The following is a 54,317-nucleotide window of genomic DNA, read 5'->3' as shown; positions in this document are numbered from 1 at the left end:
GAGGAGTGTTGGTGGCGGGCTCGCTGACGGGCTTCAAGGACCTCGGGCGGGCTGATCTTGTTGCCCTTCCTCGGCGGAGTGACGGCCCGGCCGGGCTGATCGCGGCGGAGCCCGAGATAGCCGTCGTCCAGCAGAACCTCGACATCGCGAAAGTGCTGGAAGCAGATACCGATGCCTTCGTTGCGCGCGGCGGTCGCATCATGCATCCGACCAGGCCGCAGAGCATCGGTCCATAAGGTGCGGCCCTGTTGGTCGGCGATGACGGTGGCCTTCATCATGTTCAGTTTCCTCTTGCCGGAGACGAACGCTCGTCGTCCGCCGCGGCCGGCGGACCTGGATCTCGGTGGCGTCCAGACGCAGCTCGACGCCCTCGGCCTGGGCATAGGCGAAGACATCAGTCAGTGTCCGAAGACGCAGGCCAGGGCGGTCGGGAACCGCGCACCCCCGCTGGGCAAGGAGGGTGCGTATCTCCCCGATCGCGCGGGTGATGGTGGAGCGGTCCACACCGTAGAGCAGTCCGAGGACAGCGTGCGGCAGATCGTGCCGCAGATGAATGAGGGTCGCCGTCAACCGGTCGATGAACACCAGCTGATGCCGGGCGCCCGCACCAGCTGCCCGCCGCCGCCCGCACCAGCTGCCCGCCGCCGCCGGGACCCGCCACGTGCCGCGTGACGGCGGCCTTCGACACCGGCCAGCCATGGTTCGGCCAACTCCTGGACCAGGCCGGCGAGATGACGCCGAGAGATCCCCGTGAACACTCGACGCGAGAGAACCGACCGCTTGACCATGATCGCCACACCCGGATCACGCCACCAGTCAGCAACGACGCCTCACCCGCTATCGCGCACCAACTCGTTAGACGCCGGCCCAATATCCTGCGCGAAGTACGGGCTGGAGGCTCCGGTCGACGGCGGAGGCCCAACACTAATGATCACCGGAGTCACCAGGGAGCCCGCAGCATGACCGACACCACGGAGGCCCTCAACGGGTCGGCTGCAGTCGACAATGCAGCACGAAGTGTCACGCGCCCGTTCTACGTATACGCCGTGCTCGCCAACTCGCTGTTCCAACGTGGCGTATTCGTCCTCTTCCTTCAGCAGCGAGGCTTCTCCGCCGGGCAAGTGGCCCTCCTTCAGACACTGCTCTACCTGGTCAGCGGACTTGCGGAGTTGCCGACGGGAGTCATCGCCGACCGAATCGGCAGGCGTGCCAGCATCGTTATCGGCCAGGTGCTGATAGCTGGATGCCTGCTCGGTCAGGTGACGTCCTCCAACTACTGGGTGTTCCTGCGCTGTTCATCGGCCAGGGCGTGGGCATGGCATGTGTGTCCGGTTCGGACACCGCCCTGCTGTACGACCTGCTCGTGCGTCGTGGTGCAACGGCCGGCTACGTCAAGATCAAGTCCCGGTTCACCATGCTCGGGACGGTCACCTCGGGAGCCGCCATCGTCCTCGGCGGCCAACTGCAGCAGATTTCCTGGGGAGTCGTCTACGTCGGATCGGCGGCGTGCCTCGTCCTGGCCGTGGTGGTGCTGATGTCACGGGTGCCCGAGATCCGCGGCGCGGACGCGGTGGACGAGCAGGACGGGGCCGAGGAGGCGCGCGGCGACGGCACAGCATGGCGGGCGATGCTCCGGGTCGCCACGCCGGCGCTCGTGACGCTAGTCGTGGTGTCCGGATTGATGCATGCGACTTTGACGCCGTACATCATCTTTACGCAGAAGACCCTCTCCGATCAGGGAGCGGGCACCGCATTGGTCAGCGTGGTCATATCGGCGGGATTCTTCGTCGGCGGACTCACTCCCTTGCTGTCGGACCGCGCGGACCGGCGCATCGGGTATCGGGTCATAGTCCCGGTGTCTCTCCTGACGCTCGCCGCGGCACTTGGCCTGAGCGGCCTGGGCCTTGTCTGGGTCACCATCGCCGCGTTCCTGGCCCTGGTCGGGATTCCCGAGATCACCGCCGTGACCGTGGACAACGTGTTCAACGAGGCCGTGCCGTCGCGCCACCGGGCGAGCCTGCTGTCGATGATCGCATTCGTGGAGTCGACGCTCATCGGCATCGGCTATCTCGTCCTCGGCGCGCTCATGGACGGGCTGGGCTCCAGTGTGGGCATGGCCACCTACGCCGCGGTCCCCCCCCCGCTGGCATGTCTCCTGTGGCTCCCGGTGCTCTTCCGAGGGGCATGGCCCACCGAGATCGAGAAGCCCGCCGACCAAAAGGCATCCTGAAACAGACCATCTTGAGCAACGCCCCTGCACGATGGCAGGGGCGTTGCTCGTTGACATGCCGCTCCCAGTCGGCGACGGAGCCGTCATCGCGACGATCAGCGCGAAACGAGGTGGGAAGAATCGTGCCACTGCGGTGGTGAACCGTCGGCGAGAGGCCGCGGCCCTCACCAACACAGGTAGCGTCCTGGTCAGGAATCTTCACCTGGTAAGTCAGTCGGTCCCGCCGATGGCGCTGCGGGCCGCGAGGCGGAAGTCCTTGACCGTTTGGTAGAGGATTCGTTCTCGTTCGGCGGCGAGGGCGGTGTCCTCGGCTTTGTGGGTGGTGTCTCCGGCGCGGGCGTTCTCGGTCATCCGCCGCATGATGTGCGAGAGATCGCTGGAGGCGTGGGCGACTCGCTCAGTGACTGTCGCGAGCGAGGCAGGCCCTTCGAGGATGACAACTTCGGTGGCGCGGTGGACCTCGCGAGCCAAGGAGATGAACCGGCCCGTCCTCTCATCGATGTCGGGCAGGTCGGGACTGTCTGAACGCAGCGCGTCGAGTACGGCATCCATGGCGATGTCGCGGTCGTGGAGAGCACTGAGGTAGCCGGCGTATGCGTCGCGGCGGTGCTGGCGGCTCCAATGAGCGTGTTGGGACCGTTCCTGTGCACGGCCGTTCACGACCGCGGCCCCGAGGGTGGTGGCGGCGCCGACGGCAGCACCCAACAGTGCGGCGAGTCCTGAGTCCATGGCGCCCATTCTGTCGTTCTCATCGTGCATCCATTTCGCCGGGGTGAGCCGGGGACCCGTCCATGCGAGAAGCAGCTGTCCGAACAGACAGCATGGCGGCCCGCGGGATGGCCGCTTCTCGATGACCAGGCGGATGATGGCTTCCTCAATGACGGGCGGCGGTCCGTTGTGCTCCAGCCTGGTCGCGCGACGGGTCAGTGGCGGTGACGTCGTGCTCGGCCCCTCGGACGGCGGCGTCACCGAAGACGAACTCGCCACCGTGCTTGGCCGGTCGGACGGCCTTCGGACCCTGGACTCACGCCAGTGTCGGCCACCACATGGTCCAGTCCGAGCACGACCGGCTCAAGACGTCACCAACTCTGCGAAGACCTCCGGGGGCACATCGTCGCCCAGGACCACCTGCACTCCGGGACTTTGGCGTGCGCCTCCGCGGCCAAGAAGGAACCGAACCCCGGAGGCCGCATGAACAGGCGACTTGGGTGAGGCCACATCCGACCCGGTCGGACGGGTGATCGGGCGGCAGCGCCAAGGTGTCGGTGGTATCTCGGGGCCTGTCGGCCGGATGTCGGTGGGGCCTGGCACCTTTCGAGAGGTCCGGCCGGGTGCCCATCCGGCCGTGGGTTCGGGATCCAAGGAGCGCATATGACGATCACTGTCCGACCGGCAAGCACCATGATGTTCACCGGAGATTCGATCACCGACAGCCAACGGCTGGAGAGCGAGGACGGTCTCGGTTTCGGCTACCCGTTGCGCGTCGCGGGCGAGTGGGGATTCCGGCATCCGGATCGCCCGGTGACCTGGCTGAACACTGGGATCGGCGGCAACAAGGTGATGGACCTCGAAGCCCGCTGGCAGACAGACGTACTCGACGCGCACCCGGACGTGGTGTCGATCCTCGTCGGGGTCAACGACATGGGCTGGCACACACTGGACCCGAAGGGGTACGTGATCCCCGTGGAGGAATTCGAGGCGGGCTACGACCGTCTCCTCGCGCCCCTGGCCGAGGCGGGCGCGGAATTGATCCTCATCGAGCCGTTCCTCCTGCCGATCCACGACGTCGTCGAGGCCGGTGTCGGTGCCATGCGCATCGGAGTGAAGGAGCGAAAGGAATGGCGTACCGATCTGGACCCGAAGATCCAGGCTGTGCACAAACTCGCCCGCAAATACGGCGCGCATCTGCTCGCAGCCGACGACATGTTCGCCGACCTCGCGGCGATGACCGGACCGGAGTACTGGGCCGCGGACGGCGTACACCCGACGCCGGCCGGCCACGCCGCACTCGCGGCGGCCTGGCTGCGCCTGGTCAGGTGAACTGCCTCGCGACCACTCGCGAACTCGCGGTGTTCACGGCCCGTCCTGTCGGGCAGCCGCAGTTCAGCGCCGTCGCGGCCGGAGCCGAACCGCACTCCGCGTTACCCAGATGCATACCCTCGCCCAGCCGGCGAGCAGCCCCATAGCATCCCCTGTCATGGCTACAGTGATCTTGACCGTCGGGCTGGCGTTCATCGGCTACCTGGCGACTTACCTGAACGGTCTGCGCCTTGCGCAGAGGCAGGCCCGACTCGCGCGCGTCAACCAGCAACTGAGCGACTTCTACGGGCCGTTGTTCGCCCTCATGGAAGCCAACAGCCGAACCTACGACACCTTCTCCGAGAGGTACGCCCGCCCAGACGGTCGTGACCCGTTCCAACACGACACACCACCCACCGATCAAGAACTCGCGCAGTGGCGCACCTGGGCCACCGCCGTCTTCATCCCCAACATCAGGACAATGCGAGACGTGGTGGTGACAAGGGCCGACCTTCTCATCGAGGAGGAGATGCCCCAGGCCCTTCTCCAGCTCTGCGCCCATGTCGCGGGCTACGAGATCACGGCTGCGCGCTGGGCCCAAGGCAACTACGAAGAGCACCTGTCGCTCACACCCTTCCCGGGTCGGGACCTCAAGGAGTACACCTGCGACAGGTTCACACGGCTCAAGAGCGAGCAGGCGCAACTGCTGGGACACAGTCGTACCGTCGGCAGAAACCGATGGACGTACCTCGTCGGGCGATGAGACGAAACTGCCGTACCCGGATCCAGAGCGGGCGGGCGGCATTGCGTGCCGCTTCGGACAACGCACCACCACCCCGCTGTCCGATCAGACGCTGCCGGTCTCGGCAGCGAGTTCCTTGGTCATGAAGACGCGGCCGGCACCCGGTGGATCGCAGCGCACCTCTCCCAGGAGCTTCCACCCTTGTTTCCGATAGAAGCCGGGAGCCTGGAAAGTGATCGTGTAGAGCACGGCCGCGCGGCAGCCGCGGGCGCGAGCCTCCTTCTCGGCCTGCCGAAGGATCTCCCTACCCAGTCCGCTGCCACGAAGCCTGGGAGGCAGGAAGAAGAGGTCGACGAAGAACAGGCCGAGCGAGGTGCGCCCGGTCAGTCCGCCGATCGCTTGATGTGTCTCGGGATCACGGATCAGAACGGCGAGCGGTCTGCGGTCGTCGATTCCCGTCCTCTCGATGTTGAACCGGTCCAGCGAGTCGGAGATCACCGCGATGTCCGCGGATATCGGGGAATCGGTGACAACGAGCTCTGTCCGGGGCTCGGGGCACGGCGGCACACTGACGGGTGGTTCGGATGCGGGCATGGTTCCTCCAGCGCGTGAGCGGAGGCGGTGCGCCTCCGGCCCGAGGGCTCCCTGGGCATCTGGTGACGCTAAGGCGTGGACGCTTCGACGGGCGTCGAACCGAGGTCGGCGACAATTGGGGGCATGGGTACTCAGCGCGCAGGTCAGGACGTGGGCGTCGACCTGGCGGCCGTGGCCGGGCTGCTGGCCGACGGGACCAGGGCAGCCTTCTGCCTGGCGCTGCTCGATGGCCGAGCATGGACCGCGAACGAGCTGGCACGTCACGCCGGGGTCGCGCCCTCGACCGCGACATCGCACCTGAATCTGCTCGTCGGCGGCCGACTCCTCGCCGAGGAGCGGCACGGACGCCACCGCTACGTGCGAGTGGCCGACCACCGGGTGGTCGAGCTGATCGAGGCCCTGGCCGCACTGGCCCCGCAGCAGACCGCCCGACCGCGTTCGCTGTCGGCCTCCGGCCGTCAGCAGGCACTGGCCCGTGCGCGACTGTGTTACGACCATCTCGCCGGAACCGTCGCGCTGGCGATCACCGACGCGATGGTCGGGCGCGGCCTGCTGGAGTGGGGCTCCGAGCCCGGGCTGACCAGCGGGGGAGTGTCCTGGCTGGCCGAGGTCGGCATCACGGTGCCGAGCGGCTCACGCCGCCCGCTGGTGCGTGCGTGCCTGGACTGGACCGAGCGTCGCCCCCACCTGGCGGGCGCGGTAGGCGCCGCGCTGTGCAGCCACGCCCTCACCCTCGGCTGGGTTACGCGGATCGGAACGACCCGCGCGCTCGCCGTGACCACCACCGGCCGCCGGGCATGGAACGACCACTTGGGCCTGCCACCGGATGATCTCTGATCCTCGGCAGCCGCCGGAATCGCACCACGTGACCCCAGCACCGTGTGATTCGAATCCCGCGCCGGATGGTTCGAGCCGGCGCATGCGCGATCTGCGCGATGAAAAGGGGATGTGGGGCGAACCTGGCCCGCGCTTGTATGAGCGACATGGTGTCTGCTGAGCGCGTGCTTGCCTTTGCGGCGATGTCGTTCCTGCTGATTGTGATCCCCGGGCCCAGTGTGCTGCTCGTGATCGGGCGGGCGCTGGCGCAGGGGCGCAGGGCTGCGCTGACCACGGTGGTGGGGAATACGCTGGGTGCCTATGCGCTCGTCGTGGCTGTGGCCCTCGGGGCCGGGGCGATCGTGGAACGCTCCGTACTCGTCTTCACGGTGTTGAAGCTGGCCGGCGCCGCCTACCTGGTGTATCTGGTTGCCAGAGCGTGGCGGCACCGGGGTTCGTTACAGGCCGCGATCACTGGCGAAGAGGCCGCACAGGGTGGTTTGCGCACGTTGTGGGAGGGGTTCGCCGTCGGTGTGTCCAACCCCAAGACCATTGTGTTCTTCGCCGCCGTGCTGCCTCAGTTCGTAGACCGCTCCCAAGGGCACGTTGTGGTTCAGATGTTGCTGCTCGGCCTGGTTTTCGACATCATCGCGGTGGCCTCCGACAGCGTGTGGGCGCTGGTCGCGGCAACCGGACGGAACTGGTTCGCCCGCTCACCTCAGCGGCTCTCTCTGGTCGGAGGAATCGGCGGGCTCACGATGATCGGCCTGGGTGTCACCGTCGCCGCGACAGGACGCAAGGACTGAGGTCGGTCGTCATCCTCGTCGAGGCGGGCACACCGACCCGAGTCGGTAGCCATCCGCACCGCCCTCGGCACTCTGCTTTGGCCGCGGACTCAAGCAGGACCTGTCGCGTGTACAGAGATTGTCGCCACGGACGAAGTGGGGACCGTGACCGTCGTCGACGCGCCCTCGGCCTCGCCGCGGTGACGGCTGCGGCGATCCTCGCGGTACCTCTCAGGGCTGTGCTGTCGGCGGCGGCACCGGCATCACCGAGCGGACACCTTGCCCGATGAACTGCCGAGACGGCCGTGACGGCCGTGGTGGCCGTGACGGAGTGTCGTGACACGGTCGTGCTCGAAGTGGCAGTGATGCGCCGACATGTGCCACACACACTGGTCTCTGTTTGGTCCGTTGCTAACGGGGTGTGGTCGAGTTGACCCATTCGTCGACGGTGGCGACGTCCGCCCACTGCGGGAACAGCTTCTCGGTGAGGAACCGGTGCACCTCCGAGTCGGTGTCCAGACAGGCGTCGGCGAGGACGGTGAGGTCGAAGTCCAGGTCGTTGGCCTGGCACAAGGTGTGCAGCACGACAGCGCTGGTGGCGATGCCGGTGAGGACGAGGCTGTCGATGCCGTGCGCCCTGAGTACGACGTCGAGGTCGCTGCCCGAGAAAGCGCTCGCTCGCCTCTTGGTGACGACCACCTCACCCGGCCGGGGCGCGACATCCGGATGGATCTCGGTGCCGCCGTCGCCCTCGACGTGGAGTCCGGCTCGTGCGACGGCGGTGAGAGCCCTGTTGCGCGGGCTGACTTCAGGAAAGCCGGGTCGCAACGCGATGACTACGTAGATGACAGGGATGTTCGCAGCCCGGGCACCGTCGATTGCCCTGCGCAGGCGAGGCAGGTACCCCGAGCCGTCGTCGACAATGTCCACGACGGCTCGCTGGACATCCATCACAAGAAGGGCGCTGCTCATTCGATCTCCAGGAACGATATCGGTTCGGCACTGAAGCGGGACGGGTTGTCCATGTTCGGGAAGTGCGCGGCCGCGTGCACCGTGGCAGTGTGCCCGCCGGGAGGCGCGACGCGCCAGGCGGACTGCCAGGGCGAGTTGGGCCGATATCTCCGGGGCTTCGCTGATCGTGCACACGGGAGCGGCGGTGCCGGGCACGTTTCCAGGCGGCTGTGCTCCGATGGCCGGCTGCGATCGAGTCCGCGCCTGGCAGCGGCATCGATCATGTCGTCCTGGCGAACGAGGAAGTTTCGCCCGGGCGGGACGCCTGAGCGCCGGACGGACGAACCTGTTCGCGTGTGCCGTTGCCCTGCTCCGCCTCCGGCTGGTGCGGGCGAGGGCGGATCGAGGGTGTCGCCTGCCCGGCGCGGACGCGGTCGGAAGCGGCGCAGGAAAGGCCGCGCGCGGCGCACGGTCGCGGTGCTCACGGACCCATCCGGATCCGGTGAGCGCACGCCGACCCGGGTGCGGCTCCCGCCCGGCCATGGCAGCTGGGAGGCGTACTGCGATGTGCAGTTCGGCACCCGCCTCGTGCAGACGGACCGGCTGGCGGCCCACCAGGCCGTCAGGGGGATCTCCGCGCCGGTCGGGCCCTGCCGGCCACCGATCTGTCGAGGCATGCTCCACGAACGGCCCGGAGGCCGAAGCTCTGCGACGACCACGTGTCCACGACCGCAGGCGACTGCGTGCGCCGCAGCCACTTCGGTCCGGCCGCAGACACGGTGGCCGGGACGTGGGGCCGGCCGCGACGACCGAGGGCATCGCTTGCGCCACGGCGGCGTCGTCTCCCAGCCGCCATCGCGGCGGCAGCCTCGCTGACGGCGCGGCACGGGCCGACCTTCAGCACTCAACCCCGTGCCCCGCCCCATCGACGCAACGCCGCGCAGTCAGGCTGTGAACTCCTTTGCTGCTTCCGTCACTTGAAAAAAGTTCTGCCGACATCGATCCGTTTTCGCAGCTCACCGAAGCGCAGATAGGTCTGGACCACTAATGAATCGGAAAACTATTTACCGAGCGCGCGTTCTCGTGGCTCAATATGTCATGTTCGCGTCATGCAGACGCGCGTAGATCCCTCTGCGGGAAGCGCACGGCCGACTCCTCCTGACCGGATGCACGCCGACCTTTCTGTTTGCCGCGCCGTGCCGCACCCGCGTCGGCGCGCTGAGATCCACCGCACCGAACGACCACTCGGAACCACTGAATCTCACCCCCCACCAAGCAGGAGGAAACCTTGTTCCCCAGGAACCCTTCCCCCAAGTCCGCACAGCAAAGACTCACCGTGGCCGGCGTCCTCGTCACGAGCGCCGCACTGACCCTCAGTCTGATGTCGGGCACCGCCTCCGCGGCGCCGCTGCCGTCGGACAGCGCCGTGCCCCAGGGCAAGGGCTACATGGGCGTGGGCTACGTCCAGGACAGCAAAGACTTCAAGCCGGACACCCGGCAGCTCAACCTCGACACGACACCGGATGCGAACCTCCTGGCGAACCCCGTGGGGGTGGACATCTCCAGCTGGCAGGGCAGCATCAACTGGGGCTCCGTCCGCGGCGCGGGCATCGAGTTCGCCTGGATGAAGGCGACCGAGGGCACCTCGTACAAGGACCCCACGTTCAGCGCCAACTACCTCGGCGCCTACAACGCCGGCGTGATCCGGGGCGCGTACCACTTCGCGCGGCCCGATGTGTCCGGGGGTGCGGCACAGGCGAACTTCTTCGCGAGCAACGGTGGCGCCTGGTCCCGCGACAATCTGACGCTCCCCGGCGTGCTGGACATCGAGGGCACCTGCTACGGCAAGACGCCCGCGGCCATGCAGTCCTGGATCCTCGACTTCTACAACACGTACAAGGCCCGCACCGGCCGTGACGTCGTGATCTACACCAGCGCGAGCTGGTGGAACTCCTGCACCGGTGGCTGGACGGGCATGTCCGCCAGGAGTCCGCTGTGGGTGGCCCACTGGACCTCCGCAGGCAGCCCCAGCATCCCGCAGGGCTTCCCGTTCTGGACCGTCTGGCAGTACACGTCCACCGGCTCGGTGAGCGGTGTCTCGGGGAACGTCGACCGCGACCGCTTCAGCGGTGACCGTTCCCGCCTGCTGGCTCTGGCCAACAACACTCCGTGACGGCGGGCCCGAGCGCGCGGTGATCACCTCCAAGGACCGGTGAGCCCGGCGTGCTCGGCACCGTGGGCCGGAGCAGACCGACCGACTGGTCTGCTCCGGCCCGGATCGCCCGGCCGACGGTCCGGCCGACGGTCCGGCCGGGCACAACGACAGTTCGCGAAGGAGAAAGTCATGGGCTCCACACCACAGCCCCTCAGCAGGCGCGGCGCTCTGCTCGCCGGAACAGCGGCCCTGGCCGGCGGGATGGGGCTGGCGGGCCGTACGGACGCGGCCGTGCGCATTCCCGAAAGGGCACGCACCCACTTGGCCGTTCTGACCCCGGAGCAGCGCGCCGGACAGTGTGTCATCCACTCCTACCCGGGACTCACGCCGCCGGCCCGGCTGATGGACGCCATCAGGGAGGGCCGTACGGCCGGGGTGATCTTCTTCGGGGAGAACATCGAGAGCCTGAGCCAGATCGAGGGCGTCATCCAGGAGATGAACGAGGCGAACGCCTCCGCCCCCGTGAAGGCCCCATTGCTCCTGATGACCGACCAGGAGGGCGGCATGGTGCGCCGCCTGCCCGGCGAGCCCGTACTGTCCGCGAAGGACGTGGGTAGCTCCACGGACCCGGAGGGACAGGCGGAGTTCACCGGCAGCGGTGCGGGCATGAACCTCGCCGGCGTCGGCATGAACGTCAACCTGGCGCCGGTGCTGGACGTGTACCGCAGGGCCGGCGACTTCACCGACCAGTACGAAAGGTCGTACAGCAAGGACCAGGAGGCGGTCGGCACATGCGGCTCGGCCTTCATCACCGCGCAGCAGGACGCCGGAGTGGCGGCCACCGCCAAGCACTTCCCCGGCCTCGGCCCCGCTTCCGCGAACCAGAACACCGACCTGGGACCCGTCACCCTCACCACGTCCGTGTCCACGCTGCGCAGCGTCGACGAAGTGCCGTACCGGGCGGCGATCTCGGCCGGGACCAAGCTGGTCATGCTTTCCTGGGCGGTCTACCGCGCGCTGGACGCCGACCGGCCCGCCGGTCTGTCCCCGACCGTGGTCGGCGAGCTACGCAACCGGCTCGGCTTCCCGGGCGTGACGGTCACCGACGCCCTGGAGGCCGGGGCGCTTCGGGCCTACGGCAGTACGGCGGAGCGGGCGGTGCTGGCCGCCGCAGCCGGCATGGACCTGATCCTGTGCTCGGCCCGCGACGCCGCTCAGGGGGAGGAGGCGGTGACCGCACTGAGCGAGGCCCTGGCGGCCGGCACGCTCGACGGGACCGCCTTTGACGCGGGCGCCGAGCGTGTCAACGTCCTTCGCGGCAGCCTTTCCTGACCGGAATCACACCCTTGCCGGTCCGGGCCCCCGGCGACTGGCACGAGCAGTGCCGCGCGCTCGACGTACGAGGTTGCGCTCCGTAACCGGCCTGCTCCGCGTCGAAGCGCCTCGCCGCCCGGCGGTGCTTCCTCGCGTTGCCGGAGGCGGGAGCGGACCACTCTGGTGATCCACTACTCACAGGCCCTAACGTTGGTCCATGCTCAAGATGCCGTCGCGGGTCGAACTACGCCCGCTCACCCTCGCCGACCAGGACGAGTTCTGCACGCTCGTGCGGGCCAGCGCCCAGCTGCACCTGCCATGGATGCGACTGCCCGCGACCGCAGAAGAGTTCCAGGCATGGATGCGTCGCTTCGACGACGGCAGCAACCTGGGCTTTCTGGTCCGTGTCCGGGAGTCCGGCGCAGCCGCCGGCATGGTCAACATCAATTCGATCATCCGGGGGCGCTACCAGGGCGCGTCCATCGGCTATGCGGCCTTCGCTCCGTCCGCAGGGTACGGGTACATGACCGAGGGGATCGCCGCCACTCTGGAACATGCCTTCACCGACCTGCGGCTCCACCGGCTGGAGGCCAACATCCGGCCGGCGAACAAGGCATCCCTGGCCCTGGTCCAGCGGCTGGGCTTCCGCTACGAAGGAGTATCGCCCGCCTACCTCTACATCAATGGGGGCTGGCGGGACCACGAGCGCTGGTCCGTGACCGCACTGGACCCCTGGACGCCCGATCCGTCCCTTCCCGAGGTCTGAGCCGCACGACGCTGCTCACGAAACACACCATTGGCCCGAGCGGCGTCCGCAGAGTTGCTCCCCGCGCGCGCTGCCCATAGCAACCCGGCCTTCCGGGTAAATCCGCTCCTCCCACGTCCGCATCTGCATCTCGGTTGCGAAGCGGCCGCATGATCGGCCGGCCGAGTTCTAGCCGTGCAAGGTTGGCATCCCGTTTAATGCATCTCTACTCGCAACGGGGAGGAACGGCCGATGAGTTCAGCAGCACCGCCCGACGACGGAGTGCCGCCTCCGCCGCCTCCGCCACGGCCGCCCTCGCCGCCAGACCCCGGACTTCCGACGCCGACGCCGACGCCGCGACCGAGACGGGTCGGTGAGATCGCCGCGCTCGTCTCGGCCATCACGGCCGTCGTCGGTCTGCTGCTCGGGTTCTTCGGGTTGCCGACCGTGGTGAACTCTCCGACGGCCAAGACCGTGACGGTCACGGAAACCGTGACGGCCACCGCCACCGTCGTGGCGTCGCCCCGGGAGTCGGCCGACGACGGCTCCGCGCAGTCGCCCGCGCCCGCTCCGCTGCCGTCGGGTGAAGTCACCCTGAGCGATCTCACCCCGCTCGGGGACTATCCCGACGACGAGTTCGCACTCCGGACCGTGACGCTGGGGGGCAAGTCCTACTCCAATGCCATGGTTGTCACATACCCCTGCCAGCCCGGCGCCGAGTACAGCATCAACCAGAAGTACAAGAAGCTCGTCCTGACCGTGGGGCTCGACGACAACGCCGTAGCCGTGAGTGGCAAGTTGGAGGTCATCGGGGACGGGAAGACACGTAAGAACATCATGCTGGAGGTCAACAAACCGCAGACCGTGTCGGTGGACATCACCGGCGTGGTCAAGCTCGGTATAGAGGCCGACATCAGTGACGGCAGCTCCTGCAATGACGACGGTGTCGTGGTCGCGCTGGGGAAAGCGGTGCTGATGTCCTGACCCGGGCGGGGTGCGTGCCAGGCGTAGCAGCGGCGACGGTCGTCGGGCACCGTCGCGACCCTGATGCCCGCGACGGTACGGGACGAGAATGCCGGTGCCCAGGGAATCGCTATAGGCGGGGACCGTGTCACGCCCACTCCATGCCCAACTCCGGCTGTCCGCCCAGCGGCGCATTCCCCGGCCGTCGGGGGTGAGGCCGGCCGGCCGCCGGACCGCCGGATCACTGGTCAGGTGCGACCGCTGGTCAGGTGCGACCGCCGGGCAGGTGGGACCGCCGGGCAGCCGGGTGCCGCGAACGACGCAGCGGCGGCAGTCTTCATACGCAGTCGCAGCGGACTCAACCACCGGTACGCATACCTGGTGCGGCAGCGCCCCGGCCGGTAGCCGGAACGTCCCTGCTCATCAGCCCGCAGCCCGCAGCCCGCAGCCCGCAGCCCGCAGCCCGCAGCCCGCAGCCCGGGGGCCGGGCCGGAATGGCGATCGGCCCCCCTTCTGCTGGGCCGCGGGAACCGGCTCGAATTCGTCCGGCAGAGAGGAAGGCGGCAGTCGAGCCATCGACCTTGACGGCTAACGCCGTTAGTCATAACGTGACGCCAGATGGCTAACGGTGTTAGCCGCGCCGGTCGGTCACGACATGAGAGGGCCGCAATGAACACCGCCACAACCAGCAACACTTCGGGCGGCAACGTCCCACCCCGAACCCGCCGGAATGCGCGTGAGGCAGCCGGCCTCGCCGGGGCATTGGCGGACGCCGGAGACATGCGGGAGCCGTCGGCCGTCGCTGCGCTCGCCTTCCTTGCCGGGTCGGGCGCATTCCGACGCAACTGTGCGAAGCGCACTGCGGGAATTGCGATCGCGGGGGTGGCCCGGCGTGGCTGACCGCGCGCGGCAGATCATGGCCGCCGCCCGGGAACTGCTCGACACCGAAGGCCCCGATGCGTTGTCGATGCGACGTATCGCGGCGCGTGTCGGCATCCGGGCGCCTTCTCTGTACAAGCACTTTCCCGACAAGGCCGCTGTCGAAGCCGGGCTCCAGGCGCAGGGGATGACCCAGTTGGCGGAGGATCTGGAAGCGGCAGAAGCCGAGATCGGCGTTGATCCGCCCCTTCTTGTGCTCGCCCGCGCCTACCGGCAGCACGCCCTCGCCGGCCCGCATCTCTACCGCATCACCCACACCCAGCCGCTCGGCCGCACCGCTCTCCCCGATGGACTTGAGGACCGTGCGGCCATGCCGCTGGCCCGCGCGGTGCACGGCGACATCGACATCGCTCGCTCGTTCTGGGCATTTGCGCACGGCATGGTCGTGCTTGAACTCGACGGCCGCTTTCCGCCCGACGCAGACCTGGACGCCGCGTGGCGCACCGGCTGCGATGCGTTTGCCCAGGCAATCCGTGACAAGCCCCGAGGAGGGACCGCATGACCGCGATCGCCCAACAGCCTGCTTCCGGCGTAACCGCCCGCGCCGCCGGATACTCGCATGCCGCGGCATGGATTCTCGGGCTCGTCGCCGCATGGGGAGCCACACCCGAAGTCGGCGACACACACGCCGAGATCGCGGGCGCGTATGACGACAGGCCGATCCAGGCCGTGACCCAGGCGCTGCTCGTTCACGGGGTGGCAGCGGTCGGGCTGGTGGTCATCGGATCCGGACTGCTCGTCCGGTCCCGCCGGACCGGCAGTGCCGCGGCCGGCTTCGCCGGATGGGCCGGGAGAGTCGCGGGGGTGCTCGCACTCGTACAGCTCGTTCTGGAACTGATAGCAGTGCCTGGAGCCGATCCGGCGTCACCGGGCAGAACCGGTGCACTGTTCGAGGCGGTCCAACGTGCGGACGGTGTCAAGATGTTAGTGCTCGCCGTACTCGCAGCGGCTGTCTGCACGGCCTCGCGGCACGGCACACTGCTGCGGCGCCGGGAGATCGTCATCGGCTGGGGCCTCGCCGTCACGATCACCCTGTCCGGCATCGGATATCTGTTCCTTTCCACCGTCTTGACCCCGGTGGCGTACGTTTCGCTTCCCCTGCTGCTGATCTGGATCGCCGCACTCGGCTCAGCCCTCGGGCGTCGGCGTCTGTCCCGGAGTTCTGGGGGCGGGACCGGGACCGGGACCTGAACCTGGACCGGAAAGCGGAGTGACCTTGGAATTCGCCCACCTTCCCAGTCCTTCGACAGGGGTTCTTCACGTCGGCCCGGTTCCGTTGAGGGCGTACGCCTTCTGAATCCTGGGCGTGTTCGTGTTCGTGTTCGCGGCCGTCCGGCTCGGCAAGCGGCGCTGGGTTGCCGAGGGCGGGGACCATGGCGTCATCGCGGATGTCATCATCTGGGCTGTTCCATTCGGGATCGCCGGTGGACGGCTGTGTCACGTGAGTACCAGCCCCGACGCGTACTCCGGTGAAGGCGGCGAGCCGATCCGATCGGTCTGACTGCCGCCGAGACCCCTTCCCCGGGGACAGTCGGACTACTTCAGAATGGTGCGCACCTGGTCCGCGACGGCTGGATCCGTCAGCAGAGCGTTGTGCTTGAGGCAACTGGTCTCAAGGTTGGCAGCCCCGTCCAGCAGCGTGCTCGCGGTCGGACTGATCTGCTCGTCGCAGCCGGAACGGAACGTCGTGTATCGCGTGGATCCGGGTGTCGGGTCCGCTTCGTTGAGGTGCTGGACGACGTACGATCCGGGCGTCATGTCCCTGCACCCCTGGTCCCAGAGCGCACAGAGGTAGCCCAGGCTCGTGCCGTGGTTGGGGCCGGCCAGGGACACCCAGTTCCGGACGGTGGTGCCCCCACCCCCGAACTTGATGTACCAGCGGGACGGGAGGCTGCCCAGGCTGAGCGCGACGATGTCGACCTGCTTCGTGCCGGTCTCGTCGAGCACGCGGCTGACGTAGTCGGCCAGTTGGCCACTCAGGACCTCGTTGGTCGACAGCGATGTGTCGTATTCCCAGGCGAAGAAGCGGCTCTTCGGATCACCCGCGGACTCGAAGCGGCTGATCATCGAGTTCCAGACGCCGGCATCGCTATTGCGGCCGTGCACGAAGATGACCGGCGTCTCGGCGGACGCCGTCGGGGCTGCGACGGCCGGCGCGGACAGTGCGAGGGTGGCGACGAGCGCCGACGCAGCGGCGAGTGCTGGATGACGCATGAAGAAGTCTCCTGTTCTGAGCCGACCTCGTGGCCGGTCGGACTGCGTGGTCACAACGAGTCGACATGATCGGGGATGCGGACTCCCGTTGGAACCGTGATGCACGACCCAATGCGTCAGGACACCCGGGCGAGGGCACTGTCCAGCTCCAGCTCCAGCTCCAGCTCCAGGTCCCAGGAACCGGCTCTGGAACGGCAGTTAAACCGTCGCAACATCGGGCTTCCGCCTCACGTCCCCTTGCCGACGGCCGTCGACTCGGCCCACATCAGCGTGAAATACCCGAGCAGCGGCAGCGCGATCCGCACGACGTCCAGCGGTTGCGAGGTGATGGCGTCGCCCTGGAGGGCGAAGAGGATGACGACGCTGATGAACAGCCCGTCCGGGGCGAACGGTCCGATCCGGGGGGTTCAACGAACCGTGAGTGGTCGCTGCTCAAACCGCGCCTGCCGCCTTTGGGCGGCCGGGGCGGCTGATGGAGTGACCACCGTTGGGCGACCAACGGGATCACGAGCGAGCGCCACCGGCGCCGCAACGAAGTGGAGCGGACCATCAACCGGCTCAAGAACTCCCGGGCCGTCGCCATCCACTACGGAGAGTGGCGAAGTGAATGCGTTTTGTGGCAGAGCGTGAGATGTTGCTCTCGTGCGCACCACGGAACGCGTGGTCGCTGGAACGTAAGGAGACACCATGTCGCCAAGAAGAGTCTCACCCGGTGACTCGCAGTCGTCGCAGCCGTCGCAACCGGCCGCAAAGCAGCCCACGAGTCTGGAAGCCCAAACGGTCAAGGGCCATCTCCTCTCCGGACTGCATGCGACCGGAAAATGCCGGCTGACGAGCAAGGGGAAGCCGGTGGCCTACGAGGACGTCGATTGGTTCGTAGGTGACAGCGGTGAGTGTTTCGGCACATCGCAGACCGACGAAAAGGGATGCGCCACTATGGAGGGAGGCAGCACCAGCGACATCTTCACCTCCATCACGGGGGAGTTCGCCGGCTACTTCGTCAAGTACCACGGCAATGAGCAGTACCTTCCCAGCGAGGCTCACGGGCACGTCGTCCCGCTGTTCAGCATCCTCTGACAGCGAAACCGGCCTGCGGGTGTCGCTCGGGAGCCGAGGGCACCCGCTCCCCTTTCTCGACGACTGAAGGAAGAGGCATGAACAAGCGCACGTCCGTCGGTGCCCTGCTGGGCGCCACGATCCTGGCCACCACCGCCACCGTCCACCCCGCGGTGGCGGCCGGAAACCTCATCAAGAACGGCACATTCTCCGCGCCGATCGCCCCGGCGGGAGGCTACGTGGAGTACGACGATGGCGAGAACATCGGCGACTGGCAGGTCGGCGAGCTCAAGCGGGGCGGCGGGGTGACCCTCTACAGCCGCGGCCTCACCCAGTACACCCAGCAGGCAGTCGACATCGGACCGGGATTCCTCTCCCAGGATTTCGAGGCGGACACGGGCTCCGTGGTCGACGTCACCTGGAAGCACGCTCGCAACCCCGACCCCGCATGCGCCGGTTCAATGGGCGACCAGTCCTACAGTGCCGAGGTGGTTCCCCCCACCACGGACGCCGTGGGCTACTCGTACACCCCGGTCGGCCCCCGGTTCGCCTCGGTCAACAGAAGCCTGCAGTTCGTCGCCGGTGACGACCACTTCACCCTGGTTTTCACCGGCCGTGCGCCTGAGGGATGCGGCCCCCTGATCACCGACGTCGTCGCCAAGGTGATCGGCCACACCGCCGCCTGACACCGCCGGTCCTGCGGTCGTCCCGCAAATGGCCGCCCGCATGGCCTCTTCCCGGATTCCACCACGAGCGCGCTCGCCGACCCCGAGGCGGCAGCTGCGGTTGCTTGAGCAGCGGCCGCTCCCGGTTCGTTGAACCCCCGCCCCATCCACCGGGCGGTGTCCAGATCGTGCCTCTTCGGCCGGATCGGTCAGCTGATCGGATGTGTCTGTCCGGTCGATCGGTGAATGCCGATGAGATGCGGTGGGCCGACCACCGATCTCCATCTCCCGGACGTCCCGGCCATTCCCAGCTGGGCACCGGGCTGACCGAAGAGGACGAACGGACATCCAGCACACGGACAACTGGCGTGCCGTCCGCAGCACGATCACTGTCGACGAGCGCTTCGGCGAGACATGCCTGCAGGGTCTGGAGGGCTTCTCCCACGTGGAGGTGCTCTTCATCTTCGACCGGTTTCCGGAACACGACGACTACCGCGAGCCCCGCCCCTACCGTGGCCGCTCCGACCTCCCGCCCGTCGGCGTCTTCGCCGGCCGCGGCCCCCGCAGGCCGAACCGTATCGGTGTGACGTGCTGCGCCATCGAATCCGTCCACGGCCGCGAACTGACGGTGGTGGGTCCCGACGCGGTCTCGGGCACCCCGGTCATTGACCTGACAGCCGACGATGGCGGAGTTCCGTGCGGTGGACATCAGGCAGCCCGAGTGGGTCAGCCGCATGATGGCGGAGTACTTCCAGCCATAAACAGCCCCCGCGACACACCGCTTGCACACACACGCCCCGACGCTCGCGTACACCGGAACACCGGAACACCCGCGCAGCCAGCTCCCGCCCGATGTGGCCGTTCCGTCGCCGGGCGGGAGCGGAACTGCCATGTCGGCCCGTCGGCACTGCGGCGCCGTGCCGACGGGCCGGCAGCCGGAACGAATACGGCATCAGCGGCGCCGTATCCGATCAGCCGCGCCTCGCCCCGGACCGCCCGGCCCTCCTCGGCCGCGCTACTCGCCGAGCCCCTCCAGCAACTGCTCGGGCACGAACCCGGCGTCCGCGAGCCGTTGCCACAGCTCGCCCGGGATCGAGAAGCGGGCAGCCGCCGCGTTCGCCGTCACCTCGGCAGCCGAACGGCAGCCGAGCACCACCGAGTTGACGGCGGCATGCAGCAGTGGGAACTGGATCGCGGCTGCGGGGAGCGGCACCTCGTACGCCTCGCACAGCGCCCGGCACTGCCGTGCCCGCTCCAGCGTCTCCGCAGGAACCGGGCGGTAGTTGAACATGGCACCGGGGGACGGGGCGGCCAGCAGCCCGGTGTTGAAGACGCCGCCGACGACCACCGCCGTGCCCGTCTCGGCGCACAACGGCAACAGGGTGGTGAGCGCCTCGTGGTCGAGGAGCGAGAAGCGGCCCGCGATGAGCACGACGTCGACCTCGAACTCCGCCACGTACGAGGCGAGCGGGCCGCTGTGGTTCATGCCGAATCCGATCGCCCGGATCAGCCCCTCGTCACGCAGCTTGCGCACCGCCGGATAGGCCGTGCGGCGTATCTCGTCCGGGTAGTCGTCCGGGTCGTGCAGATAGAGGATGTCGACGCTGGAGCGGCCCAGACGGGTCAGGCTCGACTCCAGGGACTCGCGGATGCCGCGCTCCGTCCAGTCGGTGATCACCTCACCGGGTGAACCGTCCGGCCGGGGGCGCAGCAGCCAGCCCGTCTTGGTCGAGATCACCGGGCCGCTGCCGCCCGACGGGGGCAGCAGGCGGCCCAGACGCTGTTCGGCGAGGCCGTGTCCGTAGCGGGGTGCGGTGTCGAAGTAGGTGATCCCGGCCTCGGCGGCGGCCTTGAGGGTCGCGGCGGCGTCCTGCTCACTGACCTCTTCGAAGAGCCCGCCCAGGGGAGCGGTGCCGATGCCGATGCGGGGCAGGGCGAAGGACAGCCGGCTCGTTGCGGCGGTGCTGCTCATACCGTCTCCCACGGGGAGGAACAGGCCGCGCGGCTCGCACGCAGCGTCATGGTTAGGGTCAGCCGGATCCTTGAGTTCCCGGGAAGGCCGACGCGGCAGTACGGTCCGTCGACCGGCCGCTCGGGTCCGTCGTCCACGCGTACGGTGGCGACGTGGTGCTCGGCGAACGACCCCGCCTGCACCAGCAGAGAACGTGCCGCACCGCCGAGGTTGACCAGCTCCACCACCGTGTGGTCCGGGCGGATGTCGGAGACCAGTGCGGCGACGTCCTGCGGCAGACCGGGGCGGCGGGACTCCGCGTCGTGATAGCGCACATGCAGTTGGGCGAGGCCGCCGTTGTAGAGCACCTGCGGCGAACCGGTGGTCAGCTGCAGCAGCGCTTCCGTCACCACCGGGTTGAGGTGCTGCCAGTGGTGGATGTCCAGGGCGTCGGGGCCGACGGCCGGGTCGACGGTGTCGTTCTCGATGGCCTCGACCCGCTCGGCGCAGCTCGCGAGGGCGCTGCGCAGCATCCGCTCGGGGAACTGCGGGTTCCGTCCGTGCAGGAACTCGTACCAGGGCTCCTCGTGCCCGGCCTCGTCCTTGATCCGCTGGGTGTGCACGGCGGTCCAGTCCCACCGGGACTCGGCGCGCAGGTGCTCGATCCGCTCCCGGTCGACCTGTTCGCGGCTGAAGTGCCACAGCGTGAGCGGGAGTTGCCCCGGCATGACGGTGAAGTCGAACCAGCCGGAGTCGTTGTGCCGCTGGGGCACCATGAGGGTGCGCTCGGCCGGCATGGCACGCAGGTGCGGCTCCCAGCGCTCGCCGAGGGTGCCCATCTGATCGGCGCCGCGCTGCTCGGCGTGGCGCAGCACCGTGTCGAGCGGATTGCGGGCGAGGTCCAGGAAGCCCCGGTCCCCGGTGAGGAGCGTCGCGTTGGCGGCGCCGATGACGGTCGCGCTGCCGACCGGGGACAGCCCGTGCGGCCACGACCAGCCGTAGTGGCCGCCGTACCAGCGGCCCTCCAAGTACTCGCCCACCACACCGCCCAGGCCGACATTGTCGGGCACCACATCGCGACCCGCGAGCCGCTCCTGCCACACGCCGACATACTCGGCCACCCAGTCCGCATAGCGCTGCTCGCCGCTGAGCAGGAAGGCGTTGGTGGCGAGGCCGGTGGCGGCGAGGTTCACGATCGTGTCACCCCGGCCCATCCGGTCCCACATCGCGCTGCCGTACGCGCGGGCCCGCTCGGGCGAGGCGGCCAGGTCGTCGAAGGACGTGACGTCGTCGAACCCGTCCAGCGGCAGACCGTACGGGCGCAGGGCCAGGCTCCACGGGAAGTACGCCTCCTCGTCGCTGAAGCCGAAGCGCGGGCCCGCCGAGCCGTTGTGCGGGGCGCGCAGGAGACGGTGCTCGGGGTCGTAGTTGGGGCCGCCGGGAAGGTAGAAGTCGGCGAAGCGCACGGCGAGTTCGCGCAGCTCCGCGTCCTGCGGGTCCGCCAGGCACAGACCGTAGAAGAGGAGCAGTCCCTCGCCCTGGTGGAACCAGTCGTAGCCACGCTCCAGGCCCTCGGTGAGCATGCCCATCTCGGTGAGCTGCGCGGTGACTCCGCGCCAGTGGCGCCTCGCGGCGGTCAGCAGCTCCGTGCTGCCACCGAGCAGATAGAGCGTCGGCCAGTTGAAGAACGGTTCGTAGAAGTCGTCCACGCCGTCCCGGCCGTCCATGCCCTGCCCGAGCGTGTCACGGAAGACGAGGCGGCCGTCGCCCTCGGTGTAGCGGTCGGCGAAGAGTCGCCATGCCTTGTCCTGGAGGTCGAACAACTCCCTTTCCAAATAAGCCCACTCGGGGACCTCACCGACGCGCCGGTTCGCGGTCAGCAGAGGTCCGTGCGCCTCGCCCGTGCTGTGCGCGTCGCCGGTTCGTTCAGGCCTGAGCATCGAGAACACCTGCACCCTCGTCATGTACGGATTGAACAATCGCCCATCGATAGCCGATAGTTAGACTCATGGGAGGGGAGCCGAAGTGTCAATACTTCGGAGCGGCCCCGTCAGGCCCGAGGAGGAGGCGCACCGTGATCGACTGTCATGTCCACCTGTGGGATCCGGCCCAGGGATTCCCGTGGATCCGACCGGGCGGCGAGCACCACCGCGCCTACGGCGAGGACGACCTGGAGCAGTCGGGCGCCGGCCTCGACCTGGCCGGAGCGGTACTGGTGGAGGCGTCGCGCGGCGATGCGGGAGAGACGCTCGTCCTGCGTGAACTGCGCCGTCGCCGTCCGGACCTGGTCACCGGGTACGTGGCCAACCTCCATGTCCACGGCGCGGACGGGCCCGATGCCTTCCGTGCCGCTCTTCAGGAGCTGGGCGACCTCCGCCCCAATGGCATGCGGATCGGCGGCTCCTCGTGGACGGGTACCCCCGAGCCGGCCCGCGAGCTCGTCCCCGTGCTGGCCGAGGCGGGCGTCGTGCTGGAACTCAATCTGCATCGCGGGGCGTTGACGGCGGCCGCAGATGTCGGGTCCCGGCATCCCGGGCTCACCCTCGTCGTCGACCACCTGGGCAATGCCCCGGACCCGCGCACACCGGAGGCGGGGGAGTGGTTCCGCGACGTCGAGCGCGCCGCCGCAAGCCCGAACGTGGTGGTGAAGATCTCCGGGCTGCTCACCCAGCAGCACGGGGTCCCGCCGCAGCGCATCGCGGACATGGTGCGGCACGTCGTCGACACGCTCGGGCCCGACCGTTGCCTCATCGGCTCCGACTGGCCGATCTGCCTGCCCCGCGGGTCACGGGCCGACTCGCTCGCCGTGTCCAGGCTCGGGCTGTCCCATCTGGCGGCCGATCGGCTCGATCGCGTACTGCATGCGAACGCGGTCCGGGTGTACGGGTTCGGCGGCTGAGTCCGCATGACCGATGCCCGCATGGCCGATGCGCGGGTGGCCGATCTGCGTGTGGTCGACGTCGGCGTGGTTGACAGTGCTCGAACGCCCCTGCTTCGATTCCCTCGATGATCGATAGGCGATGATGAGTGACCGACTTCACCTCGCCGGGACTCGGTCCCCATCTCCGCGGAGAGGCCCGATGGCACATTTCGACCCGGCCGTGAGGTTGTCGAACGGGAACGGCCGGAAGACTGGCAGCTGGAAACCTCGATGCGACTCCATCGAGAGAAGACGGGCGCGTACTATGTCGCAACTGACGTGCCCCAGTGCAGGATTGGGTATTCATGGCATCTAATGCGTCGGGTGGATTCGTCTCCACGCTGGCCACCAACAAGGACCGGTTCCGCAAGACCCTGATCTCGGACCAGGTGTACGAACTGCTCCGCCAGGCCGTCGTCGAGGGCGATCTCGCGCCGAACGACCGCGTGGTCGAATCGGAGATCGCCCGGCGGCTCGGCGTGAGCCAGGCCCCCGTGCGTGAGGCGGTCAAGCGGCTCGCCCGTGAGGGCCTGTTCACGCACGTCCCGCGACGTGGCCACTTCGTCGTCGAGATCTCCTCGCAGGACGCGGAGTACGCACGCCAGGTCCGCGAGCCGCTGGAGAGCCTGGCCGCCCGGCTCGCCACCGAGCACATCACCGAGGAACAGCTCACCGAGCTCGACGCACTGGTCGAGCGGATGCACGAGGCGGTCGCCGCGAACGACGTCAGCGGGTTCCGTGACGCCGACATAGAGTTTCACACCCTGGTCAGCCAGTACGCGGGCAATCCGTTCCTGGCCCGGATGTGGGAGGTCATCGAGCCGAGCCTGCGCACCCTGCGGGCCATCTCCGACCCACTCTTCGAGGGCGACTGGTGCGCGATGGCCGACGAACACGGCCGTCTCGTCGGGCTGCTGCGGTCCGGGGAGCCAGACAAGGCGGCCGCTGCCTTCGCCGACCACGCCGCCGGGCGCGGACCCGTTCCGGACGCCCGGGAGGCCAAGAAGCCGCGAAAGAAGGCCACGGCGACGAAGGGGACCGCGGCCGGCCGGACGACTGCCGGAAGGACAGCGGCCAGGAAGAGCGCCGCCGGGAGAGCGGCGGCGAAGCCGAAGACGAATTGACCGACCGGCTGTGGGCCCGGTCCGGAATCCCGGACCGGGCCCACAGCCGTGTCGGGGGTCGGCTACCGACGGGCCCCGGCGGCCCATGCGGGCGCCCCGTACTGGTGGGCGCCCAGACTCGGCGTCGCGTCCGTGGAACCGTCATTGATTCCCGGCAGCGGAATCGCCTGATTGCGTGCGGGGGACTCCGCGGTCAGCCGGAAGTCGTGGTTCGCCGCGTCGACGAACAGCGGATCGACGCCCGTGGGCAGGTTGTTGGAGAGCACGAGCCCGCCGTCGGTGGCGCCGTCCAGGCCCCGGATCGTGCCGATGTTGTTGTAGATCCTGGTGCCGGTCGACTGCCCCGGCTCCTTCACATAGAACAGCGTCATTCCCCCGGTGTTGTTGTAGACGCCGTTGTCGTGAGACCCGGTGCCCAGACCGTTGAGCATCACCGTGCCCTCCCGGTTGCCCCAGCCCACGTTGTTCGCGATCACCAGATCGCTCTGGCCGTTGTCCGCGTAGATTCCGGAGATCCCGAACGTGGTGGAGGTCGTGGCCGGTGCCGGGTCGTGCAGTATGTTGTGGTCGATGGACGTGCCCATCATCCAGGCGCTGCAACAGGTGTAGATCGCGGCGACGTCCAGGCTCAGCCGGGCGTACCCGGAGATGTCGTTGTACGCGATCAGGTCCTTGCCCGGGGCGAGGCCGCTCACCTCGTTCCACTGGAGGTTGATCCCGCTGCGGCCGACCCGGGAGATCGTGTTGTGCGTGACCGTCTGGCTGTTGCCCTGCACGGCGATGCCCGCCGCGTAGGTGCCCATGTAGTCGACGTCGTGGATCACGTTGTCCGTGGCGGTGTTGTTCTGCCCGCGCAGCGCGATGCCGTTCCCGGCGCTCAGCGCCAGATCACTGTTCACGATTGTGTTGTGGGTGCCGTCGAGGATGATGCCGGTGTCGCCGACGCCCCGTGTCACCGTGCTGCCGCAGTCCGTCGCACCCCGGGTGATGTCCGTGTAGTGCGACAGATACCGGCCGTTGATGCCGTCCAGCGTGACGCCGGTGCTGGAGGGGCCCGTACTGACCGTGGTGGCGAACAGGCCGATGCCCGCGATCGTCGTGTGACTGGCGTTCGTCAGGTCGAAGCCCAGGGTGCGCCGCTTGGCCTCGACGGTGTGGGCATCCGGGTCGTCGGTGCCGTACACGTACAGGCGCTTCGCGGTCGGGTCGTAGAACCACTCGCCGGGATGCCCGAGTTCACCGATCTTCCCGGAGAGCGCGTACCGGGTCTCCTTGGGCACGACCTTGTGCACGCACGGAGGCGCCGCGTCCAGTGTCACCGAGCCGGCCGCGGAGCTCTTCACCGTGGTGGTGGCCGACACGTACCAGTAGCCGGTGAGGGCCCGTGCACCGTCCCAGTACCCCGCCGGGCGGGTCAGGTCCGAGTCGGCGACGGTGGCGTCCGCGCTGCCCTCACCGGCGTACTGGAGCGTGGGGTCGAGCAGGTCGAGGCCGGGGTACGGCCACTGGGCCTCGATGTCCATCTTCTTGTCGGTGAACACCTGCACCGTGGTCACGTCCGCGCCGAGGTCGACGCCGGTGCTGTAGATGTGCCCGGCCGCCACCGCGTCGCTGAACTGCGATTCGGCGGCGAACGGGTCGGACTTGGCGATCTCGGCGAGATCGGAGGCGGTGACCGGCTCGAAGCCGCCGATCCGGGAGGCACCGCTCACCGTGACCTTCGCCCCAGGGGCGGCGCGGTACGTGATCGGCAGCTCGGCGGTGCCGGAGCGGGCCGGCACCACGGTCTCCTCGTACGTGCCGGACAGGACCAGGCACGTATCGCCCGGCACCATCACGTCCGCGCACTTCTGGATGTGCCGGAACGGCGCCCTGGGGCTCCTGCCGCCGGCGGCGTCCTGACCGGACGGCGAGACGTAGTACGTCCTTCCCTTCCGGAACTCGACCGGATGGGCGGCGGCGGGCTGACCCGCCACCATCACGGTCAGGGCGGCGAGCAGGGCGGCTGCGGACCACGGTCCCCTGCGGGACCGTGGCATCCATCTACTCAGCACTACGTGATCCTCTCTCTTGTCTCGGCTCTCTCCCGGACGGGAGACATCGGGCGCGGCCGTCCCACCTCGACCCGTGCTCCGGCTGCTCATCCCTTCACCGCGCCGACGGTGAGACCGCTGATGATGTGGCGCTGCATGTAGATGAAGAAGATGACGACGGGTGCGACGGCGAGCAGAAGGTTCGGGAACACCTTCGTCAGATCGGTCGAGTACTGGCTGATACCGGCGTAGATCGCCGTCGTGACCGTGTAGTGCCCGGAGGACGGGCTGAGCAGGATCTGCGGCGACACGAAGTCGTTCCAGATCCCGATCGAGTTGAGGATCAGCACCGTGACGACCGCGGGACGCATCAGCGGGAAGATGATGGACCAGAACGTGCGGTACCGGCCCGCGCCGTCGATCGTCGCCGCGTTGTCGATGTCCACCGGAATGGTGCGGATGAAGCCGACGAACAGGAAGATGCTCACCGGCAGTGTCGACGCCACGTCGTGCGCGACCAGACCGGTCACGGTATTGGCCAGGCCCACCTCGCGCAGCACGTAGATCACCGGGATGATCACGGCGGCGCCCGGGATGAACGTACCGGCCAGGAAGTACAGCAGCACCAGCTGTGTGCGCCGCTTGAGGCTGCGCGCGATCGCGTACGCGGCCGGGCCCGCGAGCAGGATGCACAGCACGTCCACGACCACCACGAGGAACAGCGTGAAGCCGTAGCCACCGATGACGTTGAACTGCGGGCTGTTGATCGCGGCCGACATGTGCTCGAAGGTCAGCCCGCCCAGGGGGACCGAGAACGGGTTGTCGAGGATGTCCTGCTGCGACTTGAAGGCGTTCACCACGAGCAGGTAGACCGGCACGATCATGACGATGAACAGCACGCCGAGCAGAGCCCACCGCACGGGTGAGCGCGGCTCCTTGTGCTCCGGACGCCGCGGCGCGACACCGCCCTCGGTCGGCGCGGCCTTCGGCCTGTCGCGGACCTCTGCCTCTAGTACGACCACCAACGGCTCCTAACTAACCTGTCGCAGCTTGGTCTTGACGGTTGCGCAGCGCCGTCACGAGGAGGGCGAGCACGGCGGACACCACCATCAGGAACACTGCCTGCGCGGTCGCGTACCCGACCTTGGTGCCCTCGAAGGACCGGGCGAGAATGAGGTATGTGAACGTCTGGGTCGACCCGGCCGGCCCGCCGCCGGTGAGGCTGACCACGATGTCGTACGCCCGGATCAGCCCCACCAGGTTCAGCACCGTCGCCACGGTGACCACGGGAGCGATCATGGGGATCACGATCCGGAGATTGATCTGCCGCTTGGAGGCGCCGTCTATCGCCGCGGCCTCCAGCAGCTCGGCGGGCACCGTCTGCAGGGCGGCCACGAACAGGACGACGTTGAAGCCGAATCCGGCCCACACGATCACCGCGATCAGCGAGATCAGCGCGAACTTCTCGTCGAAGAGGAAGCCGAGCGGTTCGATGCCGAACTTGGCGAGGGTGTTGTTGATGGCGCCGTTGGTGCCGAGGATCGCCGCCCACAGATAGCCGAGGATCAGCGCGCTGATGACGTGCGGGAAGTAGGCGACGGCCCGGAAGAAGGAGTTCGCGCGGGAGCGGCCCTTGAGGGCCAGCGCGTACACGAGCCCCAGTCCCACCATGAGGACCGTGCCGACCACGGCGATCAGACCCGTCACGTACCAGGCGTCCGACGAACTCGGGTCGTCGAACAGGTGCTTGTAGTTGTCGAGCCCGGTGAACGAGGCGGTGGAGAAGCCGTCCCAGTCGGTCAGACTGAGATAGATCGCGACACCCACCGGAACCACGGTCATCAGCGTGTAGAGCAGGACGGCCGGGCCCATCATCCCGAAGGAGATCGCCGAGTCCCGCAGCCTCGCCCGGCGGCGCTGCTTCAGCCCTGCGTTCAGCTCTGCGAGTTCCACCACTTGTCCAATCCGTCGGCCGCGCCCGCCGGGGACGAGCCCGTGTACAAGGACTGGATCTGCTTGTTGAGCTCATCGCTGAACCCGGCGATCGGCTGGCTCTTCCCGGACTTCACGATCACCGACGGCGCCTTGTCCAGGACCTTCTGCACGGACGAACCGAGGCTGGACATCGGATACGTGAAGCCCTCGCGGAGATTGGCGTCGGAGGCGAGCTGGCTCTTGATGGCCTTCGGGTCGGTGGTCGCCCACTTCACGAACTCGATCGCCTCGGCCCTGTGGCGCGACTTGTTCACCACGACGTACGGATTCGAGATGTTGCCGAACTGACCGGACGGGTAGGCCCCGTCGGTCGGCATGGTGAACACGCCGATCTCGTCGCTCTTCTTCGCGGCGTCGGCGGCGGGCACGAAGAACGAACCCATGATGTACATCGCGGACTTGCCGTTCAGGAAGGCGGTCTGGCCGTCCGCGTAGGTGAGGCCGAGCGCGCTCTTGTCCAGGTAGCCCTTGTCGATCCAGCTCTTGTAGTGCTCCAGGTAGGGCAGGTAGCCGCTCTTGGCGAAGGAGGCCTTGCCGTCGTTGCGCTTGGCCGTCCACTCGGGGTCGGTAGTGAGCACACCCGCGTCGGCCATCATCGAGAACTGGGAGCCGGTGACCCACTGGCCGGCCGTCTGCAGCGGCTTGTAGCCGGCGCCCTTCAAGCTGCCCATGGCGGCGGTGAACTGATCCATGGTCCGGATGCTGGTGGCGTCGATCCCGGCCTTCTCGAACGCGGCCTTGTTGTAGAAGACGAGCGACTGAATCTGTTCACCCACACCGACTACGTAGTGCTTGCCGTCGATGGCGTACTGGTCGGCCAGCGGAGTCTTGGCGGTCCAGGGCTGGTCCGACAGGTCGGCGAAGAGCGACGCGGTGTCGGCCGTCGGTGTGATCTGCTGGGCGACGTCCGGCGGGTCGCCCGCGGCCAGGTCCTGCCTCAGCTTCGCGTCCGCCGAGATGGTGCCGGTCAGTTCGAGCTTGACCGTGACACCGGGGTGGGACTTCTCATAGGTGTCGAAGAGATCGTTCCAGTACTTCTCCGTCAGGTTCGGCGTGATGTTCACGATGACGCGGAGGGTCGTGCCCTCCGAGGCCTGGTCGGACCCATTGCCACAGGCGACGGCAGATGCCATCACCAGAGGAGCCAGGGCGAGTCCGCAGGTTCGACGCCACATTGTTTTCATCGGGACACGCTCCGTTGCGTAGTCGTGAATAATCGATAGCTGGTGTTCAGCCACAGAGTTCCCGGTGGAGCAGTTGCGGGAGTGGGTCGCGGACGGTCATCGGTGCGGGCCGCCCGGCGAGGTGGTGCGATGCGGTGGAGGCGGGGAGAAACCCTCGCCTCCGTGACTATCGTCTATCGATTGCTGATGCTAGGGGTGGCACCCCGCTTCTTCAAGAGTGCTGCGCCAAACCTCTGAGTTCGTTCCTCCCGGCCTCGCCGGGCCCCGTCGTCGATCAACCACCGCACGGCCACACGGCCTTGGGTGCCGTCGGAGTCGGGAGGGCCACCCACTCCTGGAGACCTCGGGGGCACCCCCCACCGGGATCACTCCTCCCCGCCCAGCACCAGCTCGATCACCGGGAGCAGTACGTCGGGCCGGGCGACGGGGAGGGTCAGGGTGAGAGTGCCCGCCGGCTGGTTCGGTGGCGCGAGGTTGTTGTGCTCGTGCCGCGCGCCGTCCATCTCGTGGAAGCGGATCTCCGAGCCGTCGTGCAGGAGCTGGGCGTACCGTACGTGCCCGGCCAGTCCCGGCAGATGGAGGTGTTTCAGGGGCCAGGCCAGCAGATGCAGATACAGGCGGGTGCCTGACTGCGTGTACAGGGCGTTGGCAGGCGCCTCGAAGGCGCTCGGCCCCGCACCGTGCACGGACCGGGCGTGCGGCATGGTCCACTCGCCGATGGCGCGGAGCGTGGCCCGGGCCCGGGGATCCAGGGCGCCGCGGCCGGTGGGCCCGACGTTCAGGATGAGGTTTCCGCCGCAGGCGACGGACTCCACCAGCATGCGGACCAACAACGCAGGGTCCTTGTAGTCGTGGTTGTCGCGGTCGTACCCCCACGAGCCGTTGAGCGTGTGGCACGCCTCCCACATCACCCGCTCGCCGGCCCGCTCCAGCGGCCGGTCCGGCTGGTACTGCTCGGGCGTCACATAGTCGCCCGGAATCCCGAGCCGGTCATTGACCAGAATGCCCGGTTGCAACTCTCGTGCCAGGTCGAGAAGTTGCCGCGAACCCCACTCCTCCGGGCCTTTCTCCGGGTAGGTGAAGTCGAAGAAGAGCAGGTCGATGCGGCCGTAGTCGGTGAGGAGTTCGCGTATCTGCCCCTCCATGTACGCCCGGTAGCGCGCCATGTCGCGGGGCTTCCGCCCGGCCTCGGTGTCCCGCAGCGGGTGGTGCTCGTCGACCGCGAAGTCGGGGTGGTGCCAGTCGAGCAGCGAGTAGTACAGGCCGACCCGCAGGCCCTCGGCGCGCATCGCGTCGACGAACTCGCGCACCAGGTCGCGGCCGGTCGCGTGCACCGAGGTGTATTCGGACAGTGCCGAGCCGAACAGACAGAACCCGTCGTGGTGCTTGGCGGTCAGCACCGCGTAACGCATCCCGGACTCCCGGGCGGTACGCGCCAGTTGACGGGCATCGAAGAGATCGGGATCGAACCGGTCCAGGTAACGGTCGTACTCCTGCTGCGACATGGCCTCCCGGCTGCGCACCCACTCGTGCCGGGCCGCCAGGCTGTACAGGCCGTAATGGACGAAGAGCCCGAAGCGCGACGCTTCGAACCACCCGGTGCGGACAGTGGAATCAGCGGGATCGGCGGAAGCATCGGTCACGGACGGCTCCTGACGCATTGACATCACTAATCGATTGGCTGTTATCTACCATCGATAGGCGATGATGTCACTGGCGTTGCGTGCGGCGAGCACGCGGAGAGGCAAGTGCATGCACCCGATTGGGGATCAGGAAGCACCGTCGACGGGGGCGCCCCGTATCAACGAGACGGAGGAGACCTGTACTTACGAGTCGATGCGGGCGCCGGTCCACACCTCGGCCTACGTACGACCCACCTCACGGATGGTGGACGCCCTCAAGGACGTGAGCGCGGCGACGGCCTGCGCGAAGCTGCATCAGATGGGCATCACCCGGACGTTCATCGACGGCCCCGTGCCGCTGCACCGGGAGCCGGACGTCAAGATCACCGGCGGTGCCGTGACGCTGGAGTTCCTGCCGCAGCGCGAGGACGTCTTCAACGGCGCGGAGCAGGAGGACATCGAACGCAAGACCCCGCTGTGGGGCGTCCTCGAATCCATCCAGCCCGGCGACGTGCTCGTGGTGTCGGCCCGCGGCAGTCACTTCACCGGCTGCCTCGGCGACATGCTCGTGCGCTACTTCAAGCTGCGCGGCGGTGCTGGGATCGTGGTGGACGGACGGGTGCGGGACGCGGCCCGGGTACGCGCCCTCGGCGTACCCATCTGGTGCACCGGAGTCACCCCGCACTACGCCTCGCAGACCGAGCTGTTCCCGTCCGCGTTCAACGTGCCCGTCGGCGTCGGCGGTTCCCTGGTGACGCCCGGCGACCTGATCGTCGCCGACGAGGACGGCGCCGTCGTCGTCCCGCAGCGGAACGCGATCCCGCTCGCCGAGGATTCCCTGCTGCACCAGGACCGGGAGGAGTTCGCCCGCCGCCGCCTCGACGAGGGCGCACGGCTCTCCGACTACTACCCCCTCACCGGCGAGAGCCTGACCGAGTACCTGGCCAGTCGCCCCGCCGCCACCTGAGCCCCGGCCGGCCGCCCGGAACCGCCGCTCGTGCGGACGGTGCCGGGCGGCCGGCGGAAGAACGCCTCCAGGGCGTGTGCTTGGATGGATCCGACGACCAGCCAGGAGAAGACATGCCGCTGCGGATGAAGTTGGGTGCGATAACGCTGGATTGCCCTGATCCGTTGGCACTGGCGGCGTTCTACCAGCAGGCCACCGGCCTCGGACTTCATCCCGAGTCGGACGCCGATTTCGCCGGCCTCAACCGTGAGGACGGACTTCTCCTCGGCTTTCAAAGGGTGGACGGCTACCGAGCTCCGAGCTGGCCCGGCCAGACCGTTCCCCAGCAGCTTCACATCTGCTTCGACGTCGGGGACGACCTGGACGAGGCCGAGGCCCGGCTACTGGAACTGGGTGCGGGCAAACCGGAGTTCCAGCCTCATGACGAGGCCAGGGCGCGAGTCTTCACTGATCCGGCCGGGCACCCGTTCTGCCTGGTCAAAAGGTGAATGCTCGGGCTCGATCCGCCGGCGCGGCCGCCGTTGTCCTGGGGCCGCTCGACCTTCCTGCTGTGACGCGTGCTGTTCAGCGCCGGAATGCCGCAGACCAGTGAGTCAGCGTCCGGTCGAGCCGTCGATCAGTTCGCGGAGGATGTCGGCGTGGCCGGCGTGGCGGCCGGTCTCCTCGATCATGTGGGCGAGTGCCCAGCGGACAGTGGGTCCGGGCTTGCCCGGCCGGGAGCGGGGGAGCGGTGCGCCGGGGTCGACGCACCTTTCGAGCACCTCGTTTGCCGCGGTGACCGATTCCCGGTAGCGGGTGACGACGTCCGCCGCAGTGTCCGAAGGGGAGGCGTGGAAGGTCGCCGGCCAGTCGGTGATGCGGGCGCCGAGGAACGTCGCTCGTTCGACGCACGTGAGGTGGTTGAGCAGGCCGAGAAGGTTTGTGCCCGATGGCACCGCGGCCGTTCGGACCTGGGGTTCGGGGGCGCCTTCGACCTTCGCGGCCATCGAGTCCCGCAGATAGTCGAGGAACCCGCGCAGAACCTCGGTCTCGGTGTTGCCGGTCCGGGGCGGTGGTGTGTCGATGCGCCGGGGAGAGGTGGCCATGAGTTCTGCCTTTCGAGGACCGCACCCTGTTCGGACGGCGCGGCGGATGATCAGGACATGGTCGGTCACCTCGGCCGTCCGGCCGTCCGGGCCGGTCGCGGTCCGTGCCGAAGTGTCGGCCTGCTCGACGGTCCAGGTCTCCGGGTCCAGGGCCAGGTCCGCAGCGACCTCCTGCGGGGCCGGGTGCCGGACATCCGGGTCCTGGGCCCACGACCACGGGGCTGTCGATCCGTGGTCCACGACCAGCAGCCGGCCGCCCGGGCGCAGCGCGTGCGCCGCCGCGCGCAGCACGGCCGTCCTGTCCAGGTCGAGGGGAGTGTGGAGGTAGTGGGCGCAGACGAGATCGAATGCGCCGTCGGGGAAGGATCCGCGCAAGTCGTGCTGCTGCGCCGCGATCCGGCCGGACAGGCCGTGCGCGAGGGCCATACCACGGAGCCGCTCGACCGCCACGGAGGAGACGTCGACGGCGGTGACACGCCACCCCAGGCGGGCGAGCCACAGCGCGTCACCGCCACCGCCGCACCCCAGGTCCAGCACATCACCGGGCGGCAAGCCGGTGACCGCCTCGGTGAGGCATGCATTGGGGCGAGGTTCGACGGCCGCGGGTCGGGCCGCGTGGACGTCATTCCAGAACTCGACCACGTCGGTGGTGCTCATAGGGGCTCCTTCTGCCGGGAACGAACGCGCATGAGTCTTGCCGGGCGTCCCTGGGCCGGCACGCAATCTTGCGGCTTCGGCAAGATGGTGGGATGGAACGTGAACCGGAGGACGTACTCGACGCCGTCGGAGCCCGGCTGCGAGCGTTGCGTCGCGAACGAGGCATGACCCTGGCCGATCTCGCGGCGGTGACCGGGGTGTCGGAGAGCACGCTCTCCCGGCTGGAGAGCGGACAGCGTCGGCCGGCCCTGGACCTGCTGCTCCCGCTGGCCCGCCTCTACAACGTGCCCCTCGACGATCTCGTCGGTGCCCCGCGCACCGGCGATCCCCGCATCCACCTGAAGCCGGTCCGACGATTCGGGATGGTCTTCGTCCCGCTTTCACGGCGACCCGGTGGCATACAGGCGTTCAAAATGATCATTCCTGGCTCGCCGGACCCCCGCGAGCCGATGCCGCAGACCCACGAAGGCTTCGAATGGCTGTACATACTCAGCGGCCACCTGCGACTGCTGCTCGGTGAGCGCGAACTGACCCTGACACCCGGTGAGGTCGCCGAGTTCGACACCACCCTCCCGCACTGGCTGGGCAGCGCCGATGGCGGCACGGTCGAAGCCCTGATCCTCTTCGGACCACAGGGAACACGTGCGCACCTGCGCGCGACGCCCGACCAGAGGCCCCAGGACCCGAACGGGCAGTGAGCTCAGCGAGATGATGTCCTGTCTCCGACCAGCCCGTCGGCCTCGGCCCGGGTCCTGTCCGGCAAACGATCGCGTCGTACGCTCGGCTCCATGCACGCCACCCTGACGGACCATGCCCGATGCCTGTTCGGGGACGAGTACCGACCCACACCGCCGTGCGACCGCCGGCACGACGAGGCCCTCCTCATCGAGGAGCTGACGTTCGCCGACGCCGACGCGATCCTGGCAATGCTGCGGGAACTGTGCCCGAACCTGGTCGACGGCCACCTGCCGGTGCGGATCCGCAACCTCGCGTATCGGCTCGCTCTCCTGCAGAGGCCCGATGAGCCGGCACTGATGCGAGAGGCAGCGGGCAGCCTCTACCTTCACGGGCCCGACTGGGACGACATCGCCGCCGGTCTCGAACGACGGGCCGACGCTCTGGATGCCGCGGCCCGGGTTCGGCTGAGTCTCACGAACCCGAGACCTGTTTGACCGATCCGCCGGCTGTGCGGGACGGCATGCGGTGTGTCATCGATCGTTGTCGGTCCGCTGCTTCACAGCCGTCGGACGCGCAGCACGCCGGTCAGCATCGGGAGCGTGAACTCGCCGTGGGTGGTCTCCGGCCGGCTCGCGAGGTAGGCGCGGATCCGGCCCAGCCCGGTCTCTCGTTCATGGTCCGGCATGACGAGCATTCCCGCCCTCGTCGCGAGGGTCGAGACGAGGGTGTCGGCGGTGCGACGTTGCCCGTGCGGGAAATCGGCCTGTTCCGGCGAGCGGAACCGGGCGGCCGCGCCAGTCCTCGGAAGGTACATGCGGGCCGTTTCGGCGCGCCAACTGGTGGGCGTGTCACGTGGGCCGATGGCCGCGCTTCCGCCGGCCCGTGCGAGCCCGGCAACCCACTCGACCCGGTCGTCCATGACGTTCCACAGGCCGGCAAGGATGCCGCCCGGTGCGAGGGCCCTGGCGATCTCGGGTCCCGCGACCGCCATGTCGAACCAGTGCATGGCGTTGCCGGCCAGCACGGCATCGACGGAGCCGTCCGGCAGCGGAATCTCCTCTGCGCTGCCCGGCAGCGCACGGACAGCGGGCAGCGTGCGGCGCAGCTCGGTCAGCATCGCCGGGTCGGGTTCGACCGCGATGACTTCGGCGCCCAGCGCGTCCAGCGTGCCGGTGAGCTTGCCGGTCCCGGCGCCGAGGTCGAGCACGCGCGGGCCGGGCGCGGGCCTGAGCGCCCAACGCACCGCGGCCTGGGCGTAATCCGGACGGTGCTCGTCGTACGCGACCGCCGCCGCGCCGAACGACGTGGCGTGAAGCAGTCGTTCGTTCATATCCACGCGGTTACCGTAACGGTGCAGCCAGGGGGCCACTACCCCACCTCACCAGCCGTACTCACGGGGGCACTTGCTTCCGAGGCTGCTGCACCCGTGATCCGGCCTGCCTGGCGTGCTGCGGTGACAGCACCTGGGGCGCGTCCCTCGGGGGGCCGTCCAGGGCTGTGACCAGGGTGATCACTGATGGGCAAGGGCCGCTGCACGCAGCAGAGTCGGCGACCTGGCCAAGCACCAGTGCCGCTCCGGAGGAACCTCGATGCGTATCCGCCTCGCCGTCACCACCCTCACCCTGGCCACCGCACTCACGGCGGGCGCGGTGCTGCCCTCGGTCGCCGCCGCATCTGCTTCCAGCACCCCGGCGTGGGCGCCACTGCCGGACCGGTCAGCGCCGACGCGCATGTCCGGATCGGCAATGTCACCAAAGCGTTCACCAGTACGGTGGTGCTTCAACTCGTCGCTGGTGTGCTCCCTGCACCCGATGGGGCCGGCGATGACCTTCCGTACACCAAGGCGCTCGTCGACGCGGCTCCTGCCGATCGGCAGCCGGACCGTCGGTCCGGACCGGCGCGTGGCAACATCCGTACCGGCGCGCGGCAACCGGAGCGACCGAAACGGTCGCACGGCCTGTCTGAGGCAGGATCGAACACGAAGGCCAACTCCGCCTGATCGAGGTGGACTTGATGGGGCTATGCGCGGATGATCCTGCGGACCAGGTCCGTCTTCCATTCGACATACTCGACACCCGCTCCGTCCGCATGGCGGGCGTAGAGGAACCGCCCCGTCGGCCCGTCGGTCGCGGGAGTGGTGATGGTGGCGTCGGCAGACTCCAGAGTCGCCTGGAGTGCGTCGAGATCATCGACAACGACGGTGGCGGAGGCATGACTGTACTTCGCGCGTTCCTCGGCCGGCCCGGCGATGACGAGGAAGTCGCCGATCGCGCCGAGCCCGACCGTGCGGAACGTCATCCGCAGGTGGGGCTGCTCGCCGGTGAGCTGCTCCAGAAGTGGCAGCGCACGGTCGAGGTCGTCGGTCCACAGGCGTGCGTAGGTCTTGAGGATGGTCATGATGGTGCCCCCAATAGTCTCTTTTGGTTACTGGGAAACCGTAGGTGAGTAAGCTCTGACGTGGAACAACGCACTTTTCAGTGAGAGAGGCACCTGATGGAAACCGAGCAGATCAGCCGTGCGCCCGAGGACGCGAACGTGATGCGCGCCGATTCCCTGGCACGCGAGATCTTCTCGGGGGTGGCCAACAAATGGGCCCTGCTGATCATCAACGTCCTGGGGACACGGACGCTGCGGTTCACCGAGCTGAGGACCGAGGTGGAGGGCATCAGCCACAAGATGCTCACGCAGACACTGCGCGGGCTGGAACGGGACGGAGTGGTGCACAGGACCGTGTACGCGACGGTGCCGCCCCGCGTGGACTACCGACTCACCGAGGCGGGCGAGGCACTGCGGGAAACGGTCAACGGGATGTGCGCCTGGACCCGTCGCTACCTGGACGAGATCGAGGACGCACGGCGTCGCTTCGCCGGACAGGACCGGGGTGCCACTCGGAGCCAACAGTCCGCATGAGATCAACGCCTGCCGCCGTGAGTGGTCGTCCCTCACACCTGACGCGGCCGCAGTCCCGCTCTTCGTCCGGGCAGCGGGGGGTGTGCGACCTCGATACAGGCCCTGGATACACTCGCCCGTATGGCCGAATCGTCCCGTAATGGCACGAGCCCCGGGATGTGGCGGCGCGAAACGAGCACTGTGGTGCGCCGGGCCGCAGCGCATCCGGGGCGGGCGGTGGCACCCTTTGTCATCCTCGCCGAGTCACAGGTTCCCTCCGTTCCGACGGAGTGGGCGCCGCACTCGCACCACCTGCACGAGCTCGTCTGGGTGCGCGGCGGGACGCTGACGTCCCGTGTGGAGGCCCGTGTCTTCACCGTGTCCGAGGGGTACGGGCTGTGGATGCCGGCTGGAGTGGTGCACGGGGGACGGACTACGGCGGGTGTGCGGTTCCACGACGCCTTCTTCGCTCCCGACCGCACGCCGTTCACGTTCGAGGGGCCCACCGCGATCGCGATGACGCCGGTACTGGAGTCCTTGCTGGCCCATCTGGCCCGTACGGATCTCGAAGCCGCGGCCAGAGCGCGGGCGGAGTCGGTGGTGTTCGACGTGCTCCAGCCGTCGGAGCGCCAGTTCGCGTTGCAGTTGCCCGGCGACTCCCGGATCGATGCGATAGCCGAAGCCCTGCTGGATGATCCCGCCGACTGCCGCTCGCTGGACGAATGGGCACGCACCCTGGGGATCAGCGACCGCACGATCGCCCGTGCGTTCCGCCAGGCCACGGGGCTCTCCTTCGCGCAGTGGCGGCAGATGCTGCGCGCCCACCGGGCACTGACCCTGCTGTCCGAGGGGTTCGATGTGCAAACCGTCTCCGAGGTGCTCGGCTACGCACAGCCCAGTACTTTCATCGCCGCCTTCCGCCGGGCCATGGGAACCACTCCTGGTGCGTTCTCCGTCGCGGCTGACGAATCCCCGGGCGGTGTCCGGAATCCCGTATCGGGTGTCCAGAACTCCTGATTGCCGACACGGCGAGCGGAAGATAGTCAACCCTTGGTTAGGTAACCCTTAGTTGTTGCTCGCCGGGTACGTCCGTTCCGGATGCCGGGGAGTCCGCGGCCCGGCCGGCAACGGCCGGACGGAGGGTGCCGCAGTCGTTGCCCCTCCAGTCATCCGGACCCACCGATGCTCACAAGCTCTTCCCGGCGCGCCGTTCGGCGTGCCGTCGACCCCGCCACTCCCACAGCCACCCTCAACGGTCATGACCTGGTGCTGCGGTACGGCGGGACGCCGGTCGTCCACGGCGTCTCACTGACCCTGGAGCCCGGCCGTGCGACCGCTCTGGTGGGACCGAACGGCAGCGGAAAGTCCACACTGCTGCGCGCGCTCGCCCGACTGCACCCGGTGGACGACGGCCGGGTGACGCTCGGCGCCCGCGACGGACACCCCGAGCGTGCGGCGGCCCTGCTCAGTGCACGCCGGTTCGCGCGCGAGGTCACCCTGTTCTCCCAGTCGAGGCCCGCGCCACAGGGCTGACGGTCTCGGAGGTCGTGGGGTTCGGGCGTCACCCGTACCGACGCGGCTTTGCCGGCCTGTCGGCCGACGACCGGAGCGCCATCGAGCACGCCATGGATGTCACCGGCGTGCGGGACATGGCCGACCGGCCGGCCGGGGAACTCTCCGGCGGGGAGATGCAGCGTGTCTGGCTCGCGGCCTGCCTGGCCCAGGACACCGGCGTCGTGCTGCTGGACGAGCCGACGAACCATCTGGACCTGCGCTATCAGATCGAGGCGCTCGACCTGGTGCGCGACCTCGTCGAGGAACACGGCGTCGCGGTGGGCATCGTGCTGCACGACCTCGACCACGCCTCCCGGATCGCGGACACGCTGGTCCTCATGCGCTCCGGCCGTGTGCACGCGACGGGCGCACCCGTCGACGTCCTCACCGCACAGAACATCGGCGAGGTCTACGACATTCGCGTCGAGGTCGAAGTGGACCCTCGCACGGGCCGTCTTCGCATCGACCCACTCGGGCGGCACTCCCCGGAGCAGCGCATCGGCCGCCCCGACGGCTCGCTAGAAACCGCTCCACCCAATCATCGGAAATCCACTGAATCATCAGAAAGAGGATCCGTAATGAATCGTGCCCGTCGCCTGGCGGCAGCAGCCGCCACAGGGCTCGCCGTCCTGCTCACCTCAACGGGCTGCGGCACGACCAGCGTCGAAAAGACCACGGCCGCCGGCACCGAGGCGTCGCCGTCGTCGAAGAGCTGCGCCGGGGACGCCACCACGACATCGACGAAACCGGTGTCCTTCAAGGACGGCGTCGGCCGGCAGGTGAAGCTCGACAAGCCCGCCGAGCGGATCGCGGTCCTGGAATGGCAGCAGATCGAGGACGCGCTCACCCTGTGCGTGACCCCCGTCGCGGTATCCGACGCGAAGGGGTACAGCACCTGGGTGAGCGCGGAGAAGCTGCCCGACGGGGTGAAGGACATCGGTACCCGTGAGGAGCCCGACCTCGACACCCTCTTCGCGGCGAAGCCCGACCTCGTCGTCGTGGAGGCGTTCAAGGCCGACGACGAGATCATCAAGAAGCTGGAGAAGCGGGGCGTGCCGGTGCTGGCCACGCTGGGGGCGGATCCGGCCGACCCGATCAAGAACATGCAGAACGTGTTCAGCATGATCGGCAAGGCGACGGGGCGCACCGAATGGGCCGACCAGGTGCTCAAGGAGTTCGACGAGCACCTCGCCACGGCCAAGAAGCAGGTGACCGCCGCCGGTCTGCCGACGAAGGACTTCCTGTTCTTCGACGGATGGCTCCAGGGCGGCAACCTCACCGTCCGCCCCTGCGGCAAGGGCGCCCTGTTCACCGCGATAGGCGAAGAGCTCGGCATGACCCCCGCATGGACCGACGACGTCAACAAGGCCCACGGGAACGGCGGAGTCGATCCCTCCTACGGCCTCGCGCAGACCGATGCCGAGGGACTCACCGCCGTGGGGAAGGCCAACCTCTTCTACGCCAACGACGAAGGAGCGGGAGGATACGTCGCGGCGCTGGAGAAGAACCCGATCTGGAAGTCGCTCCCGGCCGTGAAGGAAGGCCGCGCGCACGCGTTCCCGGCGCGGGTGTGGGGCGCGGGCGGTCCGCGCTCCTGTGAGCAGGCGATCGACGCGTACGTCGACGTGCTCGACAAGAAGTGAACACAGCGCGAGAAGCGAACACAGCACAAAAGGTGAACACCCCGCGAGAGGTGAGCACCCCGCAGGCACCGGCCCCGGGACGGAAACCGCAGCCGCGCACCGGTCGCGACCGCGGCTCCGCCGGGGCGGCCGTCCTGGCGCTCCTCCTCGTCGCGGTCGCCCTGGTGGGCATGTGGCACCTGACGCAAGGGACGTCGGGCGTGGGCGTCCGGGATCTGGTGCGGTACTTCGCCGGGGACGGAGAGAACACCGGCGGGGCACCGGTCGGCGAGATCTTCACCGGATCGCGCCTGGCGCGCCTGCTCGCGGGCGTGGCAGTGGGCTTCGCCCTCGGCGCCGCCGGCGCACTGCTGCAGTCCGTCACGCGCAACACGCTCGCCTCCCCGGACACCCTCGCGGTCACGGCCGGGGCCTACTTCACGCTCTCCCTCGTCGCGGCCTTCGGCCTCACCGTTCCCCTGTGGGCGTCGGGCGCCGTAGCCTTCGCCGGCGGCCTGCTCGCGGCGGCACTTGTGCTGGCCCTCGCGGGCCGGGCCGCGGGCACCACGGGCACGCGCCTCATCCTCGCCGGATCGGCGATGGCGATGGCGATGGCCCTGGACTCGGCGACCGCGATGCTGCTCATCCTGTTCGAACAGAACACGACCGGCCTGTTCGCCTGGGGAAGCGGCTCGCTCGCACAGCTGAACATCGACGCGTCGATACGCACCTTCCCCCTCATGGCCGTGGTGCTGTACGTCGCCCTGGCGCTGTCCAGGAAGCTGGACGTGATGGGCCTGGGCGACGACGCCGCGTCCTCCCTCGGCGTGCCGATCCGTACCACCCGGGTGATCGCCGTGTTCTGCGCGGTGCTCCTGACCAGCACGTCGGTGACGCTCGCGGGTCCGATCGCCTTCGTCGGACTCGGCGCGCCCGTCCTGGCCCGCCTGATCGCGGGACGGGTCCGGGCACTGCGCCGGCACCTCCTGCTGGTGCCCGCGTCCGGGCTGCTCGGCGCACTGCTCATTCTGCTCGCGGACGCGTCGCTGCGCGCGGTGCAGGGGGCCGGCGAGGCCGCCTCCATTCCCACGGGCGTACCTACGGCGCTGCTCGGCGCCGTTGTGATCGTGGTCCTCGCACTCCGCCTGCGCGACACGGGCGGGCTCGGGCAACCGCCGCGCGCACGGGTCGCCACACGGTCGCGCCGGTCGTTCCTCCTCGTCGTGACCGGCGCGGTGGTGCTCCTGGCCGCGGCGGTCCTCGTGGCGACCCTCGCGGGGAGCCTCTGGCTGCGGACGGGGGACATCGTGCTCTGGAGCAGGGGAATCGCCCCGGACCTGATCGGCCAGGCGCTCGACGACCGGGTCCCACGCGTGGTCGCCGCGGTGCTCGCCGGCGCGGCGCTCGGACTGTCCGGATGCGTCGTGCAGAGCGCGGTCCGCAACCCGTTGGCGGAGCCGGGCGTGCTCGGCATCACGGCGGGTGCCGGGCTGGGGGCAGTGAGCATCGTGACGTCGGGCCTGTCCGGCGGACGGCCGCTGCTCATCGCCGCGGCGGTGGCGACGGGGCTCGCCACGTTCGCAGTGATCGCCCTACTGGCCTGGCGCGGCGGCTTCCTGCCCGACCGGTTCGTACTCATCGGCATCGGCTGCGGATACGGCCTCAGCTCCATCACCACCTTCCTCCTGCTGCGCACCGATCCGTGGAACACACCCCGGATCTTCACCTGGCTCTCCGGCACGACCTACGGGCGCACGCTGCCCGACGTCGTACCGGTCGCGGTGGCGCTGGCGCTCGCGCTCCCCGTGCTGCTCGGCATGCGTCACCGGCTCGACCTGCTCGCCGTCGACGAGGACACCCCGCGCGTGGTCGGTGTCGGGCCGGCACGCACACGCTTCGCCGCACTGACGATCGCTGCGGTGCTCGCGGCGCTCAGCGTGATCGCGGTCGGCGTCGTCGGCTTCATGGGGCTCGTCGCCCCGCACCTCGCCCGGTCGCTGGTGGGCGCCCGGCACGGCCGTGTGATCCCGGTCGCGATGCTGTTCGGCGGGCTGCTGGTCTGCGTTGCCGACGCCCTCGGCCGAACCGTCGTCGCGCCTGCCCAGATGCCGGCAGGCCTCATGATTTCCCTGGTCGGCGCGCCCTACTTCATCTGGGTGCTCCGAAGGTCGCGTGCATGACGCCGGGCGCAGCGTTGCGGATCGAGGTGCGCCCGCGCCCGATCGCAGTACGCCGGCCCCCGGACCGCCGAACGGCCGGACCTCCGGATCCGAGTCCGCGCCGCCGCAAGGACCCTCGGCCGACGCCCCGTCCCTCGCCCCCTGCGACCCACCAAGGAGTGCCGGAATGCCGCCCCGTCAGGACATGCTCGTGAAGAGCACCGTCGTCCCGTTCGAGCCCGCCGCGCTGCCGGCCCGGTTGAAGCGGCTCGGACACCACGACGTGCTGGAGCGCTGGTGTGCGGTCGACCGCTCCGCCCACTCCCCGCACATCGTGGCCGTCGCGGGTGACGACGACGAGGACTGGGTCGCCGCCGCACTCGTGACGGCCCGCCCGCACACGGCCTATCTCAAGATCGTCGATGCCGTCGGCGACGTGCCGGCGGCCGTCGAAGCGGTGGTCGCCCACGCACGCAACCGCGAGCTCGCACAGGTCAAGTGGGAAGGGTGGACGGTGACCCCCGAGGCCGCCACCGAGGGCTTCGTCCCCCTGAGTCCGCCGCTCACGCACGCCGAGGCAGCGAGCGGGCCCGGTGCCGGCCATGTGCGCTGGCTGCACGACGAGGCGGTCGCCGAGCCCCCGTACTACGGCCAGACGACACACTTCACATGCGGCGCCGTCACGGCCCTGGTCGCGCAGGCGCACGCGGGGCGGCTGCCGCAGGAATCGCTCGACCGCCGGGCGGAGCTGACACTGTGGCGCGACGCGACGAACTTCCCCGCGTGCGAACCCGTCGGACTCGGCGTCGCCGTGCGCCGGGCATGGCCGTCGTCCCCGGTCACCGTCTTCCTCGATGTGGACCGGCCCGTCCTGCTCGGCCACTACCCGGAGACGAACAGGAGTGGCGCGCCGTGCTCCAGGAGACGTCGCGGGCGGAAGCCGGACAGGCCGGTGTCCCGATCGACTCACATCATCTGTCCATGACGGCGATCCGGAGCGCGCTCGGCCGACAGGAGCACGTACTGCTCCTGGTCTCGCTCGCGGAGATGCAGGGGTTCGACGTACCGCACTGGGTGCTCTGCCACGGCCTGGTGCCGGGCGCCGTGGTGATCGAGGACCCATGGACCAACACCACCGCAGGTGACACCTGGGTCGATGCCCATCTGCTGCCCGTCCCGAATCCCTCACTCGACGCGATGTCGACGATGTCGCCGGACGGCTTCCGGGGTGCCGTGACCATCGGCGGCGCGGAGCGGCGCACCGCACTCCCTCCCGAGCCGGGTGCTTGAGACGAAGGCAGACACAAGGCCCGGCGCCGACCGGTTCCGGGTTCCTTCGCCGCGTCCTCATGTGCGATCGATGTGCGGTCGACGAAATGGCCTTGTCGCGTACATCGGTTCCGAGCAGTCTTCCGTGTGACAGCGCGAACGCGTGTTTCTCCAGAGGAGAGGATCCATGGCTGCCCCCATGCGAAAGATCAGCCGCAGGACCGCACTTGGGCTGGGACTGGCGGTGGGAACATCGGCCGTCGTACTCCCCGGGACCGCGGCCGCGCGTCCTCACGGACCGGCCGGCGCCAGGCATGCGCGGGTGGCGCCGACGAAGGTGTTCACCGCCGACCGCTCGACGGTCCTGCGCAATCCGCTCAACGGTTGGGTGCTTTACGGGGACACCTCGTTCCCCGACGACTTCTGGACGTCACGCGACGCCATCAGCGTCCCCGGCGTCGATGGCACCGTCCGCGCGTCGGACTACGCCTCGACGTTCTACCTGCGGATCGCCTGGTCGCGGCTGGAGCCGTCGGAGGGCGTCTACGGCTGGGACACCGACGAGGACCTGAAGGCCGCGATCGCCACCGCCCGGGAGCGTGGGCTGCGGCTGGCGTTCCGGGTGGTCGTGGACAGCCGCGACAAGTCGTACGGCTTCACACCGGACTTCGTACGGGACGCCGGTGCGGCCGGCTACGAGACGCAGACGGGCAGCAGGACCGTGTGGTCCCCCTACCCGGACGACCCGGTGTTCCAGAAGAAGTACGCCGCTTTCGTAAGGGCGTTCGGGAAGCGGTTCAACGACCCCGGCACCGTCGACTTCATCGACGGCTACGGCCTGGGCAAGTGGGGCGAGGGCCACACCATGAAGTACGTCGACTACGCGAACCGCGAGCCGGTGCTGCGCTGGATCGTGGACCTGTACGCGGCCGCGTTCACCCGCGTCCCGCTCGCCATCAACTACCACCGGCTCATCGGCGCCGAGAAGGACTGGGGCGCACCGGACGCGGACAGCGAGCGGCTGCTGGACATCGCCGTGGACCGGGGATTCATGCTGCGGCACGACGCGTTCGGCATGACCACCTACTACGGGGACTGGGAACGCGCCTACGCCGAGAAGTGGCGCTACCGACGGCCGATCCTGATGGAGGGCGGCTGGGTGACGACACAGCACAACTACACCGTCGACCCGCGGGGGTACGAGACCGTCGCCGACGTCCGGAACGGGGAGTTCGATGACTCCGCGGAGGCCCACGTCAGCGCACTGGACTTCCGGAACGGCGAGACCCTGTCCTGGTTCACCGGCAGCTTCGACCTGGTGAAGAAGGGCGTCGCCGAAGCCGGATACCGCCTGTACCCGACGACGGTGAAGGCGCCGGCGCACGTCGTCGCAGGCGCCACCGCCAGGGTGCGCCACGATTGGACCAACCTGGGCTGGGCCAACCTGCCCAACGACCTGCCCCAGTGGAAGAACAAGTACCGGCCCGCCGTGGCCCTGCTGAGAGCGGACGGCACCGCCGCACACGTCTTCGTCGACAGCGGCTCCGATCCGTCCGCATGGCGCAAGGGAGCCGTGGTGAGCCACACGTTCCGGGCGCGCCTGGCCGGGGTGGCGAAGGGCGGCTACCGGTGGGGGGTGGCGATCGTCGACACCACGCGCGGCAACACCCCGGGCATCGAACTCGCCGCGAAGGAGGCCACCGCAGGCGGCTGGCTGGTCGTCGGGGGCGTCACGGTCCACTGACCCGGCAACGCCGAACAGCCTCCGGACGTCGCGCCGGAGGCTGTTCACGTGGCGCGCCGCCCCATCCGGGCGTGCGGCGGCTCAGGCCTGGACCGCGAACTCCTCCGGCCGGATCGGGGCCAGGAGCGTGCCGGTGGCCGTGAACGCGAGCGTCTCGCGGATCGCGTTGGCGGCCAGCCGCCTCAGCTCGTTGCCCATCGAACCCGCGATGTGCGGCGTGATGAACGTGTTGGGCGTCGTGCGCAGCCGCGCGCCGGCGGGAAGGTGCTCGGGCTCGGTGACGTCCAGGACCGCGGCGACGTCGCCCCGTTCAAGACGGTCGGCGAGCGCCTCCTGGTCGACGATCGCACCGCGTGCGGTGTTGATGAAGGTGGCCCCCGGTCGCAGGCGTTCGATCAGCGTACGGTCGATCATGCCGCGGGTGGCGGGCAGCAGCGGCGCGTGCAGCGAGACGATGTCGCTGCACGCGACCAGTTCCGCCAACTCCACTCGCTGCACACCGAGTTCGGAGGCCTCGGCGTCATCCAGACACGGGTCGGCCACCACGATCCGTACGTCGTAGTCCCGCAGCCGCTCGATGACCGCGCGGCCGACCCGGGAGGCGCCGATCAGCCCGACCGTGATGCCGTGCAGGCCGACCTCGGGCCAGTCCTTCTCCAGGTCCACCGGCCCGTCGTCGCGGCGCAGTGACTCCGCCGCGGTGAACGTCCGCTTCGCGGCGAGCACGATCATCGCCACCGTGTACTCGGCGACCGGGACGGCATTGGCCGCGGTGCTCGATGTGACCGCGACGCCCCGCGCCCACACCTCGTCGTCGACGACCGGGCGTACCGTGCCCGCCGAGTGCACCACGGCTCGCAGGTCGGGCAGCAGGTCGAGCCGCCGGGCGTCGAGCGGGGCGGTGCCCCAGCCGGTGAGCAGCACCTCGACGCCGTGGAGAAGTTCGAGGTCCCCGGGCACGTCCGGATCCAGCGGACGGTCCGCGAGGAGCCGTGCCGTGCCGGACTCGTGCAGGGCCGAGAGGTCGGCCCGGCTGAAGACCCGCCGGAAGGTCGCCTCGGGCATGGCGAACGCCACGGGGACGGCGCGGCGCGAACCGGATACGGGCGCGGGCTTCGGTGCCGATGTCATGGGGGTCCTACCCTTCGGGAGTGGTCTGTTCCGGCCGCTCATGCCGTTCATGAACACGCCGGGACCCGGGACGGCGGCTCGATCGGCAGCCGGAAACGGCCGGCACGGCCCTCGCCACCTCGGTCGCGGGGCCCGTCGGAGGGAGGCCTCCGGCGGGCGGTGAGCAGCGCTGTCCATGCCAGCCCCTGGCCATGTTCGATGTCAAGATCCGCAGAGCGATCGCTCATCAAACGAACATGACGGCAACCGTAGTTCAGCGTGGCGGCGCGGACGAATCCCGCACGGTCAGCGTCGGGGCGAGGGTGATGTGCCGTTGGGCGAAGGGCGTCTGACCCGCCGCCGAGATGCGTTCGAAACAGGCGGTCGCGGCGAACCGGCCGACATCGTGTTTCGGCGGTGCGACCGCCGTCAACGGTACGGTCGCGAGCTTGGCGACCTCGTCGTCGTAGGCCACGACGGAGAGATCGCCGGGAATCGAGACACCCAGATCCATGGCCGTGGCGACGAAGTCGAGCGCGTAGTGGTCGGAGTGCACCAGCACCGCGGTGGTGCCGGTGGCACGGCAGCGGTCCAGGAAGGCACCGGTCTGCCGGGCGATGCCGGAGGTGTCGTCGATGATCTCCACCGGCGCGTCGTCGGCCAGCCCCAGATGCCGCACGGTCCGCCGGTGCCCGCTGAAGAGCTGACGGGTCGTCGGGGTGTCGAAGGTGGCGACGCCGATGCGCCGGTGGCCGAGACCCGCCAGATGGCGGACGGCGGTCGCGGCACCGGCGTCGTGGTCGCTGCGCACGGACTCCAGGGTGTATCCGACGGGCGCCTCGGCCACGGCCCGCTCCACCGCGATGACCGGCATCGGCGCCGCCTCCAGCCGTTCGAACGTCCGGTAGGCGTCCGCGACGGTCGTGGTGACGAGCAGACCGTCGACACCGCCGGCGATCAGGCTCTCGATCTGCTGCCGCTCGTGGTCCGCGTCGTACCCGGACACCCGCAACACCACGCGTCCGCCCAGCGCGGTCGTCCGTTCCACCACGCCGCCGACGATGTTCGGGTAGTAGTAGCCGGGGTCGGGAACGATCAGGCCGAGCGTGTACAGCGCGCGGCCGTCGTCGGCGACCGTACGCGGGACCGGCCGGGAGACCATGCCCCCGGTGGGGTCGGTCTCCACCGTCACCGCGCCGCCGTGCACACGCCGCAGCAGCCCGCGATCGGCGAGTTCGGTCAGGTCACGACGGACCGTCATGGCGGAGATGTTCTCGCGCGCCGCGAAGTCGGTCACCAGCAGACTGCCGTGTATCCGCAGCTCCGCCAGGATGCGGTCGTGCCGTGGGTGCAGGTGCATCGTCGCCCCCCAATGTTTGATTTATGTTCGGATGATCGCTCACACTTGACCGTCATCGTAGGGCCAACTCAGGATGACCAGACCGCTCAGGACGAGCACCGGCCGGCCGCCGTACGGGACAGCCCGGCCCATCCCAACTCCGCCCACCGCAAGAGTGCGTGGAGCCACGTCTGTCGAGGCGAAGGAGCCACATGGGCACGACGCTCGAAGCACCTGCTTCAGCCGAGGGGAGCAGGTCGTCCGGGAAAGCGCCGGCGACACGGAAGACGTCGTTCGTCGCGCGGTTGCGTCGTGACAGTCCGCTGCTGTTCATGGTGATGCCCGCGGTCCTGCTGCTGCTGTTGTTCATGTACCTGCCGCTGCTGGGCAACGTCATCGCGTTCATGGACTACCAGCCGTACATGTCCATCGGCGACAGCCCGTGGGTCGGCCTCCACAACTTCCAGGTGCTCTTCGAGGACCCGGCGTTCTGGCGGGCGACGGTGAACACCCTGCAGATCACGTTCCTGCAGATAGTGCTGTACTTCCCGGTGCCCATCGCCCTCGCCCTGCTGATCCACTCGCTCACCTGGCCGTGGCTGCGGGCGGCGGTGCAGTCGGTGCTGTACCTGCCGCACTTCCTGTCGTGGGTCATCGTCGTCGGCTTCTTCCAGCAGTCCCTCGGCTCGGGCGGCGTGCTCAACCAGACGCTGCGGCAGCTCGACCTGACGACGATCAACGTGATGTCCGACCCCTCCACCTTCAAGCTCCTGCTCACCGCGCAGGTCGTCTGGAAGGACGCGGGCTGGGGCGCGATCATCTTCCTCGCCGCGCTCGCGGCGATCGACGACTCCCTGTACGAGGCGGCGGCCATCGACGGCGCGGGAACATGGCGGCGCTTCTGGCACATCACACTCCCCGGGATCCGGCCGATCATCGTCCTGCTCCTGATCCTGCGGCTCGGCGAGGCACTCAACGTCGGATTCGAGCAGATCCTGCTCCAGCGCAACGCCGTGGGCGCCGACACGGCAGAAGTCCTCGACACCTACGTCTACTTCCACGGCGTGATCGACGGCAACTGGAGCGTGGGAATCGCGGTCGGCCTGATCAAGGGAGCCGTCGGATTCCTCCTCATTCTCGCGGCGAACAAGGCCGCGCACCGCCTCGGCGAGCAAGGAGTGTATTCACGGTCATGAGCACCATCGTCCGCCCCGCCTGGCAGGGCAAACCGAAGCCCGTCGCGCTCGCGCTGAAAGCACTCGCGGTCGTGCTGGCACTCGCCCTGGTCCTCTTCCCCTTCCTGATCGTCTTCTCGACCAGCGTGTCCGACAGCGAGTCCATCACGGAAGCCGGCGGATTCGTGCTCTGGCCCGACTCCTTCACACTCGACGCGTACACCCAGGTCTTCGAAGGCGGCGTCGTCACCCGGGCCGTCGTGGTGTCGACACTGGTCACCCTGGCCGGCACGGCGATCAGCCTGACAGCGACCGTGCTCGCGGCGTACGCGCTGAGCCGTCGCGGCGCCCTCTTCCAGCGACCGTTGCTGACCTTCGTCCTCGTCACGTTCCTCTTCACGCCCGGGATGATCCCGCTGTACCTGACGGTGAAGGAACTCGGCCTGCTGGACAGCTACTGGGCGCTCGTACTCCCCACCGCCTTCAGCGTGTTCAACATGATCGTCGTCCGCGGCTTCATGATGGGGATACCGCAGGAACTCATCGACAGCGCGAAGATCGACGGCGCCGGGGAGTTCCGCATCCTGTGGCACATCAGCCTGCCCCTGTCCCGCGCGGTGGTCGCCGTGGTCGGCCTGTTCTACTCGGTGAGCTACTGGAACGCCTTCTTCAACGCCCTGATCTATCTGAACGACAGCACGAAGTGGCCCCTGCAACTGGTGCTGCGGACCTACGTGCTCCAGGGCTCGGCCCTCGTCGACTCCGGCGGTGACCAGGCGGCCCCGCCCGCGCAGTCGGTGCAGATGGCCGTGGTGCTGATCGCGATCGTCCCGATTCTGCTGGCCTACCCCCTGGTGCAACGCCATCTCACCAAGGGCGTCCTCACCGGCGCCGTGAAGGGCTGAGACAGCACCGCCCCGGGCACGCACATCACCGGTACACGTCGAAGGAGACGCACGATGAACCGTTCCACCTCGCCGGGACTGAGCCGGCGCGACCTGCTCAGGGGCACGGCCCTCGGAATCGCCGCCCTCGGCACGGGGCAGGCGCTCGCCGGCTGCTCGGGCTCCGGCGCGGGCACCGCGGTGTCCACCGACATCGCGAAGCTGCCCGCCTACGTCCCCATCACCAAGGGGCCGGTCCCCGACCTCAAGGGCAACGGCACCGTGCAACCGGTGTACTACCGCTCGCCCGCCGAGAGCGGACTGTTCCGGTCGGTCACGGGGAAGCCGGGTTCCGGCGGGGAGACCTCGGCGTTCGTCGTCACGTACTACTCCCCGCCGCCCGCGGCCAACAGCTACCTGTCGTACATGGGCGAGCAGGTGAACACGAGCTTCGACATCCAGCTCGTGCCGGGGGACTCCTACGCGTCCAAGTTCGCGACGATGACGGCCGGCGGCGACCTGCCCGACCTGGTGCAGTTCCTCACCTTCGCGCCGCCGCAGGGATACCCGCAGCTGCTGGAGGCGAAGTTCCAGGACCTGTCCGAGCACCTGTCCGGCGACAAGGTCAGGAAATACCCCAACCTCGCCAACCTCCCCGAGGCCTCGTGGGCGAGCGCCCGCATCAACGGCCGCATCTACGGCGTCCCCGAACCGCGCCCGCCGTTCGGCAGCATCCTCGTCTGCCGCCCGGACATCATCAAGGAACTCACCGGGCAGGAGCCCGCACCGAAGAGCGAGGCCGACTTCACCGCGTTGTGCAAGGAGGTCACCGACGCCAGGGCCAACCGGTACGCGATCTGCGGACAGGGCGGCGCCAACGGCGTCGAGTGGGGCTTCGACATCATCGGCGCAGTCTTCGGCGTACCGAACGGCTGGAAGCTCGACGGGGGCAAGCTCGTCAACAAGTACGAGACGGACGAGTGGATCCGGACCATCAGCTACATCAAGAAGCTCCACGCGGCCGGCTACTACCACCCGGACACCCCCAGCCTGGAGAACTCGCAGGCCAAGACCTACCTCGCCAACGGGACCGTCCTGATGCACATGGACGGCATCTCCTCGCTGCTGGACACGACCCTGCCGAAGGGCGTGGTGCTGGGCGCCGTCGTCCCGTTCGGCTCGGACGGCGGCAGGGGAGCCAACTACCAGGGCACGTCGAGCTTCGGCTTCACCGCCTTCAAGAAGGCGGGCCGGAACAAGATCGAGGAACAGCTCGGCATCCTCAACTACCTTGCCGCACCCTATGGTTCCCAGGAGTACTTCAAGATCCGCAACGGCAGGGAAGGCGTCCACTTCACCCGCGACGGCGACACCGTGGAACTCACGAAGACCGGCCGGACGACGGTCGAACCCAGCGGCCTCTTCCGCGTCACCGAGGGCCCCCAGGTGCTGACCAACCCCATCCGGATCGACGAACAGCTCCGGCGCTCCCACGCCTGGCAGGTCGCCACCCAGGACATGCTGGTCGAGAACCCCGTACAAGGGCTCTACTCGCCGGCCGCGTCACGCTCGGGCTCGGCGACGAGCGCCCTCAACGACACCGTCAACAGCTACATCCTCGGGCGCGCGGACCTGAACGCGGTACGGTCCGCGATCTCCTCCTGGAAATCCTCCGTCGGGAACACCGTCCGCAAGGAATACACCCAGCAGCTCGACAAGCAGGGAAGCCGCACATGACCTCCGAACCCTCCTTCCTCTCCCGGCTCACCCCGGACGCGCGAGCCGCGCTGCGCGTCCGGGCGTGGTCCCCGGCACCGCCGGTGGGCGACCGCCACGGCTGGGCACACCTCGGCGAGCGCGACCGCGCGGCGCTGGCCCGCGCCGCGGCCGACTGGCGCGACAGGGCGGCACAGTACGTGCCGAGTCTCAGCGCCTGGGCGGCCTACAGCCGGGACGGCGACCGCCGCCCCCATGAACGGACCGAGCACGCCCTGCTCGGACACCTCGCCTCCACGGCACTGCTGCTGGCGGCGGACGACAAGGACGAGGACGCCGTCGCGCTCGGCGACGCCGTCTGGCGCCTGTGCGAACTGTCCGCCTGGTGCCTGCCCTCCCACTACGCGCTCCCCGAGTCGGGGCACCGCCCCTTCCTCCCGGAGCCGGGCCGTGACGTCCTCGACCTCGCCGACGCCTACACCGGCGCACTGCTCGCCTCGGTGGACGCCTTCGCGGGCGCCCGCCTGGAAGAGCTCTTCCCCGGGATCCGCGGCCGCGTCCACCACGAGATCCGGCGACGCGTCCTCGGCCCCTGGGAGAGCGAGACCTACTTCTGGCACGGCGTCGACGCGCCGCCGAACAACTGGGCCCCCTGGATCGTGTCGAACGTCCTGGTGTGCGCGGCGGTGACCGAGCCGGACCGGGACAGGCTGGAGCGGACCGTAGAGCGTGCGCTGGTGATCCTCGACCGGTTCCGCGCCGGCTACGACGAGGACGGCAGCTGCGACGAGGGCGCCACGTACTGGTGGTGGGCGGGCGCGACCCTCTTCGAGGCCCTGGACCTGCTGGGGGAGATCACCGGCGGCGCCTTCGACGGCTTCACCGTGCCCCCGGTCGCGGCGATGGCGTCGTTCCCGGTGGACATGCAGATCGGCCCCGGCACACAGGTCAACTACTCCGACGGCTCGCCCGTGCTGCCGGAGAACGCCAACTGGCACCTGCTGGCCCGGTTCGCGGCCCGTGTCGGTGACCAGGACGCCGTGCGCCACGCCCGGTGGATGGGACGTCGCCAACCCCTGCGGTTCGACGGCCAGCTGGCGCCCCTGTTCCGAAGGACGCTCGCCGAACTCCGGTCCCCGGGCTGGGCGTCGGAGGGTGAGGCGGCACCGGGTATGCCGGCCTCGCGGTATCTGCCCGGCACCGAGATCGCGGTCGTACGGGAGCGACGGGGGTCCGCCTCCGGTCTGTTCGTCGCCGCGAAGGGCGGCCACAACGATGTGAGCCACAACCACAACGACGCCGGCGGTGTCATCGTCTCCCTCGACGGCGAGCCGGTCCTCATCGACGTCGGTGTGGGCGTCTACCGCCGCGAGACCTTCCAGCCCGACACCCGCTACACGATCTGGACGATGCGCAGCCCCTGGCACAACGTACCGCTGCCCGACGGCGTCGAGCAGCGGCACGGCAAGGAGTTCGGGGCGCGGGGCGTCACCTTCGAGGACGACGGCACCGTGGCCCGGCTGCGGATGGACCTCGCCCCCGCCTATCCGCCGGAAAGCGCACTGGTGCGCTGCGAGCGGTCCGTCGAACTCGACCGCGAACAGGGCGCCGTACTGCTCCGCGACGACTGGACCTTCGAGGCACCCCGCACGATGACCCTCGTCCTCATGACGGCACTTCCACCCGTCCCCCACCCGGAGGGGCTCCGGGTCGAAGCCGCCCTGCTGCGGGCCGACACCCAGAACTTCGACGTCCGCACCGAGGCGATCGACCTGGACGACGACAGACTCCGGCGGGTGTGGGGCGACCGGGTGCACCGCACCCTCCTCGTCCAGCGGGAGCCGGCCACCCGCGCCGGGCACGTACTGCGCATCGAACGAGCAGAGGAGGCATGAACCACACGACATCCGGAGCGATCGAACCCGGACGGCTCTTCCACGACCAGCACGGCCGGACCGCACAACTGCACGGCATCGGCATACTGCGCCTCGGCGACCGCTTCTGGGCCTGGGGCGAGGACAAACGCCGCGGCGGCACGTTCTCCGCGATCGCCTGCTACTCGTCGCCCGACCTGGCCACCTGGCGGTACGAGGGCGACTCCCTGACCGCCGGCACCGGCGACCTCGCCCCCGACCGGGTGGTCGAGCGGCCGAAGGTGCTGCACCACGCGGCCACCGGCCGGTACGTGATGTTCCTGCACATCGACTCCGCGGACTACACCGACGCCCGGGTCGGCTTCGCCGTCGGCGACCGACCCGCCGGACCGTACGAGTACCGGGGCAGCGTGCGGCCGCTCGGCCGGCTCAGCCGCGACATCGGCGTCCACACCGAGGACGGCGTCGGCTACCTGCTGTCCGAGGACCGGGACCACGGGCTGCACATCTACCGGCTCACCGACGACTACCTCGCCGTGGACTCCCTCGTGTCGACGACCCTCGCGGACCACGGCAGG

The 54,317-nt window shown here is 68.9% G+C and carries 45 protein-coding genes and 8 pseudogenes (1 of these 53 only partly in view); 34 read left to right on the top strand and 19 right to left on the bottom strand.

Going from position 1 to position 54,317, the window contains the following annotated elements:
- Positions 1-788 (bottom strand): annotated as a pseudogene (locus ABZ622_RS29165) (transposase family protein); the annotation flags it as partial.
- A gap of 171 nt (positions 789-959) precedes the next feature.
- On the opposite strand from ABZ622_RS29165, the pseudogene ABZ622_RS29160 reads away from it, so the two are divergent.
- Positions 960-2,230 (top strand): annotated as a pseudogene (locus ABZ622_RS29160) (MFS transporter).
- A 210-nt stretch (positions 2,231-2,440) separates the two neighbouring features.
- Here the strand turns inward: ABZ622_RS29160 and ABZ622_RS29155 are convergent.
- On the bottom strand, positions 2,441-3,199 hold the full coding sequence (locus tag ABZ622_RS29155) for a hypothetical protein (protein WP_360548151.1): 759 nt from the start codon (positions 3,197-3,199) through the stop codon (positions 2,441-2,443).
- 402 nt (positions 3,200-3,601) lie between these two features.
- Here ABZ622_RS29155 and ABZ622_RS29150 point away from each other — a divergent pair, with 402 nt between their 5' ends.
- Both ABZ622_RS29150 and ABZ622_RS29145 read left to right on the top strand, forming a co-directional pair.
- Entirely contained in the window at positions 3,602-4,270 is a 669-nt protein-coding gene (locus ABZ622_RS29150; RefSeq protein WP_360548149.1) for a GDSL-type esterase/lipase family protein, read from the top strand.
- A gap of 157 nt (positions 4,271-4,427) precedes the next feature.
- Positions 4,428-5,012, top strand: a complete 585-nt coding sequence (locus tag ABZ622_RS29145; protein WP_360548147.1) for a hypothetical protein — start codon at positions 4,428-4,430, stop codon at positions 5,010-5,012.
- A gap of 84 nt (positions 5,013-5,096) precedes the next feature.
- On the opposite strand, the gene ABZ622_RS29140 is transcribed toward ABZ622_RS29145, so the two are convergent.
- A complete protein-coding gene (locus ABZ622_RS29140) occupies positions 5,097-5,585 on the bottom strand; it encodes a GNAT family N-acetyltransferase (RefSeq protein ID WP_360548145.1) in 489 nt (162 codons plus the stop codon).
- Between the two features lie 123 nt (positions 5,586-5,708).
- On the opposite strand from ABZ622_RS29140, the gene ABZ622_RS29135 reads away from it, so the two are divergent.
- Positions 5,709-6,422: a winged helix-turn-helix domain-containing protein gene (locus ABZ622_RS29135; protein ID WP_360548143.1), complete on the top strand. Its 714-nt coding sequence runs from the start codon at positions 5,709-5,711 to the stop codon at positions 6,420-6,422.
- Positions 6,423-6,568: 146 nt separating this feature from the next.
- The gene (locus tag ABZ622_RS29130) at positions 6,569-7,207 is read left to right on the top strand and encodes a LysE family translocator (RefSeq protein WP_360548168.1); all 639 of its coding nucleotides are present in this window, start codon (positions 6,569-6,571) and stop codon (positions 7,205-7,207) included.
- 390 nt (positions 7,208-7,597) lie between these two features.
- Here the strand turns inward: ABZ622_RS29130 and ABZ622_RS29125 are convergent, their stop codons facing one another.
- Positions 7,598-8,158, bottom strand: a complete 561-nt coding sequence (locus ABZ622_RS29125; protein ID WP_360548141.1) for an isochorismatase family cysteine hydrolase — start codon at positions 8,156-8,158, stop codon at positions 7,598-7,600.
- A gap of 1,360 nt (positions 8,159-9,518) precedes the next feature.
- On the opposite strand from ABZ622_RS29125, the gene ABZ622_RS29120 reads away from it, so the two are divergent.
- The 7 genes and pseudogenes from ABZ622_RS29120 to ABZ622_RS29090 all read left to right on the top strand — a co-directional run.
- Positions 9,519-10,310: a GH25 family lysozyme gene (locus tag ABZ622_RS29120; protein WP_360548166.1), complete on the top strand. Its 792-nt coding sequence runs from the start codon at positions 9,519-9,521 to the stop codon at positions 10,308-10,310.
- Between the two features lie 171 nt (positions 10,311-10,481).
- Positions 10,482-11,624: a glycoside hydrolase family 3 N-terminal domain-containing protein gene (locus tag ABZ622_RS29115; protein ID WP_360548139.1), complete on the top strand. Its 1,143-nt coding sequence runs from the start codon at positions 10,482-10,484 to the stop codon at positions 11,622-11,624.
- Positions 11,625-11,823: 199 nt separating this feature from the next.
- Positions 11,824-12,372, top strand: a complete 549-nt coding sequence (locus tag ABZ622_RS29110) for a GNAT family N-acetyltransferase (RefSeq protein WP_360548137.1) — start codon at positions 11,824-11,826, stop codon at positions 12,370-12,372.
- Positions 12,373-12,603: 231 nt separating this feature from the next.
- A complete protein-coding gene (locus tag ABZ622_RS29105; RefSeq protein ID WP_360548135.1) occupies positions 12,604-13,335 on the top strand; it encodes an NPCBM/NEW2 domain-containing protein in 732 nt (243 codons plus the stop codon).
- An 871-nt stretch (positions 13,336-14,206) separates the two neighbouring features.
- Positions 14,207-14,755, top strand: coding sequence for a TetR/AcrR family transcriptional regulator (locus ABZ622_RS29100; RefSeq protein WP_360548133.1), 549 nt, complete (start codon positions 14,207-14,209; stop codon positions 14,753-14,755).
- Positions 14,752-15,444, top strand: coding sequence for a hypothetical protein (locus tag ABZ622_RS29095; RefSeq protein ID WP_360548131.1), 693 nt, complete (start codon positions 14,752-14,754; stop codon positions 15,442-15,444). Before ABZ622_RS29100 ends, ABZ622_RS29095 begins: the two co-directional genes overlap by 4 nt.
- Positions 15,445-15,550: 106 nt before the next feature.
- Positions 15,551-15,703, top strand: a pseudogene (locus tag ABZ622_RS29090) (prolipoprotein diacylglyceryl transferase family protein); the annotation flags it as partial.
- Positions 15,704-15,789: 86 nt separating this feature from the next.
- Here ABZ622_RS29090 and ABZ622_RS29085 read toward each other — a convergent pair.
- A complete protein-coding gene (locus ABZ622_RS29085; protein WP_360548129.1) occupies positions 15,790-16,467 on the bottom strand; it encodes a triacylglycerol lipase in 678 nt (225 codons plus the stop codon).
- Between the two features lie 236 nt (positions 16,468-16,703).
- Positions 16,704-16,871, bottom strand: a pseudogene (locus ABZ622_RS29080) (arsenical-resistance protein); the annotation flags it as partial.
- A 445-nt stretch (positions 16,872-17,316) separates the two neighbouring features.
- Between ABZ622_RS29080 and ABZ622_RS29075 the strand changes: the two are divergent.
- From ABZ622_RS29075 to ABZ622_RS29065, 3 genes and pseudogenes are all read left to right on the top strand, one after another.
- Positions 17,317-17,544 carry a hypothetical protein gene (locus tag ABZ622_RS29075; protein ID WP_360548127.1) on the top strand — a complete coding sequence of 76 codons (228 nt, stop codon included), beginning with the start codon at positions 17,317-17,319 and terminating at the stop codon, positions 17,542-17,544.
- Between the two features lie 77 nt (positions 17,545-17,621).
- On the top strand, positions 17,622-18,209 hold the full coding sequence (locus ABZ622_RS29070; RefSeq protein WP_360548125.1) for a hypothetical protein: 588 nt from the start codon (positions 17,622-17,624) through the stop codon (positions 18,207-18,209).
- Between the two features lie 241 nt (positions 18,210-18,450).
- Positions 18,451-18,801, top strand: a pseudogene (locus ABZ622_RS29065) (TrmO family methyltransferase); the annotation flags it as partial.
- 402 nt (positions 18,802-19,203) lie between these two features.
- Here ABZ622_RS29065 and ABZ622_RS29060 read toward each other — a convergent pair.
- Both ABZ622_RS29060 and ABZ622_RS29055 read right to left on the bottom strand, forming a co-directional pair.
- Positions 19,204-20,160: an aldo/keto reductase gene (locus ABZ622_RS29060; RefSeq protein WP_360548123.1), complete on the bottom strand. Its 957-nt coding sequence runs from the start codon at positions 20,158-20,160 to the stop codon at positions 19,204-19,206.
- Positions 20,157-22,103, bottom strand: a complete 1,947-nt coding sequence (locus ABZ622_RS29055) for a hypothetical protein (RefSeq protein WP_360548121.1) — start codon at positions 22,101-22,103, stop codon at positions 20,157-20,159. The genes ABZ622_RS29060 and ABZ622_RS29055 overlap by 4 nt, the downstream gene beginning before the upstream one ends.
- 110 nt (positions 22,104-22,213) lie before the next feature.
- Between ABZ622_RS29055 and ABZ622_RS29050 the strand changes: the two genes are divergently transcribed.
- Positions 22,214-23,038, top strand: a complete 825-nt coding sequence (locus ABZ622_RS29050) for an amidohydrolase family protein (RefSeq protein WP_360548119.1) — start codon at positions 22,214-22,216, stop codon at positions 23,036-23,038.
- A 326-nt stretch (positions 23,039-23,364) separates the two neighbouring features.
- On the top strand, positions 23,365-24,183 hold the full coding sequence (locus tag ABZ622_RS29045; RefSeq protein WP_360548117.1) for a GntR family transcriptional regulator: 819 nt from the start codon (positions 23,365-23,367) through the stop codon (positions 24,181-24,183).
- A 62-nt stretch (positions 24,184-24,245) separates the two neighbouring features.
- On the opposite strand, the gene ABZ622_RS29040 is transcribed toward ABZ622_RS29045, so the two are convergent.
- The 5 genes from ABZ622_RS29040 to ABZ622_RS29020 all read right to left on the bottom strand — a co-directional run bounded on the left by ABZ622_RS29040 (position 24,246) and on the right by ABZ622_RS29020 (position 31,038).
- Positions 24,246-26,222, bottom strand: coding sequence for a hypothetical protein (locus ABZ622_RS29040; protein ID WP_360548115.1), 1,977 nt, complete (start codon positions 26,220-26,222; stop codon positions 24,246-24,248).
- Between the two features lie 101 nt (positions 26,223-26,323).
- Complete coding sequence (locus tag ABZ622_RS29035) at positions 26,324-27,238, bottom strand: carbohydrate ABC transporter permease (RefSeq protein ID WP_360548113.1); 915 nt, start codon at positions 27,236-27,238, stop codon at positions 26,324-26,326.
- A gap of 13 nt (positions 27,239-27,251) precedes the next feature.
- Positions 27,252-28,172, bottom strand: a complete 921-nt coding sequence (locus ABZ622_RS29030) for a sugar ABC transporter permease (protein ID WP_360548111.1) — start codon at positions 28,170-28,172, stop codon at positions 27,252-27,254.
- Positions 28,151-29,344, bottom strand: coding sequence for an extracellular solute-binding protein (locus ABZ622_RS29025; protein WP_360548109.1), 1,194 nt, complete (start codon positions 29,342-29,344; stop codon positions 28,151-28,153). Before ABZ622_RS29025 ends, ABZ622_RS29030 begins: the two co-directional genes overlap by 22 nt.
- Positions 29,345-29,760: 416 nt before the next feature.
- Positions 29,761-31,038, bottom strand: coding sequence for an alpha-L-fucosidase (locus tag ABZ622_RS29020; RefSeq protein ID WP_360548107.1), 1,278 nt, complete (start codon positions 31,036-31,038; stop codon positions 29,761-29,763).
- A gap of 109 nt (positions 31,039-31,147) precedes the next feature.
- Between ABZ622_RS29020 and ABZ622_RS29015 the strand changes: the two genes are divergently transcribed.
- Together ABZ622_RS29015 and ABZ622_RS29010 are read left to right on the top strand one after the other, a co-directional pair.
- Entirely contained in the window at positions 31,148-31,984 is an 837-nt protein-coding gene (locus ABZ622_RS29015; RefSeq protein WP_360548105.1) for a ribonuclease activity regulator RraA, read from the top strand.
- A 113-nt stretch (positions 31,985-32,097) separates the two neighbouring features.
- Positions 32,098-32,472: a VOC family protein gene (locus ABZ622_RS29010; RefSeq protein ID WP_360548103.1), complete on the top strand. Its 375-nt coding sequence runs from the start codon at positions 32,098-32,100 to the stop codon at positions 32,470-32,472.
- A 105-nt stretch (positions 32,473-32,577) separates the two neighbouring features.
- On the opposite strand, the gene ABZ622_RS29005 is transcribed toward ABZ622_RS29010, so the two are convergent.
- Positions 32,578-33,069: a DinB family protein gene (locus tag ABZ622_RS29005; protein WP_360548164.1), complete on the bottom strand. Its 492-nt coding sequence runs from the start codon at positions 33,067-33,069 to the stop codon at positions 32,578-32,580.
- 36 nt (positions 33,070-33,105) lie between these two features.
- Positions 33,106-33,726, bottom strand: a pseudogene (locus ABZ622_RS29000) (class I SAM-dependent methyltransferase); the annotation flags it as partial.
- 92 nt (positions 33,727-33,818) lie between these two features.
- On the opposite strand from ABZ622_RS29000, the gene ABZ622_RS28995 reads away from it, so the two are divergent.
- Positions 33,819-34,424 (top strand): helix-turn-helix domain-containing protein, encoded by a 606-nt coding sequence (locus ABZ622_RS28995; RefSeq protein ID WP_360548101.1) that lies wholly within the window; start codon positions 33,819-33,821, stop codon positions 34,422-34,424.
- Positions 34,425-34,514: 90 nt separating this feature from the next.
- Positions 34,515-34,898: a hypothetical protein gene (locus ABZ622_RS28990; protein WP_360548099.1), complete on the top strand. Its 384-nt coding sequence runs from the start codon at positions 34,515-34,517 to the stop codon at positions 34,896-34,898.
- Between the two features lie 62 nt (positions 34,899-34,960).
- Here the strand turns inward: ABZ622_RS28990 and ABZ622_RS28985 are convergent, their stop codons facing one another.
- On the bottom strand, positions 34,961-35,734 hold the full coding sequence (locus ABZ622_RS28985) for a class I SAM-dependent methyltransferase (RefSeq protein ID WP_360548163.1): 774 nt from the start codon (positions 35,732-35,734) through the stop codon (positions 34,961-34,963).
- Between the two features lie 363 nt (positions 35,735-36,097).
- Between ABZ622_RS28985 and ABZ622_RS28980 the strand changes: the two genes are divergently transcribed.
- Positions 36,098-36,403, top strand: coding sequence for a hypothetical protein (locus ABZ622_RS28980; protein ID WP_360548097.1), 306 nt, complete (start codon positions 36,098-36,100; stop codon positions 36,401-36,403).
- A 20-nt stretch (positions 36,404-36,423) separates the two neighbouring features.
- Here ABZ622_RS28980 and ABZ622_RS28975 read toward each other — a convergent pair whose 3' ends face one another.
- Positions 36,424-36,801, bottom strand: a complete 378-nt coding sequence (locus tag ABZ622_RS28975; RefSeq protein WP_360548095.1) for a VOC family protein — start codon at positions 36,799-36,801, stop codon at positions 36,424-36,426.
- A gap of 96 nt (positions 36,802-36,897) precedes the next feature.
- Between ABZ622_RS28975 and ABZ622_RS28970 the strand changes: the two genes are divergently transcribed.
- The 7 genes and pseudogenes from ABZ622_RS28970 to ABZ622_RS28940 all read left to right on the top strand — a co-directional run bounded on the left by ABZ622_RS28970 (position 36,898) and on the right by ABZ622_RS28940 (position 45,641).
- Complete coding sequence (locus ABZ622_RS28970; protein WP_360548093.1) at positions 36,898-37,314, top strand: helix-turn-helix domain-containing protein; 417 nt, start codon at positions 36,898-36,900, stop codon at positions 37,312-37,314.
- A gap of 156 nt (positions 37,315-37,470) precedes the next feature.
- On the top strand, positions 37,471-38,310 hold the full coding sequence (locus ABZ622_RS28965) for an AraC family transcriptional regulator (RefSeq protein ID WP_360548161.1): 840 nt from the start codon (positions 37,471-37,473) through the stop codon (positions 38,308-38,310).
- A gap of 165 nt (positions 38,311-38,475) precedes the next feature.
- Positions 38,476-39,329 (top strand): annotated as a pseudogene (locus ABZ622_RS28960) (ABC transporter ATP-binding protein); the annotation flags it as partial.
- Positions 39,330-39,425: 96 nt separating this feature from the next.
- The gene (locus tag ABZ622_RS28955; protein ID WP_360548159.1) at positions 39,426-40,490 is read left to right on the top strand and encodes an iron-siderophore ABC transporter substrate-binding protein; all 1,065 of its coding nucleotides are present in this window, start codon (positions 39,426-39,428) and stop codon (positions 40,488-40,490) included.
- 32 nt (positions 40,491-40,522) lie between these two features.
- Positions 40,523-42,649: an iron ABC transporter permease gene (locus tag ABZ622_RS28950; RefSeq protein WP_360548091.1), complete on the top strand. Its 2,127-nt coding sequence runs from the start codon at positions 40,523-40,525 to the stop codon at positions 42,647-42,649.
- A 166-nt stretch (positions 42,650-42,815) separates the two neighbouring features.
- Positions 42,816-43,918 (top strand): annotated as a pseudogene (locus ABZ622_RS28945) (peptidase C39 family protein).
- 166 nt (positions 43,919-44,084) lie between these two features.
- Positions 44,085-45,641 carry a DUF4832 domain-containing protein gene (locus tag ABZ622_RS28940; protein ID WP_360548089.1) on the top strand — a complete coding sequence of 519 codons (1,557 nt, stop codon included), beginning with the start codon at positions 44,085-44,087 and terminating at the stop codon, positions 45,639-45,641.
- Positions 45,642-45,722: 81 nt separating this feature from the next.
- Here ABZ622_RS28940 and ABZ622_RS28935 read toward each other — a convergent pair whose 3' ends face one another.
- Together ABZ622_RS28935 and ABZ622_RS28930 are read right to left on the bottom strand one after the other, a co-directional pair.
- On the bottom strand, positions 45,723-46,772 hold the full coding sequence (locus ABZ622_RS28935; protein ID WP_360548087.1) for a hydroxyacid dehydrogenase: 1,050 nt from the start codon (positions 46,770-46,772) through the stop codon (positions 45,723-45,725).
- A gap of 253 nt (positions 46,773-47,025) precedes the next feature.
- On the bottom strand, positions 47,026-48,111 hold the full coding sequence (locus ABZ622_RS28930; RefSeq protein ID WP_360548085.1) for a substrate-binding domain-containing protein: 1,086 nt from the start codon (positions 48,109-48,111) through the stop codon (positions 47,026-47,028).
- Positions 48,112-48,302: 191 nt separating this feature from the next.
- Here ABZ622_RS28930 and ABZ622_RS28925 point away from each other — a divergent pair, with 191 nt between their 5' ends.
- The 5 genes in view from ABZ622_RS28925 to ABZ622_RS28905 are tightly spaced (at most 54 nt apart) and all read left to right on the top strand, a layout consistent with a single transcriptional unit that may run on beyond the window.
- Complete coding sequence (locus ABZ622_RS28925; RefSeq protein ID WP_360548083.1) at positions 48,303-49,286, top strand: ABC transporter permease subunit; 984 nt, start codon at positions 48,303-48,305, stop codon at positions 49,284-49,286.
- Positions 49,283-50,170, top strand: a complete 888-nt coding sequence (locus tag ABZ622_RS28920) for a carbohydrate ABC transporter permease (protein WP_360548081.1) — start codon at positions 49,283-49,285, stop codon at positions 50,168-50,170. The genes ABZ622_RS28925 and ABZ622_RS28920 overlap by 4 nt, the downstream gene beginning before the upstream one ends.
- Positions 50,171-50,224: 54 nt before the next feature.
- Positions 50,225-51,886, top strand: a complete 1,662-nt coding sequence (locus tag ABZ622_RS28915; RefSeq protein WP_360548079.1) for an extracellular solute-binding protein — start codon at positions 50,225-50,227, stop codon at positions 51,884-51,886.
- Positions 51,883-53,760, top strand: a complete 1,878-nt coding sequence (locus ABZ622_RS28910) for a heparinase II/III family protein (protein WP_360548077.1) — start codon at positions 51,883-51,885, stop codon at positions 53,758-53,760. The genes ABZ622_RS28915 and ABZ622_RS28910 overlap by 4 nt, the downstream gene beginning before the upstream one ends.
- Positions 53,757-54,317, top strand: partial view of a family 43 glycosylhydrolase gene (locus ABZ622_RS28905; RefSeq protein WP_360548075.1) — the 5' portion only. Its footprint extends 408 nt past the window's final position; the window shows 561 of its 969 coding nt (coding positions 1-561); it begins with the start codon at positions 53,757-53,759; its stop codon lies beyond the right edge, outside the window. Before ABZ622_RS28910 ends, ABZ622_RS28905 begins: the two co-directional genes overlap by 4 nt.

The sequence above is a fragment of the Streptomyces sp. NPDC007164 genome, from assembly GCF_040634135.1.
Taxonomy (GTDB): domain Bacteria; phylum Actinomycetota; class Actinomycetes; order Streptomycetales; family Streptomycetaceae; genus Streptomyces; species Streptomyces sanglieri.
Note: the sequence above shows the minus strand (reverse complement) of the source record. Positions and strands in the feature narration are given on the sequence as shown.

Excerpts from the sequence above, each read along its gene's own strand:
- ABZ622_RS29150 (WP_360548149.1), top strand. The coding sequence starts at position 3,602 with ATGACGATCACTGTCCGACCGGCAAGCACCATGATGTTCACCGGAGAT.
- ABZ622_RS29145 (WP_360548147.1), top strand. The coding sequence starts at position 4,428 with ATGGCTACAGTGATCTTGACCGTCGGGCTGGCGTTCATCGGCTACCTG.
- ABZ622_RS29140 (WP_360548145.1), bottom strand. The coding sequence starts at position 5,585 with ATGCCCGCATCCGAACCACCCGTCAGTGTGCCGCCGTGCCCCGAGCCC.
- ABZ622_RS29135 (WP_360548143.1), top strand. The coding sequence starts at position 5,709 with ATGGGTACTCAGCGCGCAGGTCAGGACGTGGGCGTCGACCTGGCGGCC.
- ABZ622_RS29130 (WP_360548168.1), top strand. The coding sequence starts at position 6,569 with ATGGTGTCTGCTGAGCGCGTGCTTGCCTTTGCGGCGATGTCGTTCCTG.
- ABZ622_RS29125 (WP_360548141.1), bottom strand. The coding sequence starts at position 8,158 with ATGAGCAGCGCCCTTCTTGTGATGGATGTCCAGCGAGCCGTCGTGGAC.
- ABZ622_RS29120 (WP_360548166.1), top strand. The coding sequence starts at position 9,519 with ATGTCGGGCACCGCCTCCGCGGCGCCGCTGCCGTCGGACAGCGCCGTG.
- ABZ622_RS29115 (WP_360548139.1), top strand. The coding sequence starts at position 10,482 with ATGGGCTCCACACCACAGCCCCTCAGCAGGCGCGGCGCTCTGCTCGCC.
- ABZ622_RS29110 (WP_360548137.1), top strand. The coding sequence starts at position 11,824 with ATGCTCAAGATGCCGTCGCGGGTCGAACTACGCCCGCTCACCCTCGCC.
- ABZ622_RS29105 (WP_360548135.1), top strand. The coding sequence starts at position 12,604 with ATGAGTTCAGCAGCACCGCCCGACGACGGAGTGCCGCCTCCGCCGCCT.
- ABZ622_RS29095 (WP_360548131.1), top strand. The coding sequence starts at position 14,752 with ATGACCGCGATCGCCCAACAGCCTGCTTCCGGCGTAACCGCCCGCGCC.
- ABZ622_RS29085 (WP_360548129.1), bottom strand. The coding sequence starts at position 16,467 with ATGCGTCATCCAGCACTCGCCGCTGCGTCGGCGCTCGTCGCCACCCTC.
- ABZ622_RS29070 (WP_360548125.1), top strand. The coding sequence starts at position 17,622 with ATGAACAAGCGCACGTCCGTCGGTGCCCTGCTGGGCGCCACGATCCTG.
- ABZ622_RS29060 (WP_360548123.1), bottom strand. The coding sequence starts at position 20,160 with ATGAGCAGCACCGCCGCAACGAGCCGGCTGTCCTTCGCCCTGCCCCGC.
- ABZ622_RS29055 (WP_360548121.1), bottom strand. The coding sequence starts at position 22,103 with ATGACGAGGGTGCAGGTGTTCTCGATGCTCAGGCCTGAACGAACCGGC.
- ABZ622_RS29045 (WP_360548117.1), top strand. The coding sequence starts at position 23,365 with ATGGCATCTAATGCGTCGGGTGGATTCGTCTCCACGCTGGCCACCAAC.
- ABZ622_RS29040 (WP_360548115.1), bottom strand. The coding sequence starts at position 26,222 with ATGCCACGGTCCCGCAGGGGACCGTGGTCCGCAGCCGCCCTGCTCGCC.
- ABZ622_RS29025 (WP_360548109.1), bottom strand. The coding sequence starts at position 29,344 with ATGGCATCTGCCGTCGCCTGTGGCAATGGGTCCGACCAGGCCTCGGAG.
- ABZ622_RS29015 (WP_360548105.1), top strand. The coding sequence starts at position 31,148 with ATGCACCCGATTGGGGATCAGGAAGCACCGTCGACGGGGGCGCCCCGT.
- ABZ622_RS29010 (WP_360548103.1), top strand. The coding sequence starts at position 32,098 with ATGCCGCTGCGGATGAAGTTGGGTGCGATAACGCTGGATTGCCCTGAT.
- ABZ622_RS29005 (WP_360548164.1), bottom strand. The coding sequence starts at position 33,069 with ATGGCCACCTCTCCCCGGCGCATCGACACACCACCGCCCCGGACCGGC.
- ABZ622_RS28995 (WP_360548101.1), top strand. The coding sequence starts at position 33,819 with ATGGAACGTGAACCGGAGGACGTACTCGACGCCGTCGGAGCCCGGCTG.
- ABZ622_RS28990 (WP_360548099.1), top strand. The coding sequence starts at position 34,515 with ATGCACGCCACCCTGACGGACCATGCCCGATGCCTGTTCGGGGACGAG.
- ABZ622_RS28985 (WP_360548163.1), bottom strand. The coding sequence starts at position 35,734 with ATGAACGAACGACTGCTTCACGCCACGTCGTTCGGCGCGGCGGCGGTC.
- ABZ622_RS28975 (WP_360548095.1), bottom strand. The coding sequence starts at position 36,801 with ATGACCATCCTCAAGACCTACGCACGCCTGTGGACCGACGACCTCGAC.
- ABZ622_RS28970 (WP_360548093.1), top strand. The coding sequence starts at position 36,898 with ATGGAAACCGAGCAGATCAGCCGTGCGCCCGAGGACGCGAACGTGATG.
- ABZ622_RS28965 (WP_360548161.1), top strand. The coding sequence starts at position 37,471 with ATGTGGCGGCGCGAAACGAGCACTGTGGTGCGCCGGGCCGCAGCGCAT.
- ABZ622_RS28955 (WP_360548159.1), top strand. The coding sequence starts at position 39,426 with ATGAATCGTGCCCGTCGCCTGGCGGCAGCAGCCGCCACAGGGCTCGCC.
- ABZ622_RS28940 (WP_360548089.1), top strand. The coding sequence starts at position 44,085 with ATGGCTGCCCCCATGCGAAAGATCAGCCGCAGGACCGCACTTGGGCTG.
- ABZ622_RS28935 (WP_360548087.1), bottom strand. The coding sequence starts at position 46,772 with ATGACATCGGCACCGAAGCCCGCGCCCGTATCCGGTTCGCGCCGCGCC.
- ABZ622_RS28930 (WP_360548085.1), bottom strand. The coding sequence starts at position 48,111 with ATGCACCTGCACCCACGGCACGACCGCATCCTGGCGGAGCTGCGGATA.
- ABZ622_RS28925 (WP_360548083.1), top strand. The coding sequence starts at position 48,303 with ATGGGCACGACGCTCGAAGCACCTGCTTCAGCCGAGGGGAGCAGGTCG.
- ABZ622_RS28920 (WP_360548081.1), top strand. The coding sequence starts at position 49,283 with ATGAGCACCATCGTCCGCCCCGCCTGGCAGGGCAAACCGAAGCCCGTC.
- ABZ622_RS28915 (WP_360548079.1), top strand. The coding sequence starts at position 50,225 with ATGAACCGTTCCACCTCGCCGGGACTGAGCCGGCGCGACCTGCTCAGG.
- ABZ622_RS28910 (WP_360548077.1), top strand. The coding sequence starts at position 51,883 with ATGACCTCCGAACCCTCCTTCCTCTCCCGGCTCACCCCGGACGCGCGA.